Here is a 56,714-nt window from a genome sequence, read left to right on the forward strand (position 1 = left end):
GCTCGACGAGCACCCCACGTTACTTACCTTTTATGATTTCCCGTCCGCCATCTGGCGGAGCCTGTATTCCACCAATCTCATCGAATCGTTCAACAAGCAGCTGAAAAAATACGTTAAACGCAAAGAACAGTTTCCGAATGAAGCATCCATCGAACGGTTTTTGGTCAGCCGGTTCGACGCGTACAATCAAAAGTTTTCCACCCGCTGCCACCTGGGCTTCGCCCAGGCCCAACATCAATTGGAAGAGATGTTTCAACGGCAGGGTTAACTTCAAGGCTGGAAGAGGACAGCCGTTTACACAAAATTATTGACGGTCCCCGTTTTTTGTTTACTTTTAATTATTTTATTAGGTCCATATTCAGTAGATTCTACACACATGATTCAATTACTTCCCATACCAGTTCAACGCATTTGAATATAAAATTTTATCAGCCGCTTGGGCGTCAAATAAATTTTGAATCAGTTGAACATCTTCGTACTGGAAAGGTCTCGGGGCTCTTGTCGATGGCAGGTCAGTGCCGAACATCAGAGCCTCTGGATTCGTGTTATAAATAGATGTTAAAGCATTTGCAACATTTAGTCCCACGCGTCCAAAGCCGGTGGCTTTCACTCTGAGGCCTTTATCCACTAGCTTCAGTAGATGAGGCAGCCCTTCCTCCGACAACCCCAAATGATCGATGGATACAGCAGGTAAATTTTCAATAATGAAGGCCATTTCCGGCAGCCCTCTGGCATCCATATAAAACTCGCTGTGCCACCCAGCTGTCTCATACACTCTCCGGGCCAGGTAATCGAGCCTGGGAATGTCTTCGGGCCCGCCCCGCCGGATGTTGAACCGCAGCGCCCTCACGCCTCGTTCATGCAGCTGTAAAACCTCTTCATCACTGACACTCGACGGCAGCTGAGTTACTCCGCAGAACGAGGGCCCCAGTTGTTGAAGGACTTTTATTAAATAACCCTGGTCAAACCCCTGGAACGAACCTGATACCACTGCACCGCCCTGGAGGTCGTACTTGGCTGTATCCTTCTGATAATCTTCTGCAAGGTATTCCGGGGGCGTGTAGTCCTGGTTTTCGGTAATGGGAAAGTTAAAATCAATAATGTGGAAGTGTGCATCAAATATTCTCATATATATCCCTCTTTCCGTCATTATAAGCATACCCTGATAAAGCTTGTTTAATTAAAACTCCCTCCAAATCTGCTCCCCTTCTAATCTCACACAGCTATAAATATAAATACGTATGTAATATATTTTTGACATTATGTTAAAAATATATTACCATAAACCTAAGGAGGTCATAGATGAATGAATGAACTCGGTGAACTATCTAATCAGCTGTCGGTATTCCGGGCTAAAAAAGGCTATTCCCAGGCCGAGGTTGCAAAGAGAATCGGTGTGAGCCGCCAGACTATTATTTCCTTAGAAAAAAACAAATACAGCCCCTCGCTCAAATTAGCATTTGAACTGGCATACCTGTTCGATACTGGCATTGAAGATATTTTTCAATACAATTTGAAAGGAGAGGATTAGCATGGAATGGTTTTTCTACCCGTATTTAGTCGTCGTCATTTTCTCTATCCTCGTCTGGCTTCGTTTTCAACACGGCGAAGAGGGCAAGGATGAACGCGGGCGTGAAATTATCAACCGCTCGTATTCGATTATTTTTCCCATGTTTCTCGCTGGCTGGGTGGTGGTCAGATTAATCGAGGACTTCGTGGTTCCGCTGGACGGAGATGCGTGGAGGGACGCCATGTGGTATTTGATTACCGGAATTATGATTCTTCACTCCGTGCTTATCTTTATCTTCAGGAAAATTTATTAATAATTAACAGATCAACTGACGAAAAGAAAATTTTATCAATAATCTTAATTTTCAAATTTCACAAAAATCCTGTATTAAAATGTAGCTCTTCTATTTATCCCCCTCCCTCACAATATTTTCTGCCACATCACCTAAAAACAGTGATGTGGCCTTCGTTCAGAAACATGCTCCCACTCACTAAAAAATTTTAATACATGTATCACTATATAAAAGTTTAAAATTCACTTCCAAATGGTTAAATATTTTTTCTTGTACGCGGGATTATCTATGCGTGCAATTAAATTAAAAGCTGTGTTTCTAATTTGCTCATCTTTTATGTAATCATACAAATGCTTCTTTTATTTCGGTATCCGTATTTTTCTCTCCTTCCAATTTTATTTCTCCAGTATCATTTTCCAACTAAAATTTTCGTTATTTCTCAGGCATTTCAACATAATCCTTAATTATATTTTATCATTTCACGGAAATTGTCTTTCGGCTTCCCCGCAAATAATTAAAAATAATGACATATGAACGCTTCGGATGATATTCTAAATTATAATAAACGTTCTATCTAATAAAGGAGCATCCAATGGCTATTTCTGCGAAAAAAAAGGCACTTTTAACAGTATCGGAAAGACTTTTTTATGAACACGGCTTTCGCGGCGTCGGCTTGAAGCAAATTATTCAGGAGGCGGACGTTGCAACGATGACACTGTATAATCATTTTTCGTCCAAGGAGCATTTAGTTGAAGAAGTGTTGAAGCAGCGGGAAGAAAGATACTGGTCTTATCTGGACAATTTCGTGCGTGACGAGAATGATCACCCCTTTATCACTGTCGTCAAAGCACACGGAACCTGGCTGAAGGAAGAATCCTATAAGGGGGACATGTTTCTGCGGGCCATTGAAGACTACGCCGGCACAGATAACAGCATTGAAAGTATTGCACGTTCACATAAAGAAAAATTACTGCAATATTTACAGCAGTCAGCGGTTCGTCTTGGTGAAGAAAATCACAATGATTTCGCCCATTACTTTACCCTGCTGCTCGAAGGCACAACATCGATGACAACGCTCATAGGCGCTGAACAGGCGACCGAATATTCACTAGCTATGGCAAAAAAAATAGTTACCTAACTGCCTTATTTTTTTATCACTTTATTATAAAGGTCGTTCTATCTAAAAGGAGGTTTATGGAAATTGCGCTTTTCTGCACTAGTCGCCCCGGGAATTATTATGATTGCTGTCGCTTACGGCCTGGCCCGGTTCAGCTATGGACTGCTTCTGCCAGGTATTAGTGAAGACCTGGACATGAGCCCCTCTACTTCCGGCTTCATTTCGTCACTATTTTATTTTTCCTATTGCTTTGCCATTGTCGCTGCCACGGTATTTACTACGGAAAAAGGGCCACGGGGGATGGTCCTCGCTGCCGGCGCTTCTGCCTTTCTCGGCCTGGTGATGATGAGTGTGAGCCCAAACGTTTGGTTTCTTGGCGCTGGCGTTTTGCTTGCCGGAGCCAGCACAGGATTTGTTTCGCCTCCATACGGAGCTGCAATTTCTCTCTGGCTTAAGGAAAAGCAGCAGGGCAAAGCTAACACGTGGATTAATTCCGGTACAAGTATGGGCCTTGCGCTTTCAGGAGCGGGAGCTCTCTTCCTCGCCTCCGAATGGCGGCTGACATATATGATCTATGCGGGTATTGCTCTGATAGCATTTATATGGAATGCGATAATGATTCCTTCCCTCGGCCCAAAGCCAAAAGTAATGTTCGAGCGGGGAAAGTTCTCTTTTCGAGGCGTTGAAGGAGCAACCCCTTTAGTCGTCTGTTCCACCATTTTAGGAATTTCCACTGCTGCTTTCTGGACATTTTCTGTCGATTTTTTATCCTCCACCAATCAGTATAGCGGCAGCGAAACCTCCCTTTTTTGGATTATTATCGGAGCTTCAGGGGTGCTGGGCGGGTTTTCCGGTGCTTTAATCGAAAAACTGGGTCTCCCCTTTGCTTACAAATGGGCGAGTCTGGTTATCGGTGCCGCCTCCTTACTGCTTACCCTGTTTCCTGAACAACGGGCGCTGGTTTACCTGTCAGCTGCATGCTTTGGCTCCTCCTACATTTTTATTACCGGCGTCTTAATGGTCTGGGGGATCCGGGTATTTATCAACAACGCTTCTCTTGGGATCGGCACTCCTTTTTTGCTCCTTGCACTCGGTCAGGTGCTTGGCTCTTTCTTTGCTGGTGCGTTAATCGGAGCATTTAATTATTCCTGGGCCTTCGCTGTCTACGGAGCCGTCGGAGTGTTTGCGATGGCTCTTGGGCCGAGAAAAATTAAAAAGAACCCGCGAAGGGCATACTTATCATGGATAAAGATATAACCAAAAGTTATACCTTCAAAACAACTTCCTTAAATTTATCGATGATCGATAACTTTTTATGCTTATACGTAATTCGATAAAACTATGAGTGGGAATGATTATAAAGATGCTGCTGAGGCGTTCACTAATAAAATAAGACAAGACTGGAATTGGTTCAGTCTTGTCTTATTTCGATGATTATCCTATTTTCAGTATTTCTCTTTGTACTTCTTTGTTAAATATGCTCTTTAATCTTTTGGATGACCTGGTTGGTAGCGTCTTCTCCGTCCTCAGCCCGAATGGGATCTACTTCAATGTAATTGCTCCGGTTGGTCAACTCTTCAGCCCAACCAATAAAAAGATCTTCTTCATCGTCCTTGTCCACGATGGAAATCTCCCAGTGCACGCTCTTGTCCTGCCGTTTTAATTCAAAGTAATACTTTGCAATCGGCATTAATTCTGCTTCGGCCTGCCCGTCAAACTGCTCTTCTAAACTTTTCGGCTGATTAGCCATTAAATTACTCCTCCTGTTTAAACACTCGCGTGCAAAAAGATTTGAAGCAGCAGAAACATAACTGCTTCTCTTCGTTTATTTCCGTTTCGGTTCTTCATTAATCATTGGATGTGAGAGTTTTCACGGTAATAAAGCTGATCTAAATAAACAAGCAATTCTTCTTTATTATCCGGTCGTTAAATTATAATTATCATTTCTACAGCTGATATGCTTTTTGCTGCTGAATCAAAAATAATCCGACCCCGAGGAGCACGATAAACCCACCAATAATCTGCAGGGCGACAACTTCTTCTCCCAGAATAAAAAATGCCAGGATCGTAGCCCCAACCGGTTCTCCTAAAATCGTCATGGAAATGGTGGACGTGTTAATAAAGTTCAACAGGTGATTGTAAATAACATGGGCAATCGTCGGAAGAATCGCAAGCAGCATAAATATCTGCCATTCTTCAGCCCCGTATCCCCGCACCGTTACACCCGAGACTGCATTAAAAACATGTAGCGATATTCCTGCCACAAAAAACACAATAAAGCTGTACAGCCAGTGCGATACCCGCTTCACGACACGCTGGCCGATTAATAAATAGACGACCACCGCTATCGCACTTAAAAAGGAAAGCAGGTTGCCGGTTAATGCAGAGCTGCTGCTGCGTCCAAGGTCACCCAGACCAATAATGACTACCCCGACAATCGAAAGGCTGATCGTAATCAGCTGCGGCACGCTGACACGTTCTTTATAAATTAGAAATCCCCCAGCCAGAGCCACTACTGGCTGAAGGGCCAGAATAATGGTGGAGCTTGCCACCGTGGTCAGCTTTAATGAACCAAACCAGAGCGCAAAATGCATGCCAAGGAAAACACCTGAAAAGACGAAAAGCACCCACTCCTCTTTTTTGATGTTTTTGAAATCGTGCCTCTTTAACCAGACAAACGGAAGCAGAAACAAACTGGCAATATACATGCGGTACATGCTGAGAATTGTAGCCGGGGCTTCAGACCATTTTACAAATATCGCTGCAAAAGAAATTGCGATAATAGATACTACCAATAAAAATGCAGTTGATTTATTCATCCTTTCTTCTCTCCATCCTTTATTATCATCTCTTTTTGTTTTGATATAAAGAATCTTATCAAACCAGTGTTTAAAATTCCGGTATATAATTTCCTATTTTCAGCTACTTTTTTCCGGTGCTTAAATACCTACAAATGCTCCATGAAATATTTACAAAATTCCAATTTTTGTTTATCCTTATGAAAAGCACTAGGCTGCCCATGACTATCCAAGGAGACTTTGCTATGAAGAAATTATTATCCGGTTTGATAACGCTGATAGCCATCCTCTCCATCAACTGGCTCACATCTTTCCTTTTTTCTGTGGCCTTTATTGAACTTTCGTTTCTAATCGAACTGGCCGCAGTGATTTTGATTGGCTGGTTCACGTCATCCGGCGGCTTCTCCTCGGATGCCGTTCGCATGCAGACTCAGGGGAAACTGGTATTCGAATGGAAGCAGAAGCCCGCAGCGGGCTCCGATCTTCGATGCCCTTCTTCGCAGCGCTTATGTATACCATTCTCACTTTAATAATAACAATCTATTATTACCGGGAGTACTTTTTCTAAATACATGATCTCCTGATTACTTTCACCGCCCATCAAAAAAAGCCTCTTTTCAGCTGTTTAAACTGAAAAGAGGCTTTAAAAATAATTAACATCGCCGTTACGTCATTTGCGGCTGTTTTTGATTTTTTAATCCAAGCACCTGCTCGGTAGACTTGTGAATTTCCTCAATCATCTCCGGATTTTCTGACAGGTTAATACCGTATGAAGGGATCATTTCTTTTATTTTTGGCTCCCAATCATCAAGATGCTGCGGGAAGCATTTTTCAATGATTTCAAGCATTACAGAGACTGCAGTAGATGCACCCGGAGATGCACCAAGGAGCGCAGCTATAGAGCCGTCCTCCGCGCTGATCACTTCTGTGCCAAACTGCAGAATGCCTTTTCCTTCCTCGGTGTCCTTAATAACCTGTACCCGCTGCCCTGCTACAAGCGGCTCCCAGTCCTCGGTTTTAGCGCTTGGAACAAATTCCCTAAGCTCTTCCATCCGCTGTTCCTTTGACTGCATTACCTGCGAGATCAGGTATTTTGTTAATGGAATGTTTTTAGCTCCCGCTGCCATCATCGTAATCAGGTTATCCGGTTTGACGGAATTCAATAGATCCATCAATGATCCCGTTTTCAAAAACTTTGGAGAGAAGCCGGCGAACGGGCCAAACAAAAGTGTCTCCTGGTTATTAATGTACCTGGTATCCAGATGCGGCACAGACATTGGCGGTGCGCCGACGGGCGCTTTGCCGTACACTTTGCCGAAATGCCCGTTAACGACATCCGGATTCTGGCAGACCATAAACTGGCCGCTTACCGGAAAACCACCGATGCCCTTCCCTTCTGGAATACCGGATTTTTGCAGCAGGTGCAGGCTTCCGCCGCCTCCGCCAATAAAAACAAAATCCGCCTCGTGCAGCTCAAGCGTCTCTTTTTGATGATTGCGCACCTTCACTTCCCAGGCGCCGTCTTCGTTACGCGTAATATCATCCACATCATGGTTATATTTCATCTCTACATTATTCTTTTCGAGATGACTAAACAGTTGACTCGTTAACGAGCCAAAATTCACATCTGTTCCGTCTGCAATTTTAGAAGCAGCTATCGGTTCTTCGATCTGACGGTCCTTCATCATTAACGGCATCCACTTTTCAAGTACTTCCGGATCCTCCGAAAATTCCATTCCTGAAAATAACGGATGCGCAGACATTTTTTCGTAACGCGTCCGGAGAAACGAGACGTTGTGATCACCGCGCACATAGCTGATATGCGGCAGAGGCATAATAAAGCCGTGTGGATTATGGATCAAGTCACTTTTGACCAGATAGGACCAAAACTGTTTGGATACCTGAAATTTTTCATTGATGCTGATGGCCTTACTAATATCTACAGACCCGTCCGGCTGCTCATTCGTATAATTTAATTCGCATAGAGCCGCATGTCCGGTTCCTGCATTGTTCCATTCATTCGAGCTTTCTTCACCCGGTTTTTCCAGCTTTTCAAACACTTTAATATTCCAGTCCGGAGACAGCTCTTTTAGCAGTGCACCTAATGTTGCACTCATAATACCGGCCCCGATTAAAATGATGTCTTTTTCACCCTGTTGTTTATTCATTTCTTTCCTACTCCCTACATAATAGAAAAAGACGTCTCCTTTTGGCGGAAATCTTCCGGCCATATTTTGTTCACGTCAGGGAGGCATCTTTTCCAATAATTTTACACCAAATATAGATTATCATTATTAGACGAAGATTAAAATCATTATTATTAATATAATAACCGTTTATGAGCGCAGAAAAACAATTAAAACAATACAAAAAAAGCTATAACCTTTTTTGAGCCTAAAAAAACCGAAGCCGGAGAATAAACCCCAGCTTCGGTCTGCTATTATGATAATTAGTCTACTACTGTTACTTCAACGTCCTGACGACCAAACGCGAATGCGTCGGATTTCGTTGGTACGTGGATGTCAATGCGGTCGTCATTGATCGCTCCGCCGATGTCTGCTGCTTCATACGTGCCCATGCCTTCGATTTTTACTGTGGAGCCGAGCGGGATGACGTCCGGGTCTACGGCGATGACGTTGGCGTCACGGTCGTTGTTCAGGTTGACGCCTGTTGCAGTGATGCCGCTGCAGCCGGCACATTCAGCTGTATATGCGGTAGCTTCCATCGTCATAGTGTCGCCGCCGCCAGTGCTTTCAGAGGACTCGGACGTCGACGCTCCTGCTACTTCTTCGCTGGACTCACTGGAGGAATCAGAAGAGCCGCCAAGAGCTGCCTGTGTTTGTGGGCCGGCAACGCCGAAGTAGTCACCTGCTGGGGAAGAAATATCGTTAGCTTCCTGGAAGTCTTTTACAGCACTGAGCGTTCTAGGACCGAATGTAGAACCAGTATAGCCGTGGAAGTATCCTTTTTCTTTCAGCGTATCCTGAAGCTCTGCAACAGAAGAGTTTACGTCGCCGTAAGTCATAGAACCATGATCACCGATCGAAGCGTCTGCTGCCTGTGGTGCTCCGAATACTACTCCTGCTGTAATTGCTGTACCGAACAATGTTTTTTTCATCATGTGAATCGTCCCCCATAAAATATAATTAATTTGTTTATTCGCCCTAATGACGAAAGCCATTGAAAAGTTTGCCTATATGTTTACTTGCCTTTACGTCGTCACTGCATTGCTTATCATATTGTTTTACTGCTGCTGTTTTTTTGTGCCGTCTCTCAAACACAACGCTACCGATTATGCCTTGAAAAAGCCCAAATGGCAATAACATTAATTTAGTTGTAATCTAACCTTAATAGTTTTTCATATTATGTAAAATTAGAGGGGCTTTCCGCACATATTCTACGTAAAACTGCCGTATTTGTACTCATCACCTGGGGAACTATATTTAAAATATTACGCCACTATTACAAAAAGACCGTTTTTACGTAACATTATTTGAAATAAATGAAGGAAATGCTTTTGAAATTTGCTGATACGGGGTAAATCCACTAATTTTTACGATTTTCTACGGCCTGCCAATAACTAAAAAAGCCCATGCAGCTCTTCTTTTGAGAAGGCTGCATGGGAACGTGCACCGTTGAATCTTTATAGTAAGGTTTATTTCACCTGCTTATATGAAGTAACCTCCAGGTCTTCGTCTACGGTGGCTTCGTACGTTTCTACTTTTGTTTTTCTGCCATCGTTGTTCAGCACATCAATCTTTACGTGCCATACACCGTCTTTTTCTTCTGTAGAAGTGATACGTTTTGGTTCATCAGCTACGTAGTTTTCGAAAAATGCATTGACGCTGTCCATTACTTCGGTAAGCCGTGGGCCATTCTGTTTGGATTTTTTCTTTTTAGAAGGCGCTGGCTTTCCTTTGGAGGCTGAGCCCGACGCGTTTCCAGCATTTTTTAACTGCGGCCTGGCTTCATTTTTAGAAACCATTCTTGCTTTTTTAGGCGCCTGTTTTTCATTTTTATTCTCTGAAGACGAGCCTGACATGCCGGGAATCTTTGCTTTCGATTTTTCTGCGGTCTGCTTTACGCTGTTTTTGGCTTCCCCAGCTTTTTTCAGCGGTTTATTCAAAAAGGAAGAGGCCCTCCCTTCATTTTCTTCCTCCGAAGCTTCGGTTTTTTCCTTCGGCTCTTCGGACGATTCCTCCCCGCTGTCGTTCTTTTTTATTCCCTTCGTAATCATCGGAATGGCTCCTCCGATCAAGCTTCCGGCTGCCATCAGCCCATAGGTAACCTTATCTTTTTTATCAGTCATTATGTTTTCCCCTTTCTTTAATGCCCGAATCTAAATGACCCTGCTAAATCTCTATCTGTCGGCACGGGCTTTGATAGACGAAGCTTTTTTTATGCTTTTGCTGTTTTTCGCGGAGTCGGCTTTAATTTCTTTCATTAAAGTCTCCCAGGAATTTTCCATAAAATCATTTTTTACCTGCTGTTTGAGTTCTTCTTTGACTTCTGTATACATGTCATTTTTCCATTCTACAGCCAGTGTATGTGTAACTTCATGGACAAGCCTCTCATGTGCAGCTTTCGATAGAAAAGAAGAGGACGCTGGAGCCGATTTTTCTTTGCTGCCGGTCTCTGCTTCACTTTCCGGCACTGTATTTTCAGACAGGGATTCGTTATTATTCTCAGCAGATGTTTCGTCACTCCCGTGATCCGCCTCGTTAACCTGCTTCATAATTTCCTGAATCATGCCTTCTTTGTCCTCTTTCGTTATTTGCAGTCCACTATTTGTCGCCAGTTTTTTAACCGCCGGCTTTTCCATGGAATAAAGGTTAATTTCTTCTTCATTCCCATCTTTATTCGTAATAATGACCCCGGCGTAATTCTCTTCATTTTTTTGACTGGCGGAAGTATTTTCTGCCTTTTCTGTTTCCTCATTATGAATCGTCAGTTTAGACCCGGCCGTTTGATTCATAATTTCATCAATCATATCCTGTTTTCTGGTTGATTTAATTTTTAAGCCGCTGTCTTTTGCCAATGCTTTAATAGCTTTATTACTCAAAACCCGAAGATTTACCTTTTCTTCCATTCCCCCATTATCGACGATGACTACTGCCGATTCCTGGAACTTATCGGAAGTTGATTCTCGTACAGCCATCGGTTATCCCTCATTTCCCACCCGTTCCCGGAAATTTTTAAAAAATTTCTAGCACAGATTAATAATTGCCAAAAATTTCTTCCTGTGTTTAACAGCCTTTACCTTATATACCCCGAAATCAAACTTAATAAGTACAAAACTTCCTTTCACTCCTATTTTTCAATAGCCGCCGATAAATAAAACAGCCGCCTTTCTCCTGAGGAGAACAAGACAGCTATCACTAAAAAAGGCTTTTAACTGTTAAAAAAAGTGATGACTGACGTTAATGCGGGCATAAAAAATAACCCTTCAAGAGTTAAGCAATCTCGAAGGGATTGTTACAGTATTTATGATTTTAAGAGCAGCATTTACAAATGCCCCTGTAACCAGACAAAAACTTAGCTGTGTCACTTTCGTTTTGACCCGGCTTCTGTTTTATTCAGTTTAAAGTACAGCCGCTTTTTTTCTTCCCATGTCTGAAGATATCCCCAAAAGCGTAAATCGTTTACAATATTTTCTACATCCTCTTTCGTGACAAAATGATTGCACGTTGAGGCAAGAAAATCGAGCGACCGGGCGATCCACCTTTGTTCCGGATGGTTCTCATGGGCCTGAACCAGCTGGTAGAGCACAGTAGCGTGATCAACACTCGTCTGTTGGATAAAACTACTGCTGATATGCAATGTATCCTGCTCCTTTATGACTACATCATATACGCTTTTACGAGGCATATACTTCCTCCTCGTTTTCATTATATGGCTAAACGATAGTAATTAAGATTCTCACCATACAGCTTTTGTTTCTCTACAAGTCCTAATCGTTGTAATTTTCTAACTTTTTTCCGCGTATAACGCTCTGACATCTCTGTCTGCGCTGCAAGTTCAGCCTCCAGGCAGTGAAACCATCCATCCTCCAGAAATCCAAAATAAGCAGTCTGATCTTTAAATTCGTTTACAAGCGCACTGTATATTACCGCTTCCCCGTATCCAACCTCTCTTATAATTGCTGGATTAACGCCCTCGTATATTGTTTGTTGATACTCTCTATTTTCCAGCAAGAGCTACCCCTCCACTACTATCAGATTACCTGGCGAGTCTGCTTTTTACGATTTTATCGGTTCTTTTTTCCCATCCTATCGTATAAAAAAGCTTTTGAAAACCATTACATTACAAAAATATTACAAGAAAACTGCTTTTATTTGCCACTAATTGCAGGCTTAAAGTGTAACCTATCAACTCAGACAAAGACCTGGAGCATAGCCGGCATTAAAAGCCATATTCCTCTATCAATACTTTTATTTTTACTTTTCACCGGGAATATAAGGCTTAGATTGCATTGAATAAATTAACCGCCCAGAAAGAAGGTCAATTACTATGGAAGAAACAAAATACCGGGCAGTGATGCTTCAGAAGGACGGCACGTTAGTGGAACGGCACTACACCCGGGGACAACTGTTTGGTAATGGAAAAAGCGTGAACCTTCGGGACAGCCACTGTCATGTGCTCCCGGACGTATGGGCTGTAGGTTTTTATGAACTGCCGGAAGAAATTGAAGAGGTTTGGGCTGAAACAAAAGACTCCTCTTTTCCTCTTCCAGCTATCTTTTTCAGCTACAACCCTCATACTCAGGCTATGGCTAATATGAGTGACAAATTGATCGAACAAACGAAATCCGAAATCCGGCAGGCTGAGATCAGTAAAAGCAATTAGCCACAAAAAAAGCAATGCCGTTCCATTAAGCTGGAAAGGCATTGCTTTTTATTGTACCCAGGCTTTGGTGCTTCATTGAACAGGCTCCTGCAGAGTCATTTTGTTTTCGGCTGTAGTCTGCCGTACTTTTATTTCCGGAGTCAAAATAATCGTTCTGCTTGATTGTTTTTTTCCTTTAATCTGGTCTACAAGCGTCTGGGTAACAATTTCTCCCATTTCCACAATTGGCTGGGAGATCGTAGTCAGTGGCGGATGGCTTAAAACAGCAATGAACGTATCATCAAATCCTACTACAGAAAAGGTTTCCGGCACGCTTTTTCCGATTCCTCTCGCCCCCTGGATGCTTCCTATCGCCAGAAAATCTGTAAGAGCAAATGCCGCACTGACATTAATGTCTTTTCGCAGCGCTTCCATTACAGCCTGTTCTGCCTGCTGGGTAGTCATCAGCTCTTCGATAATTTTAACATTCTTTTTAGGGATTCCCGCCTCTTCAAATTTTGCATAAAATCCTCTCAAACGGTTCTGTTCGCTTGAATTATCTAAATCGCCAACCAGCAGCAGTACTTTTTGGTGCTTTAAACCAAGCAGATGCTGGGCAGCCAGGTAGCCTCCCCGAAAATCATCCACCAGTACAGTGCTGACAGCAAGGGTCGGAATGTCACGGGAGACCAGCACTACAGGGATGTCTTGGTTCATAAATTCCTTTAGGGCTTCCATATTATGCATACCGGTGCCAAGAACCACTCCATCCACCTTTTTTTGGTTAAGCCACCACAAATACTGGACTTCCTTTTCCGGATCGTTATCTGTGTTGCATATAACTACGCTGTATCCATTTGCGTGTCCGGTGTCTTCTACACTTCTTGCAAGCTCCGCGAAAAAAGGGTTTGCAATGTCAGGGATCACCAGCCCGATGGTATGCGTGTGCTTGCCTGTGAGCGCGGAGGCTACCATGCTCGGATGATACCCTACTTCTTCTATAATCTTTAGTATTCGTTTTTTTGTTTTCTGTCCGACGTCGGCTTTGTCATTGATGACTTTTGACACTGTAGCAATCGAAACTCCTGCCCGTTCTGCCACATCGTAGATGGTTGGTTTCATTTTTCTCCTCTTTCTTTTCCTTATTGACTTCCCTCTTTCCTTCATCATTTATACTTATTGACGGTTAATTATAAACAAATAAATGCGGTATATTCAATTACCTGCGTTTTATTCACGACCTGCCTCCAAGCTTTTTCCGGCAGTGTTTTTCAGTTGCGAAAAGCCGGAGATTATCCGGCTTTTCAAACTTACGCTTTTAATTTAAAGACAGCATGTTTTTAAAAATACTTGGCATCTTCGCTGCATCAAGAAGACTTGGCCTGTTTATCTGCTTTATCCTGATCGCTTTTAGATTTTTTATCAAACCAGATCTGCTCGATTTCTTCGAGCGATTTATTTTTTGTTTCAGGCACGAATTTCCATATAAAGAAAAAGGCGAATGTGCTGACAGCACCGTAAATCATAAACGAACCGACACCAAAGGCTGCATTTAGCGGCGGAAAGGTAGCTGAAGCTGTCAGGTTAGCACCCCAGAGGAGTGTCACAGCTAAAGACATAGCCTGTCCTCTGATTTTGTTTGGAAATATTTCTGAAAGCATTACCCAGGTAACAGCGCCCCAGGTCATTTGGAAAAACGCCACAAATCCTAGAATGAATATGAGTGTCGCCACGCCGTAGATGCCTGTAAAAAACAGGGTCGCTACAGTAAACAAACAAATCGCACATCCTGCAGACCCCAGCAGAAGCAGGAATTTCCTTCCGCTTCTGTCAATCAGGCGAATAGCAATTAAGGAAACAACGACGCCGATAGCCCCTACTAATATAGTTTGCAGCATCGAAGCAGACTGTCCAGCACCGAGGCTTTCAAAAATACGCGGAGCATAATAAAGAATAATATTGATCCCGATAAACTGCTGCAAAACGGCAATGGTAAAGCCTACAACCAGAACTAGTTTTCCGTAGTAAAACAGATTAACCTTCTGGGTTTTGGTGTTGAGTGACTCTTGGATGCTTGAAAGTGTACGGCTTGCGGCCTCCTTGGATCCCTGTAATTTTTCCAGGACGTTATATGCCTGGGTATCTGCATTTTTAAGAGCCAGGTACCTTGGCGTTTCCGGTATAAATAGTAACAGGAAGAAAAACAGCGCTGCCGGCACGAGCTCTGAGGCGAACATCAGTCTCCAGCCAGTGTCATCAACCCATGCACTTGACTGTCCCCGCACGATCCACCAGTTGACGATGTAAACTACAGTCTGCCCGAAAACGACGGCCATGTTGTAGAGTACCACAAGCTTTCCCCGAATGTGCTGAGGACTCATTTCACTGATGTATACCGGCGCGATCGCCGAGGCAAGGCCTACACCAATACCACCGAGAATACGGTACAGGTTAAATGTAATTAACAAAGATAATGTCGGTTCGCCCCGGGTGAAAAAGAACAGCTCCGGATAAGCAGAACCCAGGGCTGACAAAGCAAATAAAGTCGCGGCAATAATCAGAGTGTTCCGCCGGCCGATACTGTTCGCTATTATGCCTGATATCAAAGCCCCGATTATACAACCGGCAAGAGCACTTGAGACGGTCAAGCCGTGGACCAGCGACCCCAGCCCTAAGCTGTCCACCAGATACAGCTGCACTGATTGTTCCGCTCCGGCAATAACTGCTGTATCGTACCCAAAAAGCAGTCCCCCCAATGAAGCGACAAGCGCTACTGAAACAATATAAAATCTTTGGCTGTTTTTCATTTGAATGTAAGAAGGGAAAGGCGCTCCCTTCCTTCCTCCTTTCTTTCCTTAAAGGAAATAGGCTCCCTATGAGTCTCCGTTTTCGTAGTTTCGAGAAAGAAGTTTATTCACTGTCAGCTTTTTACTGACTGATGAAAAGTCATTTGTAAGAATTATCTGACCTTTACGCAAACATTTTATCCAATGCCTCTTTGACATACCGGTAAGACTGCTCTCCTAAGTCGTATTTCTCCATTTCCCAGTAGTCGGGCCGGAAGAGCTCCAGACCGACCATACGTATTTGTCCCGTTTTTTGCACTCTTTCTCCGATTTCCTTTAAAGGAATGACTCCAAGCCCCGGAAAGATACGGTCTTTATCTTCTAGCTCTTCTATTCGTGCGTGTTCTGCATCATTAATATGGAACACAAATATTTTTTCTGAAGGCGTGTCATCGATAGCGTCCAGAAACGAGCCGCCGGTGTAAAAGTGAAAAACGTCTAAAACGAGACCGACATTTTCACGGTTAACCTCATCCATAATCTTTCTCGCAGCTTCAAGGGTTTTCACCGAAAAATCCTGGATGCCTATAAATTCGAGTGCAATGTTCACCTGATATTTTTCTGCAATGTCGCTCATTTCCTGAAGCATCTGCACGCTGTCTTTGACGATCTTTTCATCTGACACGTCCGGCGGCCTCGGGCTCGGCACAGCAATAACATAGGAGGAACCAGCTGCATGGGCGATTTGGCACCATTTTTCTGTATCTTTTAATACCTGCTCCCGCTCCTCTCCCTGCTTCAGGTTGAAGAATTCGATGGCGTTGATGGCATCTGCCTTGACGGAACTCCGCTCGAACAGCTTAGTCAGATCTTCGAGCGTATGCTTCTTCAAAAAGGCTTCAAGCTTATACGTCCTAAGCTCCACTACATCATAGCCTGCATGCTCGGCTACGAGAATATCTTCTTCTAATGTGCATTGATCCGTTGTAGAGCCGTTTAATCCATACAGCATTGTTTTCCCCCTTTTACCTTTTACAGTACATATACCTTATCCTGGTACAGCTCCTGCATATTGATCCGCTCCCCGTTATTCATATAGGAACGGGTGGCTGCGAGCGCTACCTGCATGTTGATTTTCGAATCCACTGATGTCACCCGCGGGCTTTCTTCGCCTTTAACACATTTGATAAATTGTTCAAGCTCCTGCACATACGCTTCACGAAACCTCATCTGGAAATTCGGCACAATTTCATGATTGCTCCCTGTGCTGCTTTGAACCGTGACGTCGCTGTTACGCAGGGAACCGACAAAAATGGCTCCTTCTGTTCCAATTATTTCGGCCCGGATGTCATGACCGTACGGGGAGTTCCGGCTTGCTTCCACATCGCCCGCCCCGCCGTTTTCAAACTCCAGGTACGTAATGGCCTGGTCGACATCGTTGTATTCTTCCATGAATGGATTCATCAAAATCCGTCCGTGTCCGGAAACCGAGGAGATTTCCGAGCTCATTAAATACCGTGCGATATCATAATCGTGAATCGAGCAGTCCAGAAAGATACCGCCGCTGTTTTTAATAAAGGAGGCCGGCGGAGAACCGCTGTCGCGGGTGAAGCCTTTAAAATAAATCGGTTTGCCGATTTCACCGGCATCGATACGCTGTTTGGCATCAAAGTATCCCGGGTCGTAACGGCGCATAAAGCCAACCTGGCAGATGACGTCCGCTTTTTTTACCGCTTCAATGACTTCATCTGCTTCTTCTATCGTGGACGTGAGCGGTTTTTCCACAAATATCTGCTTGCCGTGCGCTGCTGCCTGCTTGATCATATCTGCATGCGTGCTCGTCGGGGTAACGATGACTACTGCATCAATGTCCGGGTTCTCGAACACTTCCTCCGGATCCGCGGTCCACGCCGGCACCCCAAGCTGATCGGCAGCCCTTTCTGCATGCTCGACGATGGGGTCGCAAATCAGCGTGAGCTCTGCACCCTTTACTTTATTCATCATGTTGCTTGCGTGAAACATCCCCAGTCTTCCAAGACCTAACACTGCTACTCGTATATCCTGCTGTGCCATGACACGTCCTCCTTTAGTTAATTTCAACACTTTCTGGTTTATAAATGTCAGAAACGGCTGTCCACCCGCGTTTGTTTACGGAACGCTCGACGGCCTCCAGGATTGCCTGATTCCTCACCCCGTCTTCAAAGTTCGGTGCTGCACTCGTTTGATCCCCAATATTGTCCATCAGAGAAGCAATCAAATTGACGAAGGTGTGCTCGTATCCGAGGATATGGGCTGCCGGCCAATAATTCCCGGCAAAAGGGTGCTCTGCTTCCGTACAGTTGATGGTTTTGAATCCCTGGATCCCGGCTTCGTCTTCTTCAAAGTAAACTTCTAAATTGTTCATGTTTTCCATATCCCAGCGGACGGATCCTTTTTCTCCATTGATCTCAAAACGGTTGCCCGCACGGTTGCCACGGCTGAACCGGGAGGCTTCAAATGTGCCCATCGCCCCGTTTTCGAAGGTGGCAAGAAAAGCGGAGGCGTCATCTACCGTCACTTCGCCCCACTCGCCTTCACGAATCTCTGTCTGGAGATTGTGCACGGTATCACCAAGTGGCCGCTCTTTAACAAAGGTCTTCATCATCCCCGCTACTTCGTCAAACTCACCAACCAGAAATCTGGCGAGATCAATGATATGGGCGCCCAGATCGCCAAGCGTGCCCGATCCTGAAATATTTTTCTGCATGCGCCAGGTAAGCGGATAATTCGGATCCATCAGCCAATCCTGCAGAAACGTGGCCCGGATGTGATAAATACGCCCCAGTTTTCCACTGTCAATCAGCTGTTTGGCAAACTGTACTGCCGGGGCAAACCGGTAATTGTGGCAGAGCATATGAGTAACATTGTTTTTCTTCACAGCATCACGCATCCGGACTGCTTCCTCCACCGATAATGCCAGTGGCTTTTCGCACAGCACGTGCTTACCGGCTTCTGCTGCTGCAATCGCAATCTCACTGTGGGTATCATTGGGGGTTACTATATCAACTAAATCAATATCGCTGCGGTTAATAAGGGAACGCCAGTCTGTGGCATGACGAGCCCAGCCCATCTTTTCAGCGGCCGGCCCAACCCGCGAAGAGTCCCTTCCGACGATCGTATCGAGTCTGGGCGTTACCGGACTGTCAAAATAAAAGGGAACGTCGCGGTACGCATGGCTGTGGGCTCTTCCCATCATTTTATAGCCCACCATTCCAACATTAATCGTTTTCTTTTCTTCACCCACTGTTTCTCCACCTCCATGTATTCTCTCTTTTCGGGGATTGTTTGTGCTTATCTTTTAGCATTTACTTAAGCGCTTAAGTAAATTGCTAAAAATTTTATGTTTCCTTTAATGCTTTTACGCGGCTTGCAAAATCTATTTCTTCGCCTGTTCTTGCGCTTTCATAAATAGCATTTATGAGCATTGTTAACTGATAAGCATCATCTACATCCACCGGCGGGTCCGTGTTATTAATCAGCGCGTCGATGAATAGTCTGTCTTCTTCGATATAGCCGCCCTTTTCATAAAATGGGACCTGCGTGTAATCCTCAGCTATCATCTGCTGCTCCAGTCCGGGTGACAAACGAACTGTTTCAAGCTCTGCTGTTGTGGCTGTAGAATATTTCCCGTAAATTTCGATCGTTTCAAACGGGAAGCTCCAGCCGGAATGAGCGGAGGAAATAAGCGTAGCAATACCGCCATTTTCAAATGTTACCAGCACTGCGAAATCATCAAATTCATTATCAGAAATGTTTTGTCTGGCTTCACACCGTATGGTTTTCACCGGGCCGAAAAAGTAAGGAAGCAGATCGATTTGATGAATGGTCGTTTCATACAGGAATCCACCTGTTTTATTCGAGTCTGCTGTCCATGCAGGCTTCAGAAGTTCTCCGCGGTTGAGCTTGAACTGGCCGAGATGGGGGTTGAGTGCTCCTTCCTCAATCCATTCCTTTACTTTTTTGTGCGTATTTGCGTACCGGCGGTTCATGCCTAAATTATAAACACCTTGTGATCCTTTAGCTGCTGTCCGGATCCCTTCAGCACCCTCCTCGGTTACAGCCATCGGTTTTTCACTGAATACATTCAGGTCTGCTTCCAGGCATTTAACAACAGGCTCTACATGCGTGGTATTCGGCGTGGTAACGTATACAGTATCAACACCTAAGGCAATCAGTTCCTCCAGAGTTTCCACAGCCTGCACATTTCCTTCCAGGGATTCCGCTAATTTTCTGGCATTATCCAACACAATGTCAGCAACTCCTGTAATCTCCACCCGCTCATCTTCCTGCAGAATAGAGCCATGTACAGAAGCAATGAAACCTGAGCCCAAAAAACCCACTTTGACCTTTTGCATATGTTAACCTCCCAAAAATAGAGTAAGCGCTTTCGTAATATAAACTTATTGTAATTAATTCAATTCTTTATGTAAACCCTTTCAAGTAAATTTTATTCCTTCAATTGTTTCGGCGTGTATTTTTTCTTGTACTTTAGACCGTAAATAATAAATTTGTTGATACTGAAATTCTTCAGTATATGCTTATTTACTGAAAAATTTCTGTACATGATTCTAGACGTTAATGTGAGTTTAGTTGAAAGGTTTACGCTAACCCTTACTCTTCCAAACTTTTCACTTGTTTTTAAGTTCTTTTGTTCAGGCTTTCTTCTTCCGTAAATATGTATAAATGATGCTCTTTTTTACTACTATAAAAACAAAACTTTAGGCATGAGTAAAAAATCATCAATCGGGAAAATACGATTAATAACAGAAAAAATATTTATATAAAAATGATAGTTTTAAAAAATGGGCATGCAGATGTTTCCCCACTTGGATTATAAAATTATTAATGCTTTCATATGAGTTTTTTATCACCGAAATGCTGCAGGTCCGGACAAAGGAGCAGCATTCATGAAATACGAAATGAAGCATGCTGTATATGAAGAGATGTTGAGTTATCTTGAACAAAAAGAACCTTCAAGCGTAGAAGGATTTGTCCAGCGGGCAGCAGAGGATTTTGAAATGGCACTGTTGCTTCCCTTTTATATGTATTATTACCATCCGCACGAATGGCAGAACTATTCCTTATTTACTGACGACCCTTTACCGAAAACGCTGAACTATGCCGCCTATATTGCGCTCGACGCCCCTGCACTTAACGCAGACCCAAGGCTTAAGCGTTTCTTTTATGGCACCTACTGTATTACTTCCTCACCGCCGGACGGGCGTACGATGCTTTCCCTCGAAGAATGGACAATGCATTTGTTTCGGAAATACTGGCAGCTCCATCAGAAAACCTCATTTTTCAGCAACCATGTAGAAATCCTGGACAGCAAGACCTTCCGATGGATTCTAAAGACTACTCAACGACAACAGTAATCCAATTGGCTTGGATAATAGAAAAATAGCTGTTTTTCAAGCCATTTCTGCTTAATAGTGAGGGATGGCTTTCTGGCTTTATCTAAGGAGGGATCACTCTATGACCCCGCTGATTATCGGCTATGCCATCCAGGGCACAGAAATTGTTATAGGAACACCTGAAAGTTTATCCTGGTTTACAGATGAACCCTGTGTGGCGCTGCATGAGGATATCGAAGTATTGTTCCGTGCTTTGCATCCATTTGCTGTCCAAGGAGTAACCATTCGTTTTCTTCCTGACGTTCAATCGTTAAAAACCGCCTGGGAGGTTTATGATATCAACGTTTCAACATGCCGTTCCGCCTATCAATAATAATGTTTAAAGATGCGTATGAACAAAACAGACTCTCTTGGATTAGAGTCTGTTTTTTAATGAACAGAAGCGAATACTTCTCTCCTGCCTTCTCCCTCTCTTCGCTGGAATTTCCTTTCTGCTCCGATCTCATCCCCGCCTTTACAAAATCTTAACAATTCCTTTATTTACACTACGGGTTCTCATGCTTTAAAACTGTAGAGGGTATTGCAGTAACCTGTTTTAGATAGACATCAAGGGGAGGAATCATTGTTTTGGATATTCAATCGCTTTTGTTTACGTTTCTCGGTGGGTTGGGCATCTTTTTATTCGGTATTAAATTCATGGGAGACGGGCTCCAGAAGATTGCCGGTGATGGTCTGCGCAACCTTTTGGATAAGTTTACAAGTAATCCGTTTCTGGGCGTCCTTACTGGAATGGTTGTCACGATTCTCATTCAGTCGAGTTCAAGCACTACTGTCTTAACCGTCGGGCTGGTCAGTGCAGGGTTTATGACCCTTCGCCAGGCCATCGGCGTTATCATGGGCGCAAATATAGGAACCACTGTTACTGCTTTCATTATCGGTATCGACCTCGAAGCCTATGCTCTCCCGATTCTATTTCTTGGAACGGTACTGATCTTTTTCTTTAAAAACAAAAAAACCAACAATATCGGCCAGACCTTTTTCGGCTTCGGAGCCCTGTTTTATGGCTTAACGCTGATGGGCGAAGGCGTCGCACCTTTAGAGAATCTTCCGGCCTTTAACGATTTAACAATCAGCATGAGTGCTAACCCGCTTCTTGGCGTCCTCGTCGGGGTGTTATTTACAGTAGGCCTACAGAGCTCATCGGCAACAATCGGGCTGCTTCAGGAATTATTCAGCCAGGGGGCCATTCCCCTTGATGCCGCACTGCCAATTTTATTTGGTGACAATATCGGCACGACAATTACGGCTGTGATTGCTGCCATTGGTGCCTCTGTCGCAGCCAAACGGGCAGCGATGATCCACGTAATCTTTAACGTCCTGGGGGCGGCAATTGTTTTGATACTGCTTGTTCCTTACACCGCATTTATCAGTTATCTGCAGGATACCCTGCAGCTTAATCCGCCAATGACGATTGCGTTCGCGCACGGAATTTTCAACGTCACCAACATGCTGATTCAGCTGCCTTTTGTCGGCGTGCTTGCCTATATCGTAACCAGGCTGATTCCGAGTCGCGAAGAAGAAATTGACTACCAGACAAAACACCTTGACCCATTGTTTATACAGCAGTCTCCTTCCATCGCCCTCGATCAGGCAAAACTGGAAACCCTGCGGATGGCAGCATACGCAAAAAAGGGACTGAAACAAAGCGAAACGTATTTAGAAACCAAAAACAAAAAAAATGCGGAAAACATTGTCCGCTATGAAGAAGCCGTAAATAACCTCGACAAAAATATTACTAATTATTTAACCGGCATTTCTTCAAGATCTCTTTCATCCGAAAGCTCACGACAGCATTCAGTTCTGATGGACACCACAAGAGATATTGAACGTGTGAGCGATCATGTAGAAAACCTGATGGAGCTTGTTGATTATCAGGTGTCCAACAAAGTAACGCTTTCTCCGGAAGCATACAAGGATTTAAATCAGATGTATGAGTTAACGACGAGCACATTTTCTCAGTCAATTGAAGCACTCGAGCAGGATAATCATGATATTGCTGAACGGGTGCTGACGCAGGAGGAAGAGATCGACCGACTTGAGCGGCAGCTGCGCAAAAAGCATATTCTGCGCCTTAATGAAGGCCAGTGCTCCGGTTCTGCAGGTATCGTATTTGTTGACATATTGAGCAACTTAGAGCGTATTGGAGACCACGCGGTAAATATTGCGGAAACCGTTCTTAATGAGGATCACAAAACGACACAGAGCAATTGATTAACAGGCAGCGCCCCTACACCTTGGGCGCTGCTTTTTTATCCATAAAATGATCTCAACAGTGCCCTGTCTCTGCTTTTCATAAACTTGAGCCTCGTGTATTCTCATGCTTATTTACCATTTTTAAACATATGAACCATTTATCATCTATATACCTATTGTAAAAGCTATAAAAATCCAACATACTGAATTTAGTGATAACTATTAGAAAGAGGGGCTTGAAATGAAAAAGAAAAATAGTACAGACTGTCCAAAAGTATTGGCCGAGCTGGATGAAAAACAAGCGCGTCTCGATAAGTATCGGAAAGAAATACGGGAAGGAAACAACAAAGATGTGAAAGACCTTGAAGATTTAAACAAACCTCTTGAAAACAAACAGAGTTGAACTAAATTTTATATACCACTCTGACTCAGCGTCTTAGAATATAGAAGCATGTAATTGATACAGCTTTTCATTAAAAGAGCAGGTCTGCTTTTTCTGGGCAGAACCTGCTCTTTTTGGTAATATTATTTTTATATGCTCCGCCTGTATGTGCACTGTTTTCCCGCAGTTGTTTTTTATTAGAGCCGCTCTACAGCAGTAATATATACCTTTCCCTTCGAAAGGAGCGATCAAAGCTATGTGGCGTTTTATCAAATTGTATTTCGGTCTCGCAGTCGGGCTGGCAGTATTTTTTGCTCTTGTGCTGTTAGCTGCCGGCGCCTACGGATAAACCTTCCCACTCTAGAGGGAATAAGGAAAGCCTTTTAGAAATCTCCCCAGGAGCTCTAAAAGGCTTTTTTCAAATGATCATTTACGTAAGCTTTAGTCCTGCTTATGCAGTTCCATCTCAATATTAATTCTCACATCTTCGCCAACCAGTACTCCACCTGTTTCGAGCGTAGCGTTCCATGTTAAACCAAATTCCTTGCGGTTGATGGTAGTCTGGCCGCTGAAGCCGGCTACCGTGTTTCCACTCATTGGATCTTTACTTTGTCCCTCATACGTGACATCAACGGTAACTTCCTTTGTTATACCTTTAATCGTAAGATCTCCGGTCACGTCGTATTCACTTTCACCCGTTTTTTTAATCTCTTTGCCTACAAACGTCATGTTGGGATAGTTTTCAGCATCAAAGAAGTCCGCAGACCGTAAATGACCGTCACGGTTTTCGTCACTCGTATTAATACTCGCTACATCGATCACTACTTCGATTTCTGCATCTGTTAAGTCTTCTACGTCCACCTTTAACGTAGCGTCAAATTGATCAAACGTGCCTTTTGCTCTTGAGATCATCATGTGCTTTACCGAAAATCCAATTTCACTGTGTACAGGGTCAACGGACCAGACTGTTTTTGCCATAAGTAACTCCTCCTAAAAATTCGCTCATCTGAATCAATGAAACTACAACTAGTATAAAGGTATCAAGTCTTTAAATCTACTTTTCTGTCTTGAAAATAACAAAAATTCCGTCATTTTTAAATAATCTCTTTCAAACTATAAGGCAGTTTTTGTTCTTTATTATGATTTTGTTTTACAATAGCTGTGAAGTCAGTGATATATTTCTTCTCAGTGGTGGTGTCTCTCCGCGATTTTTTGTCTGAAACACCATATAACAATATCGAAAGGAGATTTTACGTTGAAATTCCCTGTATCAGCATTTTTTCTTGCCTTAATGGTTTTTCTTTCCGGGTGCGGCGGTGATGAAGGTAACGGCTCTGAAAGCACCAGTGAAAATGCGGAGGCTCAAACAATGGATGTCACCGCAACTGACTTTGAATTCGACCAGAAAGAGTATACAGTTAATGCCGGGGAGCCTGTAAACGTCAGCTTAACGAGCCAGGAAGGCGGACACGGCCTTGCTATCGATGGCTTTGATGTCGACATTCAGGGGGAAGGAGAAGCAACGTTCACCCCGGAGGAGCCCGGGGAGTATAACATCTACTGCAATGTGCCATGCGGTGAAGGGCACGCAGACATGACCGCTACCCTAATTGTTCAATAAAGCCGGAGCTTTTCAGCTTTTTTATTTTTCCTTTGGATCAAAAAGCCGCCGCGCCTAAATACAGGCACGGCGGCTAAAATTTTAATCTTGATTATTCTTTAATTGGAAGCGGTGCTTCGGGGGAAACCAGTTTTTCATTACGCAGCTCCTGCCAGAAGGCTGCAGGAATATCGGCGTTTAATGCTTCGAGGTTGTCCTGAATACGCTGCGGACGACTCGCTCCCGGTATGACAGCTGCCACTGCGGGATGAGCGGCTGAAAATTGCAGGGATGCTGCAATCAGACTCACATTATGACGATCGGCAATGGATTTCATCTGCTCAACGCGGGAAGCAATTTCCGGCGGGATATCCGAGTATTCGTACGTCGAGCCGCCGGCGAGTACACCTGAGCCAAACGGTGCACCGACAATAATGCTCACATCCTGAGTCTCCGCTGCCGGCATTAAGCGCTGCAGAGCATGTTCATGGTTCAGCAGCGTGTAACGGGTTGCCTGCAGGCTGATATCCGGGTTGGAATTTTCAAGATCGAGAGCCAGCTCTATCGGCTCCGTCCGGTTCACTCCAATGCCCCAGGATTGAATGACGCCCTCATCCCGGAGTTTCGTCAGTTCACGGAAGGCACCTGTTCTTGCCTCTTCAAACTTGGCGAGCCATTCGTCTCCCTTAAAATCCGGAGAGATGTCATGCACATTCACAAAGTCGATCCGGTCCATCTGCAGGCGCTCCAGGCTCTGCTCGATCGACCGGCGCGTGCCTTCTGCAGTATAATCCTCAATCACTTTATTTTTACGGCCGTGGGCAAACAATCCCTCTTTTTCTTCCGTTTCTTCGGAAATATAACGGCCAACTTTCGTACTTAATACAAAATCGTCGCGATTATGCCTGGCGAGCGCTTTCCCCAGCCGCTGTTCTGCAAGACCTGCTCCGTAGAAAGGAGCGGTATCAAAATAACGAATGCCGTATTCCCACGCTGTTTCAATTGTTTTATGAGCTTCCTCTTCGGATATATCACGGTACATATTTCCAAGTGGCGCGGTACCGAAGCCAAGCTTACCTTCCTGCTTCAAATTAATCATAATCGCTTTCCTCCTTTATAAAATTATCCCTATTTTTACATATAATTGGCTAGTCTAATACATCTCATCGATAAAGAATCCAGGTTCTTGCCAATGATCACTTTATTTTAGTTACCTTTCACAGCAAGATTTAAACATCAGTGTCCAAATAGACGTTATCTGCCTCCCGCTGCTCCTCTTTCAGGCGAAACTTCTTATTTAACACTTGAATGCATCGTTCTTTAGCCGATATTATTATTAAAACGATATCATTTGGAGGTCACCTATGAAGAACGGTTGCGACGTTTGCATGCCCGCCCACCAGGGCTATACTTTCATTTTTGAAAACGACCAGTCTCCTTCCCTGCTCAAGCCTTATTTCAATGAATACGGGGAAAATCAATGGCAGGAAATAAATCACCAGACGATATGGATGGAGGAGCCCATTGCTTTTGATTTACTGGATTACCTGGAAATTCATTACAACCCAGAAGAGATTTTTATTTTTCGGGCGAAAAAGGACGCCCCTTTAGAAGACGAAGCTAACAGACAGCCGCTCCATGCCCTCCATGCTTATAAAGAAGCAGACTGGATCGATGACATTATTGACCGGGAGCAGATTCACTCGCATTACCAGCCTATCGTCCGGCCTGAGAACGGAAGCTATACTATTGTTGGGCACGAGCTGCTTTCCCGCGGAAAAGCAGCAGATGGAAGTACCATCGCCCCATTCTTCCTGCTCGAGGCGGCACGCATCCGCCACCGGCTGTTTGCGCTTGACCGCGCCTGCCGGATGGCTTCTGTCAGAAATGCAGCCGTCATTAAAGATAAACTCATTTTTATCAATTTTATCCCAACCGCTATTTACGTACCTGAACACTGTTTATCGACGACCATTCGTCTGATCAATGAAATGAATATCCCGCCGGAAAACGTAGTTTTTGAAGTTGTAGAAAGCGATGAAGTCCAGGATATTGATCATTTAAAAGGTATTCTAAACTATTACCGGGAGCACGGTTTTAAATATGCTTTAGACGACGTAGGCACCGGGGCTAATGATCTCAAAAAGCTGTCCTATCTTGAGCCGGATATTGTGAAACTGGCCAGGGAATATTCTGACGGCGTAAGCCGCGACCCCAAAAAACAAAAAGTCGCGGCATCGCTGCTGCAGGTAGCTGCCCACACCGGATCCCAGCCGCTTGCTGAAGGAGTTGAACGTAAAGAAGATGCCGACTACTTAGCCAATATAGGCTACGAGCTGTTTCAAGGATATTATTTCGCCAGGCCGCAGGAGGAGCCTCTCGCTTCTCTCCCCCACACCGTTAACACCACTCATTGATTTTCAAAGCATGTGCCAAGCACGTGCTTTTTTCTGTTTATATGAATGGCAGGCCTTTAGATGCAGAAAAAGCTGACACATCTCTATCTCAGTTTTACATCTTTAGACTGAGGGAAAAACAATAAAAGAATCATTTTATAAAATAAACCTTCACATGGAAGGAGTGCTTTTCTCATGAAAAGACTAGAAGGGTATACGTCGATAATAACTGGGGGAGCGGGAGGCATCGGCAAAGCTGCTGCTAAGAAATTCCTTCAGGAAGGCGCCAACGTGATGCTCGTTGATATGAATCAGGAGGCATTGGACAGTGTTAAAGCTGAACTCGATGAGTACGGTCCTGTAGAAACAACGATGGCCGACGTTACCAATGAAGAAGATGTTAAAAATTACGTGGATCAGACTGTGCAGCAGTTTGGCACGGTAGATGTGTTTTTTAACAACGCAGGTATCGAAGGCAAAGTAGCTCCTATTCCGGAACAGACGGCAGAGGATTTTATGAAGGTGATGAACGTCAACGTATTAGGAAGCTTTCTCGGCTTAAAATATGTAATGCCCGTCATGGCGAAGCAAAACAGCGGCAGCATTATTAACACTTCCTCTGTTGCCGGTTTAATGGGTACGCCGGGCGTTAGTCCATATACTACCTCTAAACACGGGGTGGTCGGCCTGACCAAAACGGCGGCGCTCGAAGTGGCAGATTCCAATGTACGCGTAAACTCTATTCACCCATCACCGGTAAATACACGAATGATGCGTTCACTTGAAAAAGGGTTTAACCCGGATGATGCTGAATCCGCGCGTACCGAGCAGGAGCAGGCGATCCCAATGAACCGCTACGGAGAATCTGAAGACATTGCAAATCTCGCTTTATTCCTTGCTTCGGATGAATCAAGCTTTATTAGTGGTTCTCAGTATCGTATTGATGGCGGTATGGCGGCCCAGTAAAAAACGAGCTCCCCTGGACAACAGACCCTCCGGCACTGAAGCTGGAGGGTCTGTTTATATTAAAATACCATCTTGATATTTCTCTCTCACAAGGGGGCTTAGGTTACACATCGATAAAGCGGCTGCCCTTTTCTGTAACTACCGGGTCCACATATTCGACTTTTTCTTCGTCGTCTGTTATTTTTTCTGCTTCGAGCATCGCTTCTTCGATCAAATAATCAAAATGAGCCTCTTCATTGGCGTCATCCGGGGTAATAGTCCCCTCTTCGTTAGCAGCAATACGGGCGATGAGCAGCAGCTCTTTTAATAGATCGTTATCCATACAGACCCTCCTCTTATATATACATGTTGGATGAACAAAGATTTTCAGTGCCGTCGTCTCAATGCTTGCGCGCTTTTTGTTCAAGGTTTAATTGATGGACCGTGCGCACCAGGTCATTTTTTTGATCGTTGACTTCATCCGGGAAAAAGACGCCGTACATGCAGCCGTCGCTTTGTTTTTCCTTTCTTTTTATATGGCCGTGAAGAATAAAGTTTTTATGAAGCGAACGAAAGGAAAAAGTCAAAAGCACCCGGTCTGTGACCGGCAGATTCAAACGGGAAAAGAACCGCATGCCTCCGCCGGAAAGATCACAGATACTCACGTCTGCTGCTGCGCTGTTTACGATAGTGTTGTCCATCCGATAAATGAAAAAGGTTCCGTGCAGCGGTTGGTCTTCAAAATAGTAGCGTAGGTTTTTTCTTGAATCCGGCATACCTTTCTCCTTTTATTTTCCGTGAAATAAATGCTTTATCCATAGTATATAGTCTCTGCCTATAGATTTCAAAACCGTTTACACAGCAGGGACCCGGGTCTTTTATTACTTTTAAGCTTTATTCTGATATTCAGCGAATAAAGATTGACTTTATCTGTGCTTCGGAATATGATTAACATAGAATAAAAGGGGAGTAGCTTTCCTGCATCTGCATCGTCATGACGGGCCTTCACGCCCCGGTGCTGATGGTAGTTATCCGACTATAAGCGAGACCTTTTCTTCTCCGCAACAATTTCGGGGAGGAAAAGGTTATTTTATGCCTTTTCCTTCGAATCATTCAGGGAAAAGGCTTTTTTCGTGCTTTTCCTCAAAGGAGAGAAAAGAAATGGATGCAGGTTTATTGATGGAATACGGCTGGGTTCTGGTTATACTAGTCCTGCTTGAGGGTGTGTTAGCAGCTGATAATGCGATGGTGTTGGCGGTAATGGTTAAGGACCTGCCTGAAAAACAGAGAAAAAAAGCTTTGTTTTATGGTTTGTTTGGCGCTTTTCTTTTCCGCTTTGGATCGCTGTTTATCATCAGTTTTCTGGCTGGTGTGTGGCAGGTGCAGGCTATCGGGGCGGCCTATCTTCTCTACATCGCCATTAATCACATTATTAGGCATATGGTCCGCCACCGCCAGCAGCATGCAGTTGCCGCTGCACAGGAAACTAAATCACCCGGCTTTTGGAAAACTGTTTTGAAGGTAGAGCTTGCAGATATCGCGTTTGCTGTCGACTCAATTCTTGCGGGTGTTGCTCTTGCCATTACTCTTCCGGCCTCCGGGCTTCCGGCCGTTGGCGGGCTTGATGGCGGTATTTTCGCGGTCATTTTATTCGGCGGATTAATTGGTGTTGTTATTATGCGTTTTGCCGCCGGTAAATTTGTTACTCTGCTGGAAAAGCGTCCAGGACTTGAGATTACCGCCTTCGTTATCGTTGGCTGGGTCGGTGTGAAACTCGCAGTCTATTCTTTGAGTCACCCGACTCTGCACATTATTCCCGAAGCATTTTCCCATTCACCGCTGTGGAAAGCCTCCTTCTATATTGTCCTCGTTGTGATTGCGGTCAGCGGCTGGTTTTTATCCAGTCCGAAAGCAGCAGAGGAAACCGCCAAAGAACGTTAATTACTAACACAGAACCAGCTTTGCATATAAAACCTGGCGCCTTTAAGCTTTCGTCTGCTTGAAGGTGCTTTTTTACAGTGTTTTCAAGCTTGGAAGTTTATTTCTACAGATTGAAGGTAAAAAAGAATTAGGATAGAAACTTAATTTTACGGCTGACGAAAGCCGAAGGAGTCTGCTTATGCCATATTTCACTTCAAAAAATACCTCTCTTTATTATGAACAGCGGGGGCAGGGCCCCGTGTTATTATTTATTTCCCCGCCCGGGCTCGGCTGTGCGGCCTTTGAACAGCAGCATCCGCTTGAAGATCAGTTTCAGGTTGTTACCTTCGACCCCCGGGGTAACGGCAGAAGCGAATGCGGAGACACTGCCGACGGCACTATCCGACAGTGGACGGAGGATATGTATGCCCTGGTCTCTCATCTCGGGGCCCGGCAGGTCATTCTTTGCGGCTATTCCTTTGGCGGCCTGCCCGCCCAGGAATTTGCTTACAGGTATCCCGAAAAGACGAAAGCACTCGTATTAATCAGCAGCTTTCCAAAAGTACGAACGTTTCTGTTGGCCGGGAAATTCCGCCTTGGCATTTGGAGCACGTACGAAAACCTGCTCGGCACACTCGGTAAAGGTCTCGCCTTTTCTCATACCAAAAAGCAGGACCAGCAGGCACGCATCGAAACAAATATTGAAAACAGCGACCCCGGCGTGATGGAGCAGATGTATTTGAACGGCAGGTATTATGACAGCAGCGGTCTTCTCCCTTATATCACCTGCCCAGTGCTTACGATATTTGGCAGCAACGATGTGTTTGTAAAAAAACATCAGCACGACTTTAAATCGTATCTTCCCGGTATGCATAATGTTCATATTCAGGGTAAAGTTCACCAGCTGCCTACCAGAGCCGCCGACGAAGTGAACGCTATTATCAGAAATTTTGTTAACCACAACGTCTATACAAACATTCTGTAGGATGTTTAGTGAAGAAGCATAAAGGATATATGTTTATAGTTCATTCTTACTTTGCATAATAGGCACGGCGGTAATGGTTGGATACTAAGCTAACTCATGAGCCAGCAAAAGAAAGCTTTTTCTTTGCTGACTTTTTTAATTTTTCGAACCGTTACTTCCATATTTTAAAACAAAAAGGAGTAGATATAATGAGTAACACATCAACCAAAAAGACACTGCCAATTATTGCACTTTCAGCCGCTGCTATCGGAGGGGGCGTATACTGGTATACGAAAAGCTCCGGAAGTACCAGCAGCAGCGGGAGTGGCAGTAGTGAAGGCATTAAGGATAAAGTAAATAAAGCGAACCAGGAAGTCGACACGGATGAACTGAAAAGCCGCTTCCAGCGCACAGTAGAGCTTGCCAAGCAGGCAACGACCCAGCTGCAGGAGATCTACAACGATTACGGTAAAGACATTATTGAGCAGATCCAGCAGGTGAAAAAAGATTCCGAAGGCGTAGTGTCCACAGCTAAAGAAGCCGGTGATGAGCTGAAGGATGTAGCTGACACAGCTAAAGAAGCTGAACAGGAGCTTGAAGGAGTGAAGGATCAGGCAAAACAGGGAGCTGAACAGGTTTCTTCCTCTGATAATTCCAGCGCCTCTTCCTCTGAAAGCAGTGCCAACCAAAATATCCAGGAGTCCCCGGAAGAAGAAATAAAAAGAAAAGATGATCAGGCAGATATTGAACCACAGGAAGAAGGAAAAAATCAGCTGGATCCAAACAATAAAGGCAATAACTAAGCTTGGCTCCACGGATTAAGCAATAGTACTTCTAAAACGAACTAAACCACCGGGCGCAGGCCCGGTGGTTTAACTTATGCCCAACTCATAGATCAGTCCTTTCCGCATACTTTCCCTCATCTACGTGCGTGACCCCAAATGGCTCTTGTCCGTGGCCGTTGTAATACACATCCAGATCATGAAATATACGGTGAATGGTCTCTGCCGTTTGTTCTTCTTCGGTATCAGTTTGCTCTTTCTGCTGAAAGCGTTCATTCCACGCGGCAGCATTACGAAGATCTCTGGCTAAATCAGGGTTATCTGTCTGCGCGGCCAGTGACTTTAGCTTTTCTATTTTTTCTTCAGGTTTTTGAATGTTTTCTGCCTCCACCATTTTTTCACCCCCGTAGCCCGTCAGATCATTCCAACGGTCATGACGTGCTGCGATGTAATTTTTCATTTCCCCTTCCCGCTGCACTTTCTTTTCTGCTTCTGTCAGCTGATGCTCCTCGTCCGCCTCTTCTTCTGAATCGTTTTCACTTTCCTGCTCTGCTCCCGCTGTCTGCTTTTCCATTTCTTTAAGCCACGGATAACCTACATAAATGCTGAGCACTGCGATGAAAATGATGGCACCGGCTATCAGCAGCCTGGTCCTTCTTTTCATGAAATTCCCCCTGCTGCCTCTGTATATAAGCAGACTAAAACCGCCGGCTATAATTACGTCCCGCGGTTTTAGTCTTATGTATTCATGTCTATATTAACATACATAAAATACCAATTTAAGAATTTATTTTCTATACACGAAAAAACAGGCAGAGGTTCTGCCTGAATGATTTTTTTAATTGGACTTCTCCCAGCCCTGCTGGATATTTTTAGGAGGACAGCCTTTTTAAAATACTCCATTTGTCCCGTTTGGACACGTAGGCCCGCTCCTTAAACACCTGGTAATTATTTTTTCGTACCGATTCTAAAATTGCCTGATACATGTAAGCAGCGCCTTTGACAGGATACCTCGCATCCTTCGGGTACTGTTCAATAGATTCAAGTGCCTCTGTATACAGTTCCTCTGCGCGCGCGGCAGTTTCTTCCCACGCCCGGACAAATGACGGATCAAGGCGGTGCTCATAAAGATCCCTCGTGGTATAACCATGCTTTTCAAGTATTTCAACTGGAAAATAAATACGCCCGCGCTCCAGGTCTTCACCTACATCCCGAAGAATATTTGTCAGCTGCATCGCTTTTCCCAGGGCAATCGCTCCTGGTTTCAGGTGTTCAAAACGCTCCGGGGAAAGGATAGGCAGAAGCATCAGACCTACAGTTCCTGCTACATAATAGGAATACCCTTCAACTTCTTCCAGTGCGTAATAAAAAATTTTTTCCAGATCCATATACTGCCCCTGGATCATGTCCAAAAAGGGCTCGACTTCCATATCGAAACGTTCGAAAGTATCTCTTAGTGCAATCCATTGCAGGGACGGCTGATAAAATGGATCGCGAAGAAATTGATGAAACATTGTTTCAAATTCCTTTAATTCCTGCTCCGGGTTTTCTCCTTCATCCACAATATCATCGACCGTCCGGCAAAAAGCATAGACAGCCCAGACGCCCCGCCTTTTTTCAAGCGGCAGAATATCAAATGCCTTCGAAAAAGTTTTGCTGTGCATTGTAATAATACGATGACATTCTTCGTATGCTTCTTCTAACGTTGATTTCATACTTCTCATCCCCTCTCCCGCTTTTCAGAAGCCAAGCGATGGCTGGTCCCCTGCCGGGTTGTATATCAGAACATATCCTGCTTTCTCCCTGTCCCGAGATGCTCTGCTAACAGTCTTGCTCCCTGCATGACAATTGGGACACCGCCGCCGGGGTGCGTAGAAGCACCTACCGCGTATACGTTGCTGTAAGAAAACGGCTTAAGCTGCGGCCGGAATGCACCTGACTGGGCAAAGCTCGGAGCTATGCCAAAGCTGCCTCCTTCGTACAGCCCGTATCTGCCGGCTTCCTGAGGCGTCCGGACCTGCATCCACTGAATCGAAGAACGCAGGTGCGGGAACCCTTTGTTCTCGACCGTTTCTAAAATAGACTGGATAAACTCTTCCTGCGCCTCCCAGTCGACGTTATCTCCTGATGGCACGGGAACGAGCAGATACAGTACACTCTTACCTTCCGGGGCGAGGGCAGAGTCTATTAAAGACGGGTGGAATGCATAAATACTCGGCTCTTCTGGCAATTCCTTTGTGTCAAAAACCTGCTTCATTTGATGGTCAAAATTGCTGCCCATAAAAAACTGGTGTATAGATGCCTTTGTATATATTTTGTCTAATCCTAAGTAAATTAGCAAGCATCCTGATGAAGAAGTGTATTTTTTTTGTGATTTATTTTCCACCAGCTGCTCTGCCGCCGGAAGCTCGCAGTTGCAGATCAGCCGTTCTGCCGGCTCTACCCGCTTATCCGTTTTCAAGGCAGTAAATGTTTCTCCCTTTGTCTGGATGCTTAATGCTGTTTCTTCGAAGCGAAATATTACTCCGCGACGATCCAGCTCTTCTTTAATTTTTTCAATCAGCATTGCATAGCCTCCGTGGATATACCAAATGCCGTGATACTGTTCGCTGAAGGAGACCAGGGAGTAAATACCGGGAGTAGTGGCAGGGTTTCCGCCAATGTAGAGCGTCTGCAGGGAATACGCGTCCCGGAGCCGGGGGTCTGTAAAGTAATCAGCCACCTGGGTTCTAACCGACTGATAAGCTTTCATCTGCCACAGGGAACGAATATTGGCTGCCGTGAAAAATTCCCGTTTACGCATAAATGAACGTGATAAAAAATCCCTTTCCCCCTGGAAGAAATTTTTCTTCATATCGCGCATGAATCTTTCAAAATTATCTTCTTCCCCCGGGAAAGCCCGGGCCATTTCTTCTTTCTGTTTTTCAGGGTCACTCCATTTATAAAATTCCGTGCCGTCGGCGAAAACCATACGGTATAATGGATCGATCCGCTCCATTTCAAGCACTTCCGGGTTCATGCCCGCTTCAGCTAATATCGCTTTAATTGTTTCGGGCAGCAGAACGATTGTCGGCCCCTCATCGACTTTAAATCCATCCTGCTCTACCCATTTAATCCTTCCGCCTGCTTCTTTATCCTTTTCCACTATCGTTACTTCTTCACCCGCCTGTGTCCTGTAAAGAGCTGTCACCAGTCCGCCGATCCCGCTTCCAACGATAATATTTTTCATTGCGCACGCTCCCTGGCATATTTGGCCGTCAGTGCCTGGGCAGTAATCCGGCCGGATACAATAATCGTCGGCAGACCGCTGCCCGGATGCGTACCTCCGCCCACCAGCCAGCAGTTTCTGACATCTTCGAACTTATTATGCGGCCGGAAATACATCATTTGATTTAAGCGGTGGGATAAATTGAACACAGCTCCTTCGTACACGTTACTGTCGATCTGCCAGTCTGTGGGTGTATAAATTTTTTCCACTTCAATATGATCCCGGAGCCCTTTAAACGGCGACCGGCTTTCCACCTGGTCAAGCACCAGGTCCCGAAAGCTGTCCTTGTTGGCCTCCCAGTCGATGCCGCTCTGGTTGTTTGGCACCGGGGCAAGCATATAAATTGGTGATTTCCCTGCAGGCGCGAGCGAGTCATCGGTAACAGCCGGATTATGAATATAGATCGACGGATCGTCTGATACAATCTTTTCATGAATCATTTCTTCCACATTTTTTTTATAATCATTGGAAAAAACGATAGAATGGTGGACCGCTTCGGGGTAAGTAGCGTCAACGCCGGCATAAAGCATAAACGCCGAGCAGGAATAGTCTTTATCAGCCACTTTTTCTTTTTTCCATTTCTTCAGCGGTTCATCGAACAATTCGGTAGCTGCGTAGGCGAAATCAGCATTCACCACCACTTCATCTGCTCCAAACACTTCCCCGTTTTCAAGCTCCACTCCCACGGCCTGCTGTTTTTTCGTGCGGATTCTTTTTACTGGCGTATTCAGGTAAAGATGTCCGCCGTCTTCTTCAAATGCTTTAGCCATTGCTTTTGGTATTTGGTTCAATCCCCCGGTAGGGTGCACAATCCCGTATTCATGCTCCATGTAGGAAAGGATGCTGAAAGCCCCCGGGCAGTCCCACGGGGACATTCCTAAATATTTGGACTGAAAGGTAAAAGAAAGCTTCAGCCGCTCATCGGAAAAATACTGGCTCAGCACGTCGTACACCGACTTGCCGAGCGCCAGGTGGGGAAGGGCTTTAAGCGTCCGGGGCTTCATATAGTCCAGGAGCGACCCGTGCTCATACTCAAGTACCGGCAGCAGCGCATCCCACCGCTTGCCCAGATCATGCATAAAGCGGTCATATCCCTTTTCATCGCCTGGAAACGAAGCAGCAATCCTTCGTTTCATTTCCTGCTTATCGGAAGTCGGCCGGAAGCTTGAATCTTCGAAAAATAACTCATACATCGGATCCAGATAGTTCCACGAAATATAGTGGGCCAGGTCCTTCCCGGTTGCTGAAAAAATCTCCTCAACGATATGAGGCATGCTTAAAAATGTCGGGCCTTTATCAAAGCGGTAACCGTCTACGTCTACATGGGAGGTGCGTCCGCCTACTTTATCGTCTTTTTCGAACACACTTACCTGAAACCCCTGACTTTGCAGCAGCATGGCAGCGGTAAGTCCTCCGGGGCCCGCCCCAATAACCGCAATTCTTGTCTCTCTCACTCCAAAAAGCCCCTCTCTGTCAAAACCTTATGTTCATGTCCAAAGTTTTATTCCCGTTTTTTTGCATTCTCAACCTGCCCAAACCCCCGGGAAAATAGACATTATAAAAGCATAAAAAAAAGACCTTTCCAAAAGAAAGGCCCCGTTCAGCTGCTTCTGCTGTATAATGCAAGCACCCGGTCCACCTGCGCCCCGTACATTTCTCCGAACACATTTAAATGGACAAGCAAATAGTATAATTGATAAAGAGGCATCCGTTCTTCAAATTCAGCTTCCACCGGCTGGATGGTTTCGTACGCTTCGTACGTCCGTTCCGAAAAGCCTCCAAACAGCCGGGTAAAGGCCAGGTCAAATTCGTAGTCTCCGTACCAGCAGGCAGGATCGATCAAATACGGACGTCCATGTTCTCCTGTGAGCCAATTGCCAGCCCAAAGGTCTCCGTGCAGTTTAACCGGCTGCCGGTCGTCAGGTATCCATTCTCCGAGATGGTCCAGAATATAGCGCAGGCGGCGGGACCGTTCCTCGGTCAATTTACCGAGGGATCTGGCGATTTCCATCTGCGGGCGCAGGCGGTGATCCCTTACAAAACGCACCCAGCTCGTTTCCCAGGAATTTTCCTGTGGCAGTTCTCCGATGAAGTTGTCTTCCTCAAGACCGAAATAATGCCCGGAGGACTGGTGGAGATTGGCCAGATCGATCCCAAGCCACTCATCAGTACGGCTGTCCCCGCTCCCCTGAATAATATCCATAATAATAAATTTCTTCGACCAGTGCAGTACGTCAGGCACATGCACCGCTTCCGATTCACGCAGGAATTCGAGTCCGCGTTTTTCCTGACGGAAAAAATCATATGGTGCCTCTTCATGCCATTTCAGGAAATAGGAGCGCCGGTTTGTATCCACCTGGTAGGCAGAGCTGATGCTTCCTCCGGAGAGACTTGCTATATTGGTTACTTCTGCCTGTGGATCCACGTACCGTATCGCTTTTTGAATATGCTCCATTATACATTCTCCTGCTCTCTAATCCATTGTAGTAAATGAAAGGTACTCGTATTAACCAGTTCAAACACGTGACCGAAATTATTATCGAAATAAGGATCAGGCACGTCTTCACTCCGGCGCTCAGGGTGAAAGTCCAGCAGTTTCCATACTCTTCCGTCTTTAGTGGAAACGTGAAAATCCTGAAGCATCTCAAGGTTCTGCTCATCCATAGCTACAATATAATCGGCTTCTTCTCCGGCATCCACCACCCGGGCCGTTCCCGGACCGGCAGAAACACCGTGCTGTTCGAGTACACCGATCGTTCCTTCGTGCGGGGATGAGCCTGCATGCCAATCACCGAGACCGGCTGAATCCACGCTGATTTTATTTTCCACTCCCGCTTCCTGCAGATGCTTTTGAAAAAGCGCTTCTGCCATTGGCGAACGGCAAATGTTTCCTAAACAGATGAATAACACCTTTACACTCATAGATTCTCTCCTTTACCCGTAGAGATGTATAATCATGCCTTTTATTTCCCCGGTCATATCGAGAAGGGAAAGGGGCTCCTGTTCCTGCTGCAGCATCTGGTCTGTCATTTCCACTAATTTTTTATCGATCTTTTCAATCAGCTGGTGGGTTTTGAGCCGGCCGTCGCTGCCAAATGACCTTTCTTCATACAGATTCAAACCGTGGTCCTTCAGTTCTGTAATAATTTCTCTTACAAGACGTTTATACTCTTTTAACTCCGGAATGGTCTGATGCTCCATCAAACGTCTGCCCTGCTGGTCGAGTTGTTCGATCATGATGCCCATCTGCCGGTTGAACGTTTTGGCCTGCTCCGTCTGCATCATTTCCGAAAACGGGTTCTTTTCGGCTTTTCTCTCCTTTACGTTAGGGAGCGGTGATTTAATATTTCCCTGAAGCCGCTGAATATCCACGCGTATATTTTCCTCCTTTACGCATTGTCTGCCGGCCCGGTTACAATAGCCGCCATAAACGCTGGTACTTTTACAAATTCCTTAATGAGCAGCCGTTCTTCTGTTGTGTGGATATTTTCATAGCCGACGCCCAGATTGATGGTAGGAATACCGTAGCCGGAAATTACATTGGCGTCGCTTCCGCCTCCGCTCTGTACAGTTTTCGGCTCCACGTCAAGCCGGTGGGCAGCCTGAACAGCACGCTGCACTACATTGTCTGATTCGGCCAGCACGTAACCTTCATACATTGGCTGTATGTCAATGGATGCCTCGGCCCCCATTTCTTCAGCTGCCTCCTCGAAAGCTTCCCGCATCGCAGCTACCTGCCTGCTCAGCTTATCCGGTTTAAAGGAGCGTGCTTCAGCAGAAATCACGACTTCATCACATACGACATTCGTCTGGGTCCCTCCGGCAAAGCTTCCGATATTGGCTGTTGTTTCTTCATCAATTCGCCCCAGCGGCATTTTGGTTACCGCTTTAGAGGCAACGCTGATGGCTGAAATACCTTTTTCCGGCTCCACCCCTGCGTGCGCTTTTTTACCGTAAATAGTCGCATGCATTTTCGTTTGATACGGTGCTGAAGTAACGAGCGTGCCTACTGGTCCGTCACTATCAAGCGCATAGCCCATATCGGCATGCACCAGCCCGGTATCAAGATGCTTTGCGCCCACGAGTCCGGACTCCTCCCCTACTGTAATGATAAACTGAATGTCTCCGTAGGGTTCATCTTCTTCCTGAAGCACTTTTACCATTTCAAGCATCGCCGCAATTCCTGCTTTATCGTCAGCACCAAGAATTGTTTCTCCCTTCGAAACGATATATTCATCCTGCACCTCAGGCTCAATGCCTTTTCCGGGTTCAACGGTATCCATGTGGGAGGTAAAATAAATCACCGGCTTTGCGCTGTCTGTGCCTTTCAGTGTACAGACCAGGTTCCCCGCCCCGTGGCCGGTCAGAGCTTTGGCGTTATCTTCTTTTGTTTCAAGCCCGAGTTCCTGGAATTTCCGTTTGATTATATCTGCAATTTTCGCTTCATGCTTCGTTTCCGAATCTATCTGCACAAGTTCAATAAATTCCTGTATTAAACGTTCCTGATTTGCCATCACTATTATAACTCCTTTGCGGGTTGCTTAGGTTTATTATATATTTTTTCGCCTGCTGTGTTATAATTTGAGCATTAGTTTCTATTGAAAGCGGGGGTTAGAATGCAGAAAGTCATTATTTACATTATGATCTTTGCGCTTGTCGGCAGCAGCCTGTTAATGGGCGGAGCGGTGATGTTTTAAATAAACGCCAATGCTTGTATGTATCGGATAAAGCAGAACTTACGGGTTTTCATACCCGCTCGTTCTGCTTTTTATTTATTTCTGCGTGCCATTTGTCTGTTTAATCGTTTGCCCGATATTGTATGGGTACGCTTCGGATCGGGCTTAAACATTTTTTTAATGAGCAGGTATTCTTCAATTTCATACAAAATATAAAACAGAGATGAACGTATTTCGAATTCATGTCTTGTTTTTGGCAGCTCCATCTGCTGGATTTCATGCTTCATTTCGTCAAGACGGTATAAAAAATAGCCGGCGGTATTGCCCGGGGAGACGGCGTCGCTTAGTTCATCCATATAATCAGCCATTTTATGGCCCTGGGGCACTGACTGATCAATCGAAGAGATAAACGGCAGGATGCTTTCGAGTACCGAAAACTGCTTTTCTCTCATGCGGAAGTAGTGGTAAAAGTAGTCATCATCCCGGAGGAAATGGTTGTCTATATCCCTTAGGGCTTTTCCTTTAGCCTCATCAATGATCTTGGCTGCCTCCGAAAATTCTGCCCCGTCCCAGATGTTATCGCCAAAACGAAGGTAGTTTGCATACTCCTCCCAGATTTTGCGAAAAGCGTCTTCAAGGCTTAACTGATCCTGAGCCAGGCTTTTTTCGCTGCTCGGCATATAAAGATTCATAATTAAAGCTACCCCAATGCCAATAAAAATAATCGCGAGCTCGTTTATCCAGATGCCCGCGCTCACCTGTTCTTCTGTATAAAGGTGAAGAACGATAACGCTGCTTGTGACGATACCCCGCGCAGCGTTCGCTGCTACACTGAGGGGAATGCTGAGCAGAAAAAGTGCAGCGATGGCCACCGGATTATAGCCTATCAGTTCAAAGAATACACTCGCGACCCCGAGCCCAATCACACAGGAAACGAGTCGTTCGATGCTGACAGTCAGGGATCCCCTTTTGGTCGTGGTAATACAAAGAATGGTAATGACGCCTGCTGATATGTAGTAATCGAGCTGCAGCAGCTGGGCAATGTATACGGATATAGCTGTGCCTACTGCTGTTTTCAGCGTCCGATATCCAATTCGGAATCTCCCCATCTAAAAAACCTCTCTGTTTGTTCATTCGTACTTATATTATATCGTAAACACCGGCAGAGGGAAACTGACTGGAGCTTTTCGGCCCTGTTCCCTCTGCTGTGATGGTTTCAGCCCAAAAGCCAAATAAAAAAGCAAAGGAATAGCTCCTTTGCTTACACATTTATTCATTGGTGCGCCTACCAGGACTCGAACCTGGAATGCGAGAACCGGAATCTCGAGTGATATCCCTTTCACCATAGGCGCTTTTGTCATATGTTTTAACAAGACAATGAATACTATACCAATGAACGAATATGAAAGTCAACCCATTTTTTAATTACGCTTCCTCGGAAGACCCTTCGAGCATTTTTTCAAACTGATCATTGATATCATCTTCACTGTATCCTGCTTCCTTCAGGCGTTTGGTGAAATGCTGGGAATACACTCTGGAACGTTCCTGCATCTTTCCGAACTTCTTGGACTCCTGCTTTTTTTTCGTCCGCTTCTCCCGGTCTTCTGCGTTGGACATGATGCTTTCGGTAATAAACAAGGCTTTCCACACCTGCTCCTCTTCGTAGCCGGAGGCGTTTGCATCAAGTTCATCGATGACGTTTTGGTAGTAATCGCGGAACTCGTCGTACGAAATTTCTTCGTCCATGTTTAAGTATTCCTTTATTTTTTCATAGTGCGTCTGAATCATTTGTCTCCGCCCTTTTCATTTATGTATTCCGAAACAGTATACCATGAATATAAAGCTGAGCGTCAAGGCACTCCCCTGTCTTTTCTTAATTTTGTAATTGACGTTTAAATCAAAAGCGGTGGGGGGAACAAACCTTAATAGATCTTACACGAAGAAAGAGGGATAGCATATGGCAGAAGTAACATTTAAAGCTAATGTAGGAGAACCACAGACGACGATCGCTTCCAACGGTAAAACACTTTGGTACAGCGTGACAAAGGAAGAGGGTCCTTCAACAAAAAGTAACGACTTCCGGGTTGGGTTTGAAACTTCCCAGGAATTTGAGCCGAAAACGAGCGAAATTGTATTTCCGGATGTTGACACCACTGTAGAGCAGGACGGCAATATTTATCATTTGGAAAAATAAATCCAATGGGTTCCTCCTTCAGGGAGGAACTCTTTTTTTAACAAAAAAAGCGCCCCGGAGGGCACTTTTTATTTTGTGCAGTATTGATCGAAAGCTTCTTCGAGTTTTTGAACAACCTGAATCGGCTCATGGCCTTCAATTTCATGACGTTCAACCATGCGTACCAGTTCTCCGTCCTTTAAAAGACCAAACGATGGAGACGATGGTGGAAATCCTGTGAAGTAAGAACGGGCCTGCTCAGTCGCTTCTTTATCCTGACCTGCGAATACGGTCACAAGACGGTCCGGCTTTGTATCATAATTCGTCATGTACGCTGCCGCCGGACGGGCAATGCCTCCAGCACAGCCACATACAGAGTTTACCATAACAAGCGTTGTGCCTTCCTTGTTCAATACTTCATCGACTTCTTCCGGGGTACGAAGAGACTGGTAGCCGGCTTCTTCGATTTCATCTCGGGAAGCTTGTACTATATCATTGACGTAAAAATCAAAATTCATTAAAATCCTTCCTTTCCTTCACCGAATACCTATATTGTAGCGGATAAGAACAGGGAATCACAAGTAAGAAGCTTGAAAAGTTATTCGTTCAAGGCTTTTTCAAGGTTATCGACATTCTGATTCATCAATGATACGTAGTCCTCGCCATTGGCAATCTCTTCTTCGCTGGCTGATTCGAGGTTATTTAGCGTATATACCTCTGCGCCGATTTCTTCCTGGAGAACATTTGTCGTGTCAGACGGGATGTTTTCCTCCACCATAATGGCGTTCAGGTCATTTTGTTCTGCTGTATCGATAATATCATTGATTTCCTGCGTGGAAGGTTCGTTTTGGGCATTCACGCCGTTAACGGCAATTTCCTCCAGCCCATATCGTTCTTCCCAGTATCCATAGGCTGCATGAGAAACGATAAATTGATTTTTACTGCTTTCATCTGCAAGGGTCTCGAACCGCTCATCCAGTTCATCGAGCTCCCCTGCCAGTTCTTCATAATTATTTTCGTAATCCTGCTCATTATCCGGATCCGCCTCAATCAGCTCGTCTCTAATCACTCCGGCTGCTTCCTTCGCCTGAACCGGGTCGATCCACACGTGAGGATCCGTTCCGCCGTGGTCGTGCTCTTCCTCGCTGTGGCCTTCTTCATCATGCTCAGCATGTTCTTCCTCAGATTCTCCTTCTTCATGCTCATGGGCTTCTTCTTGCCCTCCCGCAGCTTCTGCCACCCTGGCAATCTGCACGTCCTGATTGCCAATCGTGCTTTCCACTTCGTCAGCAAACCCTTCCATTCCGTTTCCGGTCATCACAAACATATCGCCCTCCGCAATGTTTGTTAGTGTCTGCGGCGTTGGGTCATATGTATGCGCATCCGACCCGGCCGGTACGACGTTTTCTACATTTACATGATCGCCGCCGATCTGTTTAGTAAAGTCCTCCCAGGCAAAAAGCGTGGTATACACTTCAAGCTTTTCCTCACTTTCGCTTCCCTGTTCTTCCTGGTTATCATCCGAACCGCAGGCGCTTAAAGAAACGAATGCTGCTCCGGCTGCCCCTAACATAAATAGTTTTTTCATCATTGCACCTCTTTATCGTAATGATTACGTTTTGTATGTACATTGATTTTAGCGCAAGGGGATCCATTTGTAAATAAGAATGATTCTTTTTTATACCTAAAAAAAGAGAGCTTCCTGGGGAAGCTTCTCTTAAATGTTTTCCGTTCCTTTATAATTTTCAAGCCGCTGCTTTAGGTCAGCTAAAAACCGTCCGCACAGCAGGCCGTCTAAAATACGGTGATCGAGAGACAGACACAGGTTAACCATATAGCGTATTGCTATCATATCCCCCTGCATGACTACCGGTCGTTTCACGATCGATTCCACAGAAAGAATGGCCGCCTGCGGATGATTAATAATCGGCATGGACTGCACCGAGCCGAATGAACCGGTGTTATTCACCGTGAACGTTCCGCTTCTCATTTCTTCTGCCTTAATGGTGCCCTGGCGGACTTTAGTCGCAAGAGACTGCATATCCCGGGCGAGACCGCGAATGTTTTTTTCGTCTGCCCGCTTGATGACCGGCACGTATAAAGCTTCCTCACTGGCTACAGCCATCGACAGGTTCACTTCCTTGCGCTGAATAATCCGGTCGCCGTCCCAGGTGGAATTAAGACTCGGAAACAGCTGCAGGGATTCGGAAACAGCTTTCATGAAAAATGGCAGGTACGTAAGCGAAAAGCCTTCTTTTTGTTTAAACTCGTCTTTTACGCTGTTCCTGTACGCCACCAGATCCGTCACGTCCACTTCAATCATCGTCCAGGCATGAGGGATTTCCTGCTTACTTTTCACCATATTGTCTGCAATTGCTTTTCTTGCCCCGGTTACCGGAATAATGGTGTCGCCTTCACGCTCCTCCTGATTTTCAGAAGGCTTTGTTGAATAGATTGGAAACGGCGAAGGTGCAGCTTCCTCCTGCTTGGTTTTTTCTGCGCCTTCCCGGATCGCTTTTTCAACATCTTTTTTCGTGATACGCCCCTGTCTGCCGGATCCTTCGATATCGTCAAGATTCAGGCCGTTTTCCTGGGCGAGCCGCCATACAACCGGCGAATACCTTTTTTTCATCGACTTATCTTCTTCCCCATCTGTTTGTGCCGGGGCCGTTTGCTCCGTTTCTGCCGAAGGCTTTTCAGCCTTTTTTGTCTCGGCCGGCTCTGCTTCTTCTGTTTCCATATAGCAGATGAGCGTACCCACAGCCACTGTTTCGTTTTCTTCAGCAACGAGCTCGCTGATTTCGCCTGTATACGAGCTGGGAATTTCTGCACTCACTTTATCTGACAGCACTTCTGCGATCGGGTCATATTTTTTTACTTTATCGCCCGGTTTTACAAGCCACTGGGACAGCGTGCCTTCGGTGACACTTTCCCCTAGCTGCGGCATTGTTACTTCTTTGCGCATCCTTGATACCCTCCTAAAATTCCGCCAAATCTCGTATCGCTTTCGTGATTTTATCCGTATTCATTAAAAATTCTTTTTCGAGTGTCGGAGCGTAAGGCATGGCCGGCACATCGGGAGCTGCCAGTCTCCGGACCGGGGCATCGAGGTCAAACAAATTGTGTTCGGAAATGATAGCCGACACTTCACTCATGATGCTTCCTTCGAGGTTATCCTCGGTGACAAGCAGCACCTTTCCTGTTTTCGCTGCGGCTTCTTTGACTGCTTTCTGGTCGACTGGATAGACGGTTCTCAGATCCATCAAATGCACATCAATGCCTTCCGCGGCAAGTGTATCGGCGGCCTGGTTGGCCAGATGCACACACAGCCCGTATGTAATTACGGTGACATCCGTGCCTTCCCGTTTGACTGCCGCTTTCCCGATCGGCACAGTGTAGTCCTCTTCCGGTACTTCGTCTTTGAGCATCCGGTACGCACGCTTATGCTCAAAAAATAACACCGGGTCGTTATCCCGGATCGAAGCCTTCAGCAGTCCTTTCGCATCATAGGGCGTGGACGGAATAACTACTTTCAGTCCCGGCGTGTTTGCAAACAGCGCCTCCACCGACTGCGAATGATACAGAGCACCGTGTACCCCGCCCCCAAACGGCGCCCGGATCGTAATTGGGCAGTACCAGTCATTGTTGGAGCGGTAACGGATTTTCGCTGCTTCTGACACGATCTGGTTCACTGCAGGCATAATAAAGTCCGCAAACTGCATTTCCGCTACCGGGCGGAGGCCGTACATCGCAGCTCCTATGCCTACCCCGGCGATCGCTGATTCAGACAGCGGTGTGTCAATGACGCGTTCGTCGCCGTATGTGCTGTGCAGTTCTTCGGTCGCACGGAACACCCCGCCCTTCAGGCCGACATCCTCGCCCAGAACGAATACATTTTCATCACGCGCCATTTCTTCTTTCATCGCTGTATTGATTGCCTGAATATAAGACATGACTGCCATATTAGTTCCCTTCTTCCTCGTAAACATACTGTCCAAGTGTTTCTACAGCCGGGTATTCCGCTGCTTCAGCGGCATCCGTTGCGGCATCCACTTCCTCGCGGATCCGCTGCTCCATCGCCTGTTCCTTTTCTTCGGTAAGTATCCCTTCACTTCTCAGGTAATCCGCAAAAGCCACGACGGCGTCCGTCTGCTTTTCTTCATCCATTTCTTCGACGCTCCGGTACAGTTTATCGTTATCATCGCTTGAATGCGGTGTAAGTCTTGCCACCAGTGCTTCAACAAGACTTGGGCCTTTGCCTTCCCGTGCCCGGTCCACCGCTTCTTTCACAGCCTGATACACCTCAAACGGCCGTGTGCCCTCCACGGTGACCCCCGGCATACCGTATCCCTTTGCGCGGTCAGCAACATGCTCGCAGGCGAGCTGTTTGCTTAGAGGTACGCTAATAGCGTATTTGTTGTTTTCACAGAAAAACACGACTGGAAGATCGTGGACGCCGGCAAAGTTCATGCCTTCATGAAAGTCTCCCTGGTTGGAGGAACCCTCACCAAACGTAACCATCGTAACAAAATCCTTATTTTTCATTTTAGCTGCAAGTCCAAACCCGGCCGCATGGGGAATCTGCGTGGTAACCGGAGAGGACTGGGTCACGATGCGGTTTTTTCGCTGGCCGAAATGGCCCGGCATCTGTCTGGATTCAGAGTTTGGATCCCCCTGCTTGGCAAACGCCGCAAGCATTAAATCCTTCGCGGTCATTCCAAATGCCATTACAAGACCAAAATCACGGTAATACGGCAGCAGGTAGTCCTTATCGCGGTCAAGCGCCATAGCTGCAGCTGCCTGCGCAGCTTCCTGGCCCTGGCAGGAGACAACAAACGAAATTTTGCCGGCACGGTTCAACAGCCACATCCGTTCATCAAGACGCCTCGCCTGCAGCATAATCTCATACATTGTGAGCGCTTCTTCGTCGCTCAAGCCTACTTCCCGGTGAGTACTGTATTCTTGAATCATATTCGTTCCTCCTCGTTATTTCACCCGTGGTGAATAGCTTTTCCGTCTACTGCCAGGGCACCTTCAGCATAAATTTCCGCCAGTGTTGGATGCGCGTGCACGGCTCCCTGTATTTCAAGATGCGAGGCATTCATATAGACAGCAAGTGCTCCTTCGTTAATCAATTCGGTCGCTTTTTTTCCGACAATGTGAACGCCGAGCACGTCTTCAGTGTCTTTATCCACAATCATTTTCATAAACCCTTCCGGATCGTTTTCCACCAGGGCCTTGCCTATCGCCTGAAAAGGCACGGTGCTTGTTTTGATATCCAGGCCGGCGTCAGTGGCCTCATGCTCTGTCCAGCCTACCGAAGCCATTTCCGGATCCGAGTAGACGCAGGAAGGAACGTTTTTATAGTCGAGAGGCTCCGGGTGACTGCCAAGCATATGCTCTACAGCAATGATGCCTTCACGTGAAGCCACGTGAGCCAGCTGCATACCGCCGATGACGTCGCCGATAGCGTACAGATGAGATTCCTTCGTCTGGTACATGCCCGATGTCTGGATAAAGCTGTTCTCTACTTCGACTTCCGTGTTGTGAAGCCCCAGGTCACCTGTATTGCCGGTTCTTCCTACAGCGACGAGCATTTTTTCAGCCGCCAGTGCCTCTTCGGACGTTGTACGGACCGTTATTTCCCCGTTTTTCGTAAGTGAAGAAGGGTCGAGCTGTGTATTTGTAAAAATACGGACGCCTTTTCGTTTCAGGCGTTTTTCCGCTTCTTTCGATACGGCGTGGTCCATCATCGGGAGCAGACGGTCGCCGAGCTCCACCATTTGTACCTCGACGCCGAAATCCTGAAGCATTGAAGCCCATTCCACACCGATGACTCCTCCGCCGACAATTACAATCGACGAAGGTAGCTGTTCTGCTTCAAGCAGTTCTTCGGAGGATAAAATATATTCACCGTCAATATCGAATCCCGGCACAGTCGCCGGACGGGAACCGGTGGCGAGCATTATCTGTTTGGGCTGCAGCATAATATTTTCCCCTTCGGTGTCTGTTTCCACAGAAATGGTGCTTGCCGTTGGTGAAAAAATGGAAGCCCCGAGGATGCGCCCATGCCCGTAATATACATCCACCTGATGCCTTGCGAGCAGCTGCTGAACCCCTTTATGTAATTGTTGGACCGTCTGGTTCTTTTTTTCCCGGACCTTTCCGAACTGCAGGCTTACATTATCTGCTTCAACACCGTAGGCCGCACTTTCCTTCACCATTTTATATACCTCTGCACTTTTTAAATACGATTTGCTTGGAATGCATCCACGGTGCAGGCAGGTGCCGCCGATGTCACGTGCTTCTACGACAGCCGTCGATAGTCCTCTTTTCGCTGCATGCACAGCGGCCACATATCCGCCGGTACCAGCTCCTAATATGACCAGGTCATATTCTTTAGCCATAAAAATTCCTCCTGCGGGCTTTCACCCGGGATTTTATTTATTCATCTCTACTTTATTTTAATGGAATTTTCCGTTACATCATAGCACGAAAATAGATCTGGTGAAGAGAAGTTTTAATATTTGGAGATTATTATAGCATATCCCTTCGCTCGTCGACCTCGGTGCTAAAATAAAAAAGCAGCGCTCAGGCTGCTTTACCGGTTCGTTAAAATATGCCGTGAGTGGGGCAGAAACTGTTTTCTTGAACGCTTGATGGATTCAATGCGCTCTTCGGCCAGCCGATTTGCAGCCTGGAACGATGGGATACCGTCGCGTCTCGCAATTTCAAATACACGGACAATATTATCGTAAATACCGTCGACTTTCTTCAGGGCCCGCTCGCGGTCGTACCCGTACAGCTCGTCGGCGATGTTAATGACGCCGCCTGCATTGATAATGTAATCCGGTGCGTAAACAATGCCCCGCTCCTCTAAACGGATGCCGTCTTCTTCCGTCTGCAGCTGATTGTTCGCTGCTCCGGCTACGACTTTTGCCGGCAGACGGGCAATGGTTTGTTCGTTCAATCCGCCTCCAAGCGCACAAGGACTGAAAATGTCACACGGTACATCATAAATTTCCTCTGGGGCCGCCGTTTTTGCTCCGTAGGCCTGAACGGCACGCTCCACCGAAGCTTCCCGAATATCCGTTACAATTAATGAGGCTCCTTCTTCATGAAGAAATCTGCACATTTCAAATGAAACATGGCCCACGCCCTGAACCGCAATTGTTCTGCCGGCAAGGTCATCGGTACCGAAGGCTTCCTTTGCCGCTGCTTTCATGCCCTGATACACGCCCCGGGCGGTGACTGGTGAAGGATTCCCGCTCGATCCGGAAGCAGCAGACAGTGAAATACCAGTTACAAAATTAGTTTCTTCATGGATAATATCCATATCATGCTCTGTCGTGCCAACATCTTCTGCCGTAATATAGCGCCCGGCAAGACCCTCAATGTAACGACCGAAAGCACGAAACATTTCTTCATTCTTATCTGTACGCGCGTCTCCCATAATCACAGCTTTTCCCCCGCCAAGATTCAGGCCGGCTGCTGCATTTTTATAGGTCATCCCTTTGGCGAGGCGCAGCACATCCTCAAACGCTGCTTCTTCGTTTTCATACGTCCACATTCTTGTACCACCCAGAGCCGGTCCGAGTGTTGTATCGTGTATAGCAATAATTGCTTTTAACCCTGAGTTCCGGTCCTGACAGACCACTACCTGCTCATAATCGTGCAGCTCCATACGTTCAAACAATTCCATTTTTCGTTCTCCTTTTTATATAAACTCATATTTATATCTGCTCTGTGCGCAGCCGATCGGCTACTACCGCGATAAATTCACTGTTTGAAGGCTTATAGGGCAAGGACCCGTCCTGGCTCCAGCCGAACAGATCGGAAATCGCCTGCGTATGCCCGCGGTCCCATGCTACAACTATGGCATGCCTTAACGCCCGTTCGACCCGGCTTGGCGTCGTCTGAAATTTCCGGGCAATTTCAGGGTACAGCTGCTTGGTGACTGCGTTAATCATCTGCATGTCCTCTACTACGAGTTTCACTGCTTCCTGCATATATACATAGCCTTTAATATGCGAAGGGATGCCGACATATTGAATAATGTCTTTAATAAGCTCTTCCAACGACTGACGGCCAGCAGCTTTTTTTGGCTCATCTTCAGTCAGCACCTGGGAATTTAGGCTTTCTCTGTGCACGTCCCGGATATTTGCCATTAGCGCTTCCATATCAAATGGCTTTAAAACGTAGTAGGCAGCTCCAAGCTCCACCGCTTTTTTCGTTACATCCTCCTGGCCGAATGCAGTTAACATAATAACTTTCGTGTTAACAGTATGTTTATTTTTCAGTGCCGTTAATACAGAAAGACCGTCCCGGTGCGGCATAATAATATCAAGGAGTAAGACTTCCGGCTGTTCCTGTGCCACCACCTCGAGCGCTTCTTCCCCGTTATGGGCCGTACCTGCTATTTTCATGTCCTCCTGTTCTTCTATATGTTCGATTAGTACTTCGACGAGTTCCTTGTTATCGTCGGCCACCACAACCCGTATCATTTCTTTCCACTCCTTTTCCCTCTCGATATTATTTTACCATAGCGTGTCGCATAGAAAAAGACAACTTCGGCAGTTGTCTTTTTCGGGTGGACATATTCTATTGGGGCTATACATTGCTTTTTGCTTTCTCGGCCATTTCTAACAGTTCAGTCGCATTTTCTCTTGTCAGGGCCGTCACTTCAACTCCGGAAATCATCCGGGCGATTTCATCGATCTTATAGTCCGCCGTTAACGGTGTGACAATTGTCTGGACTCTTTCTTCTTTTTCTTCTTTTTGAATATACAAATGACTGTCTGCCATCGCAGCGACCTGAGGCAGATGGGTGATGCAAAGCACCTGGGAGCCTCTGGACACCAGATGGATTTTTTCCGCAATTGCCTGGGCCACCCGGCCGCTTACCCCTGTATCAACCTCGTCAAAAATCAGGGAAGTAACGTGCTGGAAGCCGGAAAGAATCGTTTTCAATGCCAGCATGATTCTGGAAATTTCGCCGCCGGAAGCTACTTTTGTGAGCGGCTTTAATGGCTCTCCGGCATTGGCTGAAATAAGAAACTCGATCTTGTCCGCTCCCTTTTCATTGAATACCCACGTCTCCCCCTCAGGTGTCTGATAGGTTTTCCCACGGCTGAGAGGTGAGATCTGCACTTCCATTGTCGCCTTCTCCATGTACAGCGCCTGAAGCTCCCGCTGTACACTTCCGGCAAGCGAGTGGCCGGCCTGCCGGCGCAAATCAGTTAATGTTTTAGCCTCGGCAATCAGCTCTTGTGCTGCCTGGGAAAGCGCCTGCTCATATTCGGCGATTCGCTCTTCTTTATTGGCAAGTGAATCGATTTCCTCTTCAATTTTGGAGGCGTATACTAAAATTTCTTCTACGGAATCGCCGTATTTTCTTTTCAATTTATTCAACTCATCGAGCCGGTTCTCCACTTCGTTTAACCTCTCCGGATCAAACGCCATGGAATCAGCTTTATCCCGGAGCGTAAACGTTGCCTCCTCCATCATGTAATAAGCTGAACTGATTGACTCCGAAAGCTCTCCGAGATCAGTATCGATTTCGGCGGCTTCCTCTGTGCTTGATACGGCCATGCCTGCCCAGTCAAGGGCCTTCCCTTCGCCGTACAGGTGATCATAGGCCCCGCGGATGGCCTCAAACAGCTTTTCGCTATTAGCAAGGATGTGGCGTTCCTTTTCCAGATCTTCGTCTTCTCCCGGCTGCAGGCCGGCGGCTTCTATTTCCTGAAGCTGGTATTGAATAAAATCCAGCCGGTTTGCCGTTTCCTGATCGCTTTCCTTCAGCTGCTTTAATTTCGACTGCAGCTGTCCAAAACGGTGGTAGCGCTTTTGATAGTCTTCGAGGGCTTCTTCAAGCTCCGTTTTCCCGAACCGGTCGAGCATCTGTTGATGACGCTCAGCATGCATCAGGTCCTGATGCTCGTGCTGGCCGTGGATATCTACGAGGCTGTGGCCCGTTTCCCTCAGTACAGCAAGCGTTACTAATTTGCCGTTGATGCGGCAGATGCTTTTACCCTGATGCGTAATATCCCGGCGCAGAACAACCATATCGTCTTCAATATCAATACCTGCGTCCTCTAATTTTTCAACTGCGGGGTGGTTATCCTCCAGGCGGAACAGCCCTTCCATTTCCGCCCGTTTTTCTCCGTGGCGTACATATTCAGCCGATCCCCTTCCACCGATAAGCAGGCCGATCGCATCAATGATGATGGATTTCCCGGCGCCCGTTTCACCGCTTAATACTGTTAATCCATTTTCAAATGAAACGGTTAACTCTTCGATAATGGCAAAATTCTTGATGGAAATTTCTTCAAGCATTTCTGTACCCCATTTCCAATTAGCATTAAAGCATTTCTAAAAATCGGTTTACAATCTCCGGCGAATGTTCCTTCTGCTTACAGATAATGAGAATTGTGTCATCCCCGCAAATGGTGCCCATAATATTTTCCCAGTCCAGATTATCAATCAGGGCCCCTACAGCATTGGCGTTGCCCGGCAGTGTTTTCATGACAATTAAATTCTCCGAATGATCAATGCCGACAAAGCTGTCCACGAGTGCCCGTTTTAATTTCTGCATAGGATTGAAGCGTTGATCGGCAGGCAGGCTGTATTTGTATCTACCGTCGATCATCGGCACCTTTACAAGGTGAAGCTCTTTAATATCCCGCGACACCGTCGCCTGGGTCACGTTGTAGCCATCTCCCCGGAGTCTTGCTACTAAATCATCCTGCGTTTCTATGTCTGAATTTGAAATTAATTCCCTTATTTTTATGTGCCTCTGTCCCTTATTCATCCCGAAACCTCCCGTGCAAAACTACTTTCATCATAACTATTTCATTATAATTATACAAGTTTATGAGTAAATAGCATGCCATGATTTAGAAATTCTTTTAAAATCATAGTTCAAATAAAAAACGCCGACAGGTATCGGCGTTTACGAAGGTTCCAATTTTTTCTTGAATGACTCGTGTGCTTCCCGGACGACAGCCTCTATTCGCTCTTCCCCGGGCCGAGACGATTTATCGCTTAATACCGAGCCATAGAGCAGGTATTCAATATTGCCGTCTCCCCCGGTAATCGGGGAAAAATCGAGCGCTTCCGGTGCTAAACCAAAGCCTTCGGCGGACTGGATTGTTTTTGTCAGTACTTCCCTGTGCACCGATGGGTCCCTGACGATACCTTTTCTGCCCACCTTTTCCCGTCCCGCTTCAAACTGTGGCTTGATAAGTACGCAAAAGCCGGCGCCTTCGTCCAGCACCTGCGGCATCACAGGGAAAAGCTTGTCCAGGGAAATAAAGGATACATCAGCGATCAAAAGCCCAGGTACTCCCCGAGTCAGACGACTTTTATCGAGGTACCTGAAGTTCACTCTTTCCATCACTTCTACTCTGGGATCCTGGCGCAGCTTCCAGGCGAGCTGATTGTAGCCAACATCCAAAGCATATACCATAGAAGCTCCGTTCTGCAGCGCACAATCAGTGAAGCCTCCGGTCGAAGCCCCAACATCAAGCACCACGGCGTCCTGCAGCTTCAGCTGAAACGATTGAATGGCTTTTTCCAGTTTTAATCCGCCCCGGCTGACGTAGGGCATCTGTTTGCCTTTCAGACGCAAAGCTGCCTCATCACTGATTTTTGTCCCGGGTTTGTCCACCACTTCATCATCTGCCAGTACGAGGCCTGCCATAATTGCCCGTTTAGCTTTTTCCCGGGAATCAAACAGGCCCTTCTGCACTACCAGTGTATCAATTCGTTCTTTATTCATCCGCGGATGTTTGTTCTTTCTTTACTGGTCATCGCCGTCACTTTTTCCACTACTTTCTCTGGAGTGAGACCCAGTTCTTCATACAGCTCCGGTACGCTTCCGTGCTCGACATAGTAGTCAGCAATGCCCATCCGGCGGACTGGAAGCGAGTCATGCTCATGGTCGGCCATATACTCAAGCACTGCGCTTCCAAAGCTTCCCTTTAGTGCTGCTTCTTCCACTGTCAGTACCGGTTTGCCTTCTTCAGCTAATTCTTCGAGCATTGCTTCGTCAAGAGGCTTGGCTGAACGGGCGTTAACGATACGGACACTGGTTCCCTGTCCGCTTAACTCGGCAGCTGCCTCCTCTACGATCGGAAGCATTGTTCCAAACGAGAGGATCGTACAGTCTGTGCCTTCCCGGACGATTTCCCATTTGCCGTAAGGAATCATTTGAAACTCTTCGTCCATCTCTACTCCCAATCCGTTACCACGCGGATAGCGGACGGCTGTCGGGCCGTCGTCGTTATGGAAGGCTGAATACAGCATGTGCTGCAGTTCATTTTCATCCTTTGGCATCAGTATTTTCATATTTGGCAGGTGCCGCAGGTATGCAATATCAAACACACCCTGGTGCGTCTCCCCGTCAGCACCGACAAGGCCTGCACGGTCGATCCCAAAGAGCACATTCAGATTCTGACGGCAGACATCATGCACAAGCTGATCGTAGCCCCGCTGCAAAAACGTGGAGTACACCCCAAATACCGGCTTCATTCCCTGCGTCGCAAGCGCGCCGGACATTGTTGTAGCGTGCTGTTCGGCGATACCTACGTCAAACATGCGATCCGGGAATTTATCTGCAAACGCGTCGAGCTTCGTACCGCCGGCCATAGCAGCAGTCACAGCCACAAGGCGGGAATCCATCTCTGCTATTTTTTGCAGGGTATTGCTGAATACGGCACTGTAGGCAGGCGCAGCTGCCGGTTTTTTGATCACTTCACCGGATTCAATCTTATATGGCCCCAGTCCGTGCCAGGTTCCTTTTGCATCGTTTTCCGCCGGCGTGTAGCCTTTGCCTTTTTTGGACAGTACATGCACAATCACCGGTCCATTAGTATCTCTGGCATATTTAATATTAGCATGGAGGTCATCGAGATCATGACCATCTACTGGACCAAGATACGTAAACCCAAGCTCCTCAAAAAACATACCGGACAGAACCATCTGCTTCATGCTGTCTTTCATCCGGTCGGCATAGGAAGCAAGCTTCGAGCCAAAGGCAGGGATTCTGCGCAGCATATGATCTACGTCTTCTTTCGTCCTGCGGTAAGTACCCGCTGTGCGAATGCGGCCGAGCATACTGTGAAGGGCCCCTACATTCGGAGAAATCGACATCTCATTGTCATTTAAAATAATGGTAACGTCCGTCTGCTCATGACCGATATGGTTAAGTGCTTCGAGAGCCATGCCGCCGGTAAGAGCACCGTCGCCAATGATAGCCGCCACTTTGGCATCCTCGCCCTTCAGCTGATTTGCAAGCGCCATTCCTTCTGCTGCAGACAGCGACGTTGAGCTGTGGCCGGTTTCCCATACGTCGTGTTCACTTTCTGAGCGTTTAGGGAAGCCGCAAAGCCCCTGGTACTGGCGCAGCGAATCAAAGCGATCCGCACGCCCGGTTAAGATTTTATGCACGTATGACTGGTGCCCGACGTCCCAGATGAGTTTATCTTTGGGCGTGTTGTACAGCTGATGCAGGGTGAGCGTTAATTCCACTACTCCGAGATTGGGACCGAGATGGCCTCCGGTAACGGATAATTTTTCAATCAGAAAAGCCCGTATATCTTCACCTAGTGCTTTTAGCTCTTTATCGTTGTACTGCTTCATGAATCCAGGGTCTTGGATAGTTTCCAGGTTCATTTAAATCCCCCTACCTGCTATGTTTTTCTGTTGATGATTTCCATCTTCTTTTCTTTGGAATCAGCTTAATTTTTAACTTATTTTCAATAAAATACAAGATTCTTCCTACCTGAAAAACAATATTGTTCGCATAAGTAATCGCAAATGTTTTCCCAAGTGCTTTTCCGCTGACTGTGAGCGCTGCCACAACAGCTGTGAATATAGTGCTCAGAATCAGCTGGCCGTTAGAGCTGTTATTTGTACCAATCGTCATACCAAGCTGTACGACAACGGCCGAGCTGGCCGTCCCGCTTACAACCCCGCTGATGTCACCGATTACATCGGCACAGAAGTTTGCCACCCGGTCGGCGTTGCGTTGAATAAATACACTGTGGGACGCACCGGGAACTTTTTTAGCAGCCATTGCATTGAATGGTCTCGGCTTTGCCGCTGTAGCAGCTACGCCGATCACGTCAAAGATTACACCGGTAAATACGATGATCAGCACGACGACCATGCCAATCGCCCAGCCAACTCCAGAAAGCACTGCTGTCGAGACTACTGAAAAGATTGCTGCAAGTATCAGGGTGACAAACCCAATTAACGTACTCCACCGGAGCGATTTTCTCCATAAACTATTCATGCTCGCTTATCACCAAATTCTTTGTTTTTATCATAACGTACATCTTATTCTTTTAATATCATTTTATGCTCTGGCCTGATTGTTTATACCCTAAATAACATACATTCAAGCTTTTTTCCTTTCTTTGCCGCTAAACACTCACGTAAAAGAAAAAAGCGCCTGCCAGCGCTTCTTCAACTACTTATGTATAAAGTTGAATGGTCGCCCGGAGCGTAAACCTTGTGGCTTAGGTCCAGTAGGATTTCCCACCAGGCAGCCAATTCGTCGCCGAATCGGTGGTTTCCCTTTAATGCCTGATGAACGCCGTCACCGGCAGTTCGACTGAATTACCACTTAGA

The 56,714-nt window shown here is 46.0% G+C and carries 61 protein-coding genes and 1 tRNA gene; 19 read left to right on the top strand and 43 right to left on the bottom strand.

Annotated features, from left to right (window positions below):
• On the top strand, positions 1 to 268 hold a 268-nt coding region (locus G548_RS17620), incomplete at its 5' end, for a transposase (protein ID WP_022793518.1).
• Positions 269 to 385: 117 nt separating this feature from the next.
• Here G548_RS17620 and G548_RS0107370 read toward each other — a convergent pair.
• Complete coding sequence (locus G548_RS0107370) at positions 386 to 1,129, bottom strand: amidohydrolase family protein (RefSeq protein WP_022793519.1); 744 nt, start codon at positions 1,127 to 1,129, stop codon at positions 386 to 388.
• A gap of 177 nt (positions 1,130 to 1,306) precedes the next feature.
• Here G548_RS0107370 and G548_RS0107375 point away from each other — a divergent pair, with 177 nt between their 5' ends.
• From G548_RS0107375 to G548_RS17630, 4 genes are all read left to right on the top strand, one after another.
• A complete protein-coding gene (locus tag G548_RS0107375; protein WP_022793520.1) occupies positions 1,307 to 1,531 on the top strand; it encodes a helix-turn-helix transcriptional regulator in 225 nt (74 codons plus the stop codon).
• A 1-nt stretch (position 1,532) separates the two neighbouring features.
• The gene (locus G548_RS17625) at positions 1,533 to 1,823 is read left to right on the top strand and encodes a hypothetical protein (protein ID WP_022793521.1); all 291 of its coding nucleotides are present in this window, start codon (positions 1,533 to 1,535) and stop codon (positions 1,821 to 1,823) included.
• 571 nt (positions 1,824 to 2,394) lie between these two features.
• A complete protein-coding gene (locus G548_RS0107385; protein ID WP_022793522.1) occupies positions 2,395 to 2,940 on the top strand; it encodes a TetR/AcrR family transcriptional regulator in 546 nt (181 codons plus the stop codon).
• A 63-nt stretch (positions 2,941 to 3,003) separates the two neighbouring features.
• Positions 3,004 to 4,176 carry an MFS transporter gene (locus tag G548_RS17630; RefSeq protein ID WP_022793523.1) on the top strand — a complete coding sequence of 391 codons (1,173 nt, stop codon included), beginning with the start codon at positions 3,004 to 3,006 and terminating at the stop codon, positions 4,174 to 4,176.
• Positions 4,177 to 4,390: 214 nt separating this feature from the next.
• Here G548_RS17630 and G548_RS0107395 read toward each other — a convergent pair whose 3' ends face one another.
• On the bottom strand, positions 4,391 to 4,669 hold the full coding sequence (locus G548_RS0107395) for a hypothetical protein (protein WP_022793524.1): 279 nt from the start codon (positions 4,667 to 4,669) through the stop codon (positions 4,391 to 4,393).
• A gap of 196 nt (positions 4,670 to 4,865) precedes the next feature.
• Positions 4,866 to 5,738, bottom strand: a complete 873-nt coding sequence (locus G548_RS0107400) for a DMT family transporter (protein WP_022793525.1) — start codon at positions 5,736 to 5,738, stop codon at positions 4,866 to 4,868.
• Positions 5,739 to 5,962: 224 nt separating this feature from the next.
• On the opposite strand from G548_RS0107400, the gene G548_RS17635 reads away from it, so the two are divergent.
• Positions 5,963 to 6,247, top strand: a complete 285-nt coding sequence (locus G548_RS17635) for a hypothetical protein (protein ID WP_022793526.1) — start codon at positions 5,963 to 5,965, stop codon at positions 6,245 to 6,247.
• Between the two features lie 135 nt (positions 6,248 to 6,382).
• Here G548_RS17635 and G548_RS0107410 read toward each other — a convergent pair whose 3' ends face one another.
• The 6 genes from G548_RS0107410 to G548_RS0107435 all read right to left on the bottom strand — a co-directional run bounded on the left by G548_RS0107410 (position 6,383) and on the right by G548_RS0107435 (position 11,911).
• Complete coding sequence (locus G548_RS0107410) at positions 6,383 to 7,948, bottom strand: malate:quinone oxidoreductase (protein ID WP_281163398.1); 1,566 nt, start codon at positions 7,946 to 7,948, stop codon at positions 6,383 to 6,385.
• Positions 7,949 to 8,166: 218 nt separating this feature from the next.
• Entirely contained in the window at positions 8,167 to 8,838 is a 672-nt protein-coding gene (locus G548_RS17640) for a 3D domain-containing protein (RefSeq protein WP_022793528.1), read from the bottom strand.
• 534 nt (positions 8,839 to 9,372) lie between these two features.
• Positions 9,373 to 10,026, bottom strand: coding sequence for a gas vesicle protein (locus G548_RS0107420; protein ID WP_022793529.1), 654 nt, complete (start codon positions 10,024 to 10,026; stop codon positions 9,373 to 9,375).
• A 51-nt stretch (positions 10,027 to 10,077) separates the two neighbouring features.
• Positions 10,078 to 10,875, bottom strand: a complete 798-nt coding sequence (locus tag G548_RS0107425; RefSeq protein WP_022793530.1) for a hypothetical protein — start codon at positions 10,873 to 10,875, stop codon at positions 10,078 to 10,080.
• A 386-nt stretch (positions 10,876 to 11,261) separates the two neighbouring features.
• Entirely contained in the window at positions 11,262 to 11,585 is a 324-nt protein-coding gene (locus tag G548_RS0107430; RefSeq protein ID WP_022793531.1) for a hypothetical protein, read from the bottom strand.
• A 20-nt stretch (positions 11,586 to 11,605) separates the two neighbouring features.
• Positions 11,606 to 11,911 (bottom strand): hypothetical protein, encoded by a 306-nt coding sequence (locus G548_RS0107435; protein ID WP_022793532.1) that lies wholly within the window; start codon positions 11,909 to 11,911, stop codon positions 11,606 to 11,608.
• A 316-nt stretch (positions 11,912 to 12,227) separates the two neighbouring features.
• Here G548_RS0107435 and G548_RS0107440 point away from each other — a divergent pair, with 316 nt between their 5' ends.
• Entirely contained in the window at positions 12,228 to 12,563 is a 336-nt protein-coding gene (locus G548_RS0107440; RefSeq protein ID WP_022793533.1) for a hypothetical protein, read from the top strand.
• Positions 12,564 to 12,635: 72 nt separating this feature from the next.
• Here the strand turns inward: G548_RS0107440 and G548_RS0107445 are convergent, their stop codons facing one another.
• The 6 genes from G548_RS0107445 to G548_RS0107470 form a co-directional block, all read right to left on the bottom strand.
• On the bottom strand, positions 12,636 to 13,664 hold the full coding sequence (locus G548_RS0107445; protein ID WP_022793534.1) for a LacI family DNA-binding transcriptional regulator: 1,029 nt from the start codon (positions 13,662 to 13,664) through the stop codon (positions 12,636 to 12,638).
• A gap of 245 nt (positions 13,665 to 13,909) precedes the next feature.
• Positions 13,910 to 15,349 carry a sugar porter family MFS transporter gene (locus G548_RS0107450; RefSeq protein WP_022793535.1) on the bottom strand — a complete coding sequence of 480 codons (1,440 nt, stop codon included), beginning with the start codon at positions 15,347 to 15,349 and terminating at the stop codon, positions 13,910 to 13,912.
• Positions 15,350 to 15,512: 163 nt separating this feature from the next.
• On the bottom strand, positions 15,513 to 16,340 hold the full coding sequence (locus tag G548_RS0107455; protein ID WP_022793536.1) for a sugar phosphate isomerase/epimerase family protein: 828 nt from the start codon (positions 16,338 to 16,340) through the stop codon (positions 15,513 to 15,515).
• A 20-nt stretch (positions 16,341 to 16,360) separates the two neighbouring features.
• Entirely contained in the window at positions 16,361 to 17,401 is a 1,041-nt protein-coding gene (locus tag G548_RS0107460; protein WP_022793537.1) for a Gfo/Idh/MocA family oxidoreductase, read from the bottom strand.
• A gap of 13 nt (positions 17,402 to 17,414) precedes the next feature.
• Positions 17,415 to 18,611, bottom strand: coding sequence for a Gfo/Idh/MocA family protein (locus G548_RS0107465; protein WP_022793538.1), 1,197 nt, complete (start codon positions 18,609 to 18,611; stop codon positions 17,415 to 17,417).
• A gap of 94 nt (positions 18,612 to 18,705) precedes the next feature.
• Positions 18,706 to 19,722, bottom strand: coding sequence for a Gfo/Idh/MocA family protein (locus tag G548_RS0107470; protein ID WP_022793539.1), 1,017 nt, complete (start codon positions 19,720 to 19,722; stop codon positions 18,706 to 18,708).
• Between the two features lie 552 nt (positions 19,723 to 20,274).
• Here G548_RS0107470 and G548_RS0107475 point away from each other — a divergent pair.
• From G548_RS0107475 to G548_RS19165, 4 genes are all read left to right on the top strand, one after another.
• Positions 20,275 to 20,742 (top strand): hypothetical protein, encoded by a 468-nt coding sequence (locus tag G548_RS0107475; protein WP_022793540.1) that lies wholly within the window; start codon positions 20,275 to 20,277, stop codon positions 20,740 to 20,742.
• Between the two features lie 100 nt (positions 20,743 to 20,842).
• On the top strand, positions 20,843 to 21,094 hold the full coding sequence (locus tag G548_RS0107480) for a hypothetical protein (RefSeq protein ID WP_022793541.1): 252 nt from the start codon (positions 20,843 to 20,845) through the stop codon (positions 21,092 to 21,094).
• A 248-nt stretch (positions 21,095 to 21,342) separates the two neighbouring features.
• Positions 21,343 to 22,992 carry a Na/Pi cotransporter family protein gene (locus G548_RS0107485; RefSeq protein ID WP_027847265.1) on the top strand — a complete coding sequence of 550 codons (1,650 nt, stop codon included), beginning with the start codon at positions 21,343 to 21,345 and terminating at the stop codon, positions 22,990 to 22,992.
• Positions 22,993 to 23,215: 223 nt separating this feature from the next.
• Positions 23,216 to 23,377 carry a hypothetical protein gene (locus tag G548_RS19165; protein WP_022793543.1) on the top strand — a complete coding sequence of 54 codons (162 nt, stop codon included), beginning with the start codon at positions 23,216 to 23,218 and terminating at the stop codon, positions 23,375 to 23,377.
• Between the two features lie 420 nt (positions 23,378 to 23,797).
• On the opposite strand, the gene G548_RS0107500 is transcribed toward G548_RS19165, so the two are convergent.
• Positions 23,798 to 24,334, bottom strand: a complete 537-nt coding sequence (locus G548_RS0107500; protein WP_022793545.1) for a YceI family protein — start codon at positions 24,332 to 24,334, stop codon at positions 23,798 to 23,800.
• A gap of 277 nt (positions 24,335 to 24,611) precedes the next feature.
• Here G548_RS0107500 and G548_RS0107505 point away from each other — a divergent pair, with 277 nt between their 5' ends.
• Positions 24,612 to 24,977 (top strand): cupredoxin domain-containing protein, encoded by a 366-nt coding sequence (locus G548_RS0107505; RefSeq protein WP_022793546.1) that lies wholly within the window; start codon positions 24,612 to 24,614, stop codon positions 24,975 to 24,977.
• Positions 24,978 to 25,068: 91 nt separating this feature from the next.
• Here G548_RS0107505 and G548_RS0107510 read toward each other — a convergent pair whose 3' ends face one another.
• The gene (locus tag G548_RS0107510; RefSeq protein WP_022793547.1) at positions 25,069 to 26,055 is read right to left on the bottom strand and encodes an aldo/keto reductase; all 987 of its coding nucleotides are present in this window, start codon (positions 26,053 to 26,055) and stop codon (positions 25,069 to 25,071) included.
• 265 nt (positions 26,056 to 26,320) lie between these two features.
• Here G548_RS0107510 and G548_RS0107515 point away from each other — a divergent pair, with 265 nt between their 5' ends.
• Together G548_RS0107515 and G548_RS0107520 are read left to right on the top strand one after the other, a co-directional pair.
• The gene (locus G548_RS0107515; protein WP_022793548.1) at positions 26,321 to 27,373 is read left to right on the top strand and encodes an EAL domain-containing protein; all 1,053 of its coding nucleotides are present in this window, start codon (positions 26,321 to 26,323) and stop codon (positions 27,371 to 27,373) included.
• Between the two features lie 174 nt (positions 27,374 to 27,547).
• Positions 27,548 to 28,318 carry an SDR family NAD(P)-dependent oxidoreductase gene (locus tag G548_RS0107520; protein ID WP_022793549.1) on the top strand — a complete coding sequence of 257 codons (771 nt, stop codon included), beginning with the start codon at positions 27,548 to 27,550 and terminating at the stop codon, positions 28,316 to 28,318.
• Between the two features lie 103 nt (positions 28,319 to 28,421).
• Here G548_RS0107520 and G548_RS0107525 read toward each other — a convergent pair whose 3' ends face one another.
• Complete coding sequence (locus G548_RS0107525) at positions 28,422 to 28,640, bottom strand: hypothetical protein (protein WP_022793550.1); 219 nt, start codon at positions 28,638 to 28,640, stop codon at positions 28,422 to 28,424.
• 58 nt (positions 28,641 to 28,698) lie between these two features.
• The gene (locus G548_RS0107530) at positions 28,699 to 29,073 is read right to left on the bottom strand and encodes a PilZ domain-containing protein (RefSeq protein ID WP_022793551.1); all 375 of its coding nucleotides are present in this window, start codon (positions 29,071 to 29,073) and stop codon (positions 28,699 to 28,701) included.
• Positions 29,074 to 29,458: 385 nt separating this feature from the next.
• Between G548_RS0107530 and G548_RS0107535 the strand changes: the two genes are divergently transcribed.
• The 3 genes from G548_RS0107535 to G548_RS0107545 all read left to right on the top strand — a co-directional run bounded on the left by G548_RS0107535 (position 29,459) and on the right by G548_RS0107545 (position 31,984).
• Positions 29,459 to 30,238 (top strand): TerC family protein, encoded by a 780-nt coding sequence (locus tag G548_RS0107535; RefSeq protein WP_022793552.1) that lies wholly within the window; start codon positions 29,459 to 29,461, stop codon positions 30,236 to 30,238.
• 178 nt (positions 30,239 to 30,416) lie between these two features.
• On the top strand, positions 30,417 to 31,202 hold the full coding sequence (locus tag G548_RS18745; RefSeq protein WP_022793553.1) for an alpha/beta fold hydrolase: 786 nt from the start codon (positions 30,417 to 30,419) through the stop codon (positions 31,200 to 31,202).
• Positions 31,203 to 31,390: 188 nt separating this feature from the next.
• Positions 31,391 to 31,984: a hypothetical protein gene (locus G548_RS0107545; protein WP_022793554.1), complete on the top strand. Its 594-nt coding sequence runs from the start codon at positions 31,391 to 31,393 to the stop codon at positions 31,982 to 31,984.
• Positions 31,985 to 32,069: 85 nt separating this feature from the next.
• On the opposite strand, the gene G548_RS0107550 is transcribed toward G548_RS0107545, so the two are convergent.
• The 8 genes from G548_RS0107550 to G548_RS0107585 all read right to left on the bottom strand — a co-directional run bounded on the left by G548_RS0107550 (position 32,070) and on the right by G548_RS0107585 (position 39,745).
• Positions 32,070 to 32,627 (bottom strand): hypothetical protein, encoded by a 558-nt coding sequence (locus G548_RS0107550; RefSeq protein ID WP_022793555.1) that lies wholly within the window; start codon positions 32,625 to 32,627, stop codon positions 32,070 to 32,072.
• 208 nt (positions 32,628 to 32,835) lie between these two features.
• On the bottom strand, positions 32,836 to 33,678 hold the full coding sequence (locus tag G548_RS0107555) for a phytoene/squalene synthase family protein (RefSeq protein ID WP_022793556.1): 843 nt from the start codon (positions 33,676 to 33,678) through the stop codon (positions 32,836 to 32,838).
• A gap of 65 nt (positions 33,679 to 33,743) precedes the next feature.
• Positions 33,744 to 35,192 (bottom strand): phytoene desaturase family protein, encoded by a 1,449-nt coding sequence (locus G548_RS0107560; RefSeq protein WP_022793557.1) that lies wholly within the window; start codon positions 35,190 to 35,192, stop codon positions 33,744 to 33,746.
• Positions 35,189 to 36,685, bottom strand: coding sequence for a phytoene desaturase family protein (locus G548_RS0107565; protein WP_022793558.1), 1,497 nt, complete (start codon positions 36,683 to 36,685; stop codon positions 35,189 to 35,191). Before G548_RS0107565 ends, G548_RS0107560 begins: the two co-directional genes overlap by 4 nt.
• Before the next feature lie 146 nt (positions 36,686 to 36,831).
• A complete protein-coding gene (locus tag G548_RS0107570; protein WP_022793559.1) occupies positions 36,832 to 37,686 on the bottom strand; it encodes a fructosamine kinase family protein in 855 nt (284 codons plus the stop codon).
• Entirely contained in the window at positions 37,686 to 38,153 is a 468-nt protein-coding gene (locus G548_RS0107575) for a low molecular weight protein-tyrosine-phosphatase (protein WP_022793560.1), read from the bottom strand. Before G548_RS0107575 ends, G548_RS0107570 begins: the two co-directional genes overlap by 1 nt.
• A 12-nt stretch (positions 38,154 to 38,165) precedes the next feature.
• The gene (locus G548_RS17650; protein WP_022793561.1) at positions 38,166 to 38,603 is read right to left on the bottom strand and encodes a YaaR family protein; all 438 of its coding nucleotides are present in this window, start codon (positions 38,601 to 38,603) and stop codon (positions 38,166 to 38,168) included.
• A gap of 17 nt (positions 38,604 to 38,620) precedes the next feature.
• Entirely contained in the window at positions 38,621 to 39,745 is a 1,125-nt protein-coding gene (locus G548_RS0107585) for a M20/M25/M40 family metallo-hydrolase (protein WP_022793562.1), read from the bottom strand.
• Between the two features lie 102 nt (positions 39,746 to 39,847).
• Between G548_RS0107585 and prli42 the strand changes: the two genes are divergently transcribed.
• Positions 39,848 to 39,928: a stressosome-associated protein Prli42 gene (prli42, locus tag G548_RS19170; protein WP_156847924.1), complete on the top strand. Its 81-nt coding sequence runs from the start codon at positions 39,848 to 39,850 to the stop codon at positions 39,926 to 39,928.
• Between the two features lie 71 nt (positions 39,929 to 39,999).
• Here prli42 and G548_RS0107595 read toward each other — a convergent pair whose 3' ends face one another.
• The 3 genes from G548_RS0107595 to G548_RS0107605 form a co-directional block, all read right to left on the bottom strand.
• Positions 40,000 to 41,016 (bottom strand): aromatic acid exporter family protein, encoded by a 1,017-nt coding sequence (locus G548_RS0107595; protein ID WP_022793563.1) that lies wholly within the window; start codon positions 41,014 to 41,016, stop codon positions 40,000 to 40,002.
• Between the two features lie 168 nt (positions 41,017 to 41,184).
• Positions 41,185 to 41,259, bottom strand: a tRNA-Arg gene (locus tag G548_RS0107600).
• Between the two features lie 73 nt (positions 41,260 to 41,332).
• Positions 41,333 to 41,695, bottom strand: a complete 363-nt coding sequence (locus G548_RS0107605; protein ID WP_022793564.1) for a hypothetical protein — start codon at positions 41,693 to 41,695, stop codon at positions 41,333 to 41,335.
• Between the two features lie 169 nt (positions 41,696 to 41,864).
• On the opposite strand from G548_RS0107605, the gene G548_RS0107610 reads away from it, so the two are divergent.
• Positions 41,865 to 42,101 carry a hypothetical protein gene (locus G548_RS0107610; RefSeq protein ID WP_022793565.1) on the top strand — a complete coding sequence of 79 codons (237 nt, stop codon included), beginning with the start codon at positions 41,865 to 41,867 and terminating at the stop codon, positions 42,099 to 42,101.
• 68 nt (positions 42,102 to 42,169) lie between these two features.
• Here the strand turns inward: G548_RS0107610 and G548_RS0107615 are convergent, their stop codons facing one another.
• The 13 genes from G548_RS0107615 to G548_RS0107675 form a co-directional block, all read right to left on the bottom strand.
• Positions 42,170 to 42,598 (bottom strand): BrxA/BrxB family bacilliredoxin, encoded by a 429-nt coding sequence (locus tag G548_RS0107615; protein WP_022793566.1) that lies wholly within the window; start codon positions 42,596 to 42,598, stop codon positions 42,170 to 42,172.
• Between the two features lie 80 nt (positions 42,599 to 42,678).
• On the bottom strand, positions 42,679 to 43,668 hold the full coding sequence (locus G548_RS0107620) for a metal ABC transporter solute-binding protein, Zn/Mn family (RefSeq protein ID WP_022793567.1): 990 nt from the start codon (positions 43,666 to 43,668) through the stop codon (positions 42,679 to 42,681).
• 129 nt (positions 43,669 to 43,797) lie between these two features.
• Positions 43,798 to 45,045, bottom strand: a complete 1,248-nt coding sequence (locus G548_RS0107625) for a dihydrolipoamide acetyltransferase family protein (RefSeq protein WP_022793568.1) — start codon at positions 45,043 to 45,045, stop codon at positions 43,798 to 43,800.
• Positions 45,046 to 45,058: 13 nt separating this feature from the next.
• The gene (locus G548_RS0107630; RefSeq protein WP_022793569.1) at positions 45,059 to 46,042 is read right to left on the bottom strand and encodes an alpha-ketoacid dehydrogenase subunit beta; all 984 of its coding nucleotides are present in this window, start codon (positions 46,040 to 46,042) and stop codon (positions 45,059 to 45,061) included.
• Position 46,043: 1 nt separating this feature from the next.
• A complete protein-coding gene (locus tag G548_RS0107635) occupies positions 46,044 to 47,051 on the bottom strand; it encodes a thiamine pyrophosphate-dependent dehydrogenase E1 component subunit alpha (protein WP_022793570.1) in 1,008 nt (335 codons plus the stop codon).
• Between the two features lie 20 nt (positions 47,052 to 47,071).
• Positions 47,072 to 48,487, bottom strand: coding sequence for a dihydrolipoyl dehydrogenase (lpdA, locus tag G548_RS0107640; RefSeq protein WP_022793571.1), 1,416 nt, complete (start codon positions 48,485 to 48,487; stop codon positions 47,072 to 47,074).
• Positions 48,488 to 48,681: 194 nt separating this feature from the next.
• Positions 48,682 to 49,782: a Leu/Phe/Val dehydrogenase gene (locus G548_RS0107645; protein WP_022793572.1), complete on the bottom strand. Its 1,101-nt coding sequence runs from the start codon at positions 49,780 to 49,782 to the stop codon at positions 48,682 to 48,684.
• Between the two features lie 31 nt (positions 49,783 to 49,813).
• Positions 49,814 to 50,584: a sporulation transcription factor Spo0A gene (gene spo0A, locus G548_RS0107650; protein WP_022793573.1), complete on the bottom strand. Its 771-nt coding sequence runs from the start codon at positions 50,582 to 50,584 to the stop codon at positions 49,814 to 49,816.
• Positions 50,585 to 50,690: 106 nt separating this feature from the next.
• Complete coding sequence (gene recN / locus G548_RS0107655) at positions 50,691 to 52,415, bottom strand: DNA repair protein RecN (protein ID WP_022793574.1); 1,725 nt, start codon at positions 52,413 to 52,415, stop codon at positions 50,691 to 50,693.
• 25 nt (positions 52,416 to 52,440) lie between these two features.
• Complete coding sequence (gene ahrC, locus G548_RS0107660; protein WP_022793575.1) at positions 52,441 to 52,890, bottom strand: transcriptional regulator AhrC/ArgR; 450 nt, start codon at positions 52,888 to 52,890, stop codon at positions 52,441 to 52,443.
• Positions 52,891 to 53,031: 141 nt separating this feature from the next.
• Positions 53,032 to 53,859 carry a TlyA family RNA methyltransferase gene (locus G548_RS0107665; protein ID WP_022793576.1) on the bottom strand — a complete coding sequence of 276 codons (828 nt, stop codon included), beginning with the start codon at positions 53,857 to 53,859 and terminating at the stop codon, positions 53,032 to 53,034.
• Entirely contained in the window at positions 53,856 to 55,754 is a 1,899-nt protein-coding gene (gene dxs, locus G548_RS0107670; RefSeq protein WP_022793577.1) for a 1-deoxy-D-xylulose-5-phosphate synthase, read from the bottom strand. The genes G548_RS0107665 and dxs overlap by 4 nt, the downstream gene beginning before the upstream one ends.
• Positions 55,755 to 55,764: 10 nt before the next feature.
• Positions 55,765 to 56,376, bottom strand: a complete 612-nt coding sequence (locus G548_RS0107675; protein ID WP_022793578.1) for a hypothetical protein — start codon at positions 56,374 to 56,376, stop codon at positions 55,765 to 55,767.
• Positions 56,377 to 56,714 lie beyond the last annotated feature (338 nt).

It is taken from the genome of Marinococcus halotolerans DSM 16375 (assembly GCF_000420725.1).
Classification (GTDB): Bacteria; Bacillota; Bacilli; order Bacillales; family Marinococcaceae; genus Marinococcus; species Marinococcus halotolerans.

Bases quoted from the DNA above. Each gene is read 5' to 3' on its own strand.
- G548_RS0107370 (WP_022793519.1), bottom strand. From the start codon at position 1,129: ATGAGAATATTTGATGCACACTTCCACATTATTGATTTTAACTTTCCC.
- G548_RS0107375 (WP_022793520.1), top strand. From the start codon at position 1,307: ATGAATGAACTCGGTGAACTATCTAATCAGCTGTCGGTATTCCGGGCT.
- G548_RS17625 (WP_022793521.1), top strand. From the start codon at position 1,533: ATGGAATGGTTTTTCTACCCGTATTTAGTCGTCGTCATTTTCTCTATC.
- G548_RS0107385 (WP_022793522.1), top strand. From the start codon at position 2,395: ATGGCTATTTCTGCGAAAAAAAAGGCACTTTTAACAGTATCGGAAAGA.
- G548_RS0107395 (WP_022793524.1), bottom strand. From the start codon at position 4,669: ATGGCTAATCAGCCGAAAAGTTTAGAAGAGCAGTTTGACGGGCAGGCC.
- G548_RS0107400 (WP_022793525.1), bottom strand. From the start codon at position 5,738: ATGAATAAATCAACTGCATTTTTATTGGTAGTATCTATTATCGCAATT.
- G548_RS17635 (WP_022793526.1), top strand. From the start codon at position 5,963: ATGAAGAAATTATTATCCGGTTTGATAACGCTGATAGCCATCCTCTCC.
- G548_RS0107410 (WP_281163398.1), bottom strand. From the start codon at position 7,948: ATGGCCGGAAGATTTCCGCCAAAAGGAGACGTCTTTTTCTATTATGTA.
- G548_RS17640 (WP_022793528.1), bottom strand. From the start codon at position 8,838: ATGATGAAAAAAACATTGTTCGGTACAGCAATTACAGCAGGAGTAGTA.
- G548_RS0107420 (WP_022793529.1), bottom strand. From the start codon at position 10,026: ATGACTGATAAAAAAGATAAGGTTACCTATGGGCTGATGGCAGCCGGA.
- G548_RS0107425 (WP_022793530.1), bottom strand. From the start codon at position 10,875: ATGGCTGTACGAGAATCAACTTCCGATAAGTTCCAGGAATCGGCAGTA.
- G548_RS0107430 (WP_022793531.1), bottom strand. From the start codon at position 11,585: ATGCCTCGTAAAAGCGTATATGATGTAGTCATAAAGGAGCAGGATACA.
- G548_RS0107440 (WP_022793533.1), top strand. From the start codon at position 12,228: ATGGAAGAAACAAAATACCGGGCAGTGATGCTTCAGAAGGACGGCACG.
- G548_RS0107445 (WP_022793534.1), bottom strand. From the start codon at position 13,664: ATGAAACCAACCATCTACGATGTGGCAGAACGGGCAGGAGTTTCGATT.
- G548_RS0107450 (WP_022793535.1), bottom strand. From the start codon at position 15,349: ATGAAAAACAGCCAAAGATTTTATATTGTTTCAGTAGCGCTTGTCGCT.
- G548_RS0107455 (WP_022793536.1), bottom strand. From the start codon at position 16,340: ATGCTGTATGGATTAAACGGCTCTACAACGGATCAATGCACATTAGAA.
- G548_RS0107460 (WP_022793537.1), bottom strand. From the start codon at position 17,401: ATGGCACAGCAGGATATACGAGTAGCAGTGTTAGGTCTTGGAAGACTG.
- G548_RS0107470 (WP_022793539.1), bottom strand. From the start codon at position 19,722: ATGCAAAAGGTCAAAGTGGGTTTTTTGGGCTCAGGTTTCATTGCTTCT.
- G548_RS0107475 (WP_022793540.1), top strand. From the start codon at position 20,275: ATGAAATACGAAATGAAGCATGCTGTATATGAAGAGATGTTGAGTTAT.
- G548_RS0107480 (WP_022793541.1), top strand. From the start codon at position 20,843: ATGACCCCGCTGATTATCGGCTATGCCATCCAGGGCACAGAAATTGTT.
- G548_RS19165 (WP_022793543.1), top strand. From the start codon at position 23,216: ATGAAAAAGAAAAATAGTACAGACTGTCCAAAAGTATTGGCCGAGCTG.
- G548_RS0107500 (WP_022793545.1), bottom strand. From the start codon at position 24,334: ATGGCAAAAACAGTCTGGTCCGTTGACCCTGTACACAGTGAAATTGGA.
- G548_RS0107510 (WP_022793547.1), bottom strand. From the start codon at position 26,055: ATGATTAATTTGAAGCAGGAAGGTAAGCTTGGCTTCGGTACCGCGCCA.
- G548_RS0107515 (WP_022793548.1), top strand. From the start codon at position 26,321: ATGAAGAACGGTTGCGACGTTTGCATGCCCGCCCACCAGGGCTATACT.
- G548_RS0107520 (WP_022793549.1), top strand. From the start codon at position 27,548: ATGAAAAGACTAGAAGGGTATACGTCGATAATAACTGGGGGAGCGGGA.
- G548_RS0107525 (WP_022793550.1), bottom strand. From the start codon at position 28,640: ATGGATAACGATCTATTAAAAGAGCTGCTGCTCATCGCCCGTATTGCT.
- G548_RS0107530 (WP_022793551.1), bottom strand. From the start codon at position 29,073: ATGCCGGATTCAAGAAAAAACCTACGCTACTATTTTGAAGACCAACCG.
- G548_RS0107535 (WP_022793552.1), top strand. From the start codon at position 29,459: ATGGATGCAGGTTTATTGATGGAATACGGCTGGGTTCTGGTTATACTA.
- G548_RS18745 (WP_022793553.1), top strand. From the start codon at position 30,417: ATGCCATATTTCACTTCAAAAAATACCTCTCTTTATTATGAACAGCGG.
- G548_RS0107545 (WP_022793554.1), top strand. From the start codon at position 31,391: ATGAGTAACACATCAACCAAAAAGACACTGCCAATTATTGCACTTTCA.
- G548_RS0107550 (WP_022793555.1), bottom strand. From the start codon at position 32,627: ATGAAAAGAAGGACCAGGCTGCTGATAGCCGGTGCCATCATTTTCATC.
- G548_RS0107555 (WP_022793556.1), bottom strand. From the start codon at position 33,678: ATGAAATCAACGTTAGAAGAAGCATACGAAGAATGTCATCGTATTATT.
- G548_RS0107560 (WP_022793557.1), bottom strand. From the start codon at position 35,192: ATGAAAAATATTATCGTTGGAAGCGGGATCGGCGGACTGGTGACAGCT.
- G548_RS0107570 (WP_022793559.1), bottom strand. From the start codon at position 37,686: ATGGAGCATATTCAAAAAGCGATACGGTACGTGGATCCACAGGCAGAA.
- G548_RS0107575 (WP_022793560.1), bottom strand. From the start codon at position 38,153: ATGAGTGTAAAGGTGTTATTCATCTGTTTAGGAAACATTTGCCGTTCG.
- G548_RS0107585 (WP_022793562.1), bottom strand. From the start codon at position 39,745: ATGGCAAATCAGGAACGTTTAATACAGGAATTTATTGAACTTGTGCAG.
- prli42 (WP_156847924.1), top strand. From the start codon at position 39,848: ATGCAGAAAGTCATTATTTACATTATGATCTTTGCGCTTGTCGGCAGC.
- G548_RS0107595 (WP_022793563.1), bottom strand. From the start codon at position 41,016: ATGGGGAGATTCCGAATTGGATATCGGACGCTGAAAACAGCAGTAGGC.
- G548_RS0107605 (WP_022793564.1), bottom strand. From the start codon at position 41,695: ATGATTCAGACGCACTATGAAAAAATAAAGGAATACTTAAACATGGAC.
- G548_RS0107610 (WP_022793565.1), top strand. From the start codon at position 41,865: ATGGCAGAAGTAACATTTAAAGCTAATGTAGGAGAACCACAGACGACG.
- G548_RS0107615 (WP_022793566.1), bottom strand. From the start codon at position 42,598: ATGAATTTTGATTTTTACGTCAATGATATAGTACAAGCTTCCCGAGAT.
- G548_RS0107620 (WP_022793567.1), bottom strand. From the start codon at position 43,668: ATGAAAAAACTATTTATGTTAGGGGCAGCCGGAGCAGCATTCGTTTCT.
- G548_RS0107625 (WP_022793568.1), bottom strand. From the start codon at position 45,045: ATGCGCAAAGAAGTAACAATGCCGCAGCTAGGGGAAAGTGTCACCGAA.
- G548_RS0107630 (WP_022793569.1), bottom strand. From the start codon at position 46,042: ATGGCAGTCATGTCTTATATTCAGGCAATCAATACAGCGATGAAAGAA.
- G548_RS0107635 (WP_022793570.1), bottom strand. From the start codon at position 47,051: ATGATTCAAGAATACAGTACTCACCGGGAAGTAGGCTTGAGCGACGAA.
- lpdA (WP_022793571.1), bottom strand. From the start codon at position 48,487: ATGGCTAAAGAATATGACCTGGTCATATTAGGAGCTGGTACCGGCGGA.
- G548_RS0107645 (WP_022793572.1), bottom strand. From the start codon at position 49,782: ATGGAATTGTTTGAACGTATGGAGCTGCACGATTATGAGCAGGTAGTG.
- spo0A (WP_022793573.1), bottom strand. From the start codon at position 50,584: ATGATACGGGTTGTGGTGGCCGACGATAACAAGGAACTCGTCGAAGTA.
- recN (WP_022793574.1), bottom strand. From the start codon at position 52,415: ATGCTTGAAGAAATTTCCATCAAGAATTTTGCCATTATCGAAGAGTTA.
- ahrC (WP_022793575.1), bottom strand. From the start codon at position 52,890: ATGAATAAGGGACAGAGGCACATAAAAATAAGGGAATTAATTTCAAAT.
- G548_RS0107665 (WP_022793576.1), bottom strand. From the start codon at position 53,859: ATGAATAAAGAACGAATTGATACACTGGTAGTGCAGAAGGGCCTGTTT.
- dxs (WP_022793577.1), bottom strand. From the start codon at position 55,754: ATGAACCTGGAAACTATCCAAGACCCTGGATTCATGAAGCAGTACAAC.
- G548_RS0107675 (WP_022793578.1), bottom strand. From the start codon at position 56,376: ATGAATAGTTTATGGAGAAAATCGCTCCGGTGGAGTACGTTAATTGGG.